Consider the following 57,671-nt stretch of genomic DNA (forward strand, 5'->3'; position numbering starts at 1 on the left):
CACTCTCAGTGCGGTACAAGTTTCGTTTATTTTGATTTTTATCGGTGCATTAGGTGATTTCGCCTTTTATAGCATTGCAGGCCCACGTGATACCTATTCTTTAGCTCGCTTTATGCAAATGAGTGCTTATGAATTTGAAGAATGGAATCAAAGTGCGGTACTCGCAATGGTGATAATGCTCACTTCTGCACTTGCTTCAATTTTAATTACGCTGATTATTCGTCCATTATCTGTTAAACGAGGAGCGGTAAAATGAACAAAATACAAAGCAAAAACACACGTTTAATTAACCGCATTGTGCTGATCTTTTTTGTGCTGGTGAATTTTGTTTGGCTTGTTTTGCCTTTCTTAATGGCGGGTTTATGGTCGCTTGTTGATCCACAACACCCTTGGAGCTACCCTGATATTTTTCCACCCGTGCTTTCTTTTGAACGCTGGAGTTATGTATGGGAAAACACCGCACTTAAAGAAGCGATGTTTAATAGCTACACCATCGCACCGATTGTTTCTTTAATCGCCATCACCCTCGCCTTGCCAACCGCTTATGCTTTTGGTCGAATGGAATTCCGCGGTAAAAAAATTGCCGAACTGATTACCCTTATTCCCTTAGTAATTCCGGGAATGATCATTGCCTTATTCTTTAGTGCGGTGTTAATTCAGTTAAATATTAACAATCCAATGATCGGTATTATTATCGGCCATACGGTAATGACGTTACCCTACGCTATTCGTATTTTATCTTCAGGATTTTCAGCCGTTCCGCAAGATCTGATTGATGCAAGTCGCGATCTTGGCGCATCAAAATTTACGACCTTTAAAGATGTGTACTTGCCAATGCTAAAACCCGCATTTTTAGCGTCCATTATTTTCTGTTTAGTCAAAAGTATTGAAGAATTTAGTATTTCCTTTGTTATCGGTTCGCCAGATTTTATCACCGTGCCAACCATACTTTATTCTTTCTTGGGCTATTCTTTCATTCGTCCAAATGCCGCCGTGGTCTCAATCATCTTATTAATTCCAAACGTGATCTTATTGTTAATTATTGAACGTTTATTAAAAGGTAACTATTTATCTCAATCCACAGGTAAAGCCTAATTTTGTAAACCATAGCCTTGTAAATCATAGGAGAACACAATGATGAAAACTCGTCTTATCAAAACCGCATTAATCAGTTTAGGGCTAACCACCGCCTTATCCGTATCGGCTTCCCAAGACCTCAGCCAAAAAAGCTGGGAAGATATTGTGGCACAAGCCAAACAAGAAGGCGCAGTCACCTTTAGCGTATGGTATTTACAACCACAATTCCGTCTTTTTGTGAAAGAATTTGAAAAAACCTATGGCATCAAAGTGAAAATCCCAGAAGGAACACTAGATGGCAATATGAACAAACTCATTGCTGAAAAATCACTAAGCAAAGGCAAAATGGATGTGATCGCCATTGCGGCGGATAACTACCCGATTGTGCAGAAAAATGAGGTATTGAGAAATCTCGATAAATTGCCAAATTTCGCCCAAGCTAACCACGCCTTACAAGGGGTAAAATTTGACAATCAAGCAATGGGATTTTGGGGCAATCAAACAGGCTTTGCTTATGATCCATTACGGGTTTCAGAAGATCAATTACCACAAAGTTGGCAAGAAACCGTTACCTACATTCAAACTCACCCGAAAAAATTTGGTTATGCCGATCCAAATGGAGGGGCTTCAGGTAAAGCATTTATTTTCCAAGCCTTACTTAATGTAAGCGGTCAATATGATTATCAAAACACGCCATTTGATGCTGCTCAAACGAAAAACTGGCAAAGCACCTGGGATTGGTTTAACCAAAACAAACAAAATATGGTTCGTACCGCCTCTAACGCAGATAGCTTAACACGCTTAAATGATGGGGAATTAGATATTGTTTCTGCGTGGCAAGATCATTTATTTAGCTTACAAAAACAAGGTGCGGTTACCCCAAGATTGAAATTCTATGTGCCAAAATTTGGTATGCCGGGCGGTGGGAATGTCGTCGTTGTCGCACAAAATGCGCCACACCCAGCAGCAAGTTTACTGTTCGCCAACTGGCTAGTCTCCCCAGAAACCCAACAAAAATTAGCCGCTCATTTTGGTATTCGCCCATTAAATGCGGAAGTCGGCGAAGCGGATATTCCATTCTTCCCATTAGATTGGAGCAAAGCCGCGATTGCAGATTTCACCAAAGAAGTGATCGCCAAATAACATTGTTAATGAGTTAAGGTTCTGCCTTAACTCATTTTTTTCTCTCTTTTTTTGATTATTGTTCCAACAAAATCAAGTTAGATTTAATATTGTTAGTGCAAAAGTGCGGTTAAAAATTTTGCAATTTTTAGGGCATTTCGTGCCAATAATGCCCTTTCCTTTCTATCCTAATCTTGGAGGACATTCTATGAAAAAGCTCACCTTAAGCCTTAGTTTACTTAGCAGCACATTCTTTTATGCCACAAATCTTAATGCGGCGCCTAATGTGCCAGACAATCACCAAGCAGAAGCGCTACAATTAGAAAAAATCGTGATTTTCAGCCGACACGGTATTCGCACACCTTTAGTGGGAAAAGACAGCATTTTATCTCAAGCCACGCCCTATCAATGGGTGAAATGGCAAGATAAAACAGGCTATCTCACTGCCAAAGGGGCGAGATTAGAAAAATTATTCGCGGCTTACTGGTCTGAATGGTTGCAACAAACTGGCATTCTGTCATCACAATGCCCGAAAGATGATCTTTTTATTTATACCAACGCTCGCCCACGCACCATTGATACAGGGGTAAGTTTTGCTAAAGGAGCATATTCCCATTGCGCCATTAGAGTGAATTATCTTGGCAAATATAACACGATGGATAACACCTTTAATCCCGTAATTCGCAGCAAAGTAGATAAAGCCTTTGAACAAAAAGCCCGCAACGCAGTCGATGAATTAGTCGGTAAAGGAGGATTTGCTCAGCTAAACGCACATCTACAAAGTAATTTCAACGCCCTTGCACAAACGTTAAATCAAACACAATCACCCTTATGCCAAGAAAAACACTTATGTAATTTAGACCAAGAACCTAATACCCTCACCTTCACTCAAGGAAAAGAACCGAAAACCACAGGTGCATTACGCGATGGAACAGGGGCAGCTGATAGCTTCCTACTGCAATATTATGAAGGCTTTCCTGCTAAAGATGTGGCTTGGGGTCGCATTAATAATCAACAAGATTGGAAAAAAATTGTTGATATCAAAGAACGCTACAACCAATTATTATTCGGCACGCAAGTAATGGCAAAAGAAGCCGCCACGCCGCTGCTCACCTTTATTCAAAATAGTTTTAAAGACTACGGTTACCAACACCCTTATATTGAAAACGCACGCAATGCCAAGGTCGTATTGTTGGTCGGACACGATTCTAATGTTGGTTCGCTCTTACCATTATTAAAAGTAAAACCTTACCACCTACCCGATCAACTGGAAACGACACCAATTAGTGGCAAAGTTGCCTTTGAAAAATGGGTCGCGCCAAATGGCGAAGCCTTTATGAAAGTAGAATACGTTTATCAAACCATTGATCAATTACGTAATGGCACGAAACTCACTTTGACTAATCCACCAAATCGTATTACCTTACAGCTAGAAGATTGCCCAACCAATGCGCAAGGTTTATGTAAAATGGCTGATTTTTATCAAGCCGTTGAAAATGCGTTAAAATAATACCGCACTTTTATCTGTGTAAATTAAGGTAAAATTGACTGAGAAGCCTCTCTGATCGCCAAAGTGAGGCTTTTATTTCATAAAGACAGAAAAATGAAAAAAGATAATTCCGTATTCAATTTAAAATCTAGCGAAAAATTGTTATTACGCCTTATTCGCCAATATGCCCCTTCACGCAAGGAACTCAGTACATTATCAGGCTTAACCGCCGGGGCAGTAACACAATATTGTCGCAAACTCTTGTTTCTTGGCTTAATCAAAGAAACGGAAAAAATGGTAAAAAAACGGGGAACGCCTTCTTTTCATTTAACCTTAAATCCCAACGCCTGTTGCTCTATTGGGGTTACCTTTTCTGATCACGCATTTCAGCTGGCGATTGTGGATTTTGTTGGTAATAAAATTGCGAATGAACGCTATGTATATGACAATATCGTACAATTTGATGAATTATGCCAAAAAATTCATAGTGCTGTTACGCAATTGCTTGAAAAGAAATTTTTGTCTGAAGCCAAAATCCTTGGTATTGGTTTCTCCCTTTCTGGCTATCTCTTGGAAGACAAATCAATTTCCTCCCCTTGGTTTCCTTTATTACAAAATATTCCTAATTTAGCCACAGTATTGAGCGAAAAATTGGGCTACCCTTGTTATATTGAAAACAACATCAACACCGTAGCCTTAGGTGAATATTATTCAGGTTTATGGAATGATATTGACGATATGGTGGTTATCAGCCTTGATTTTGGTATTGGTGCAGGCATTATTTCACAAGGTAAACTAATCCGTGGTGGATTTGGTAACGCGGGAGAAATCGGCTTATTATTCCCCTATAACTCGCCTAGACCAAGTTGGAAAGATCTCACCGAAAAACTTGGCGAAGATAATCATCAAACAAACTTATTAGACAACACCGCGGTAAAAACTTGGCTAGCACATAGCCAGCCCCAAGTGCTGTCTCTCATTCTCTCCGCCATTGCGTGGCTTGACCCCAAAGTCATCGCCCTAACTGGAATGTTGCCTCAAACCTTAATCAATCAACTGATTGATTACGTTAAAAATGCAGAACAACTACAAAACATCAACCGCACCTCAGCACAACTGAGCGCATCAAAGATAAAATTTGAAGATATTTCTATTGGTGCCGCTATTGTACCGATTTATCATTTCTTGCAAGATGATGAATAAACAAAATATATAACGTAATCTCCCCCAGAAAGTTTGACAATTTCCAAACGAAATTGATAAGACTAGGACATAATCTACACCTCTAATTAGGTGTCCAGTTTTTGGGGTGCAGATCAAAGTGCGGTGCAAAAATTAAGAAAATTTGTACCGCACTTAATTTATCTATGGAATAGTTTTTTCATCCGCTTTTCTTAATTAAACGTGATTACCACATCTTATCAGGACTAAATATAATACGATCAAAAATCCCCTCTTATCCCATTATACTTTGAGTGAATATTTAGCTAATTTGCGATGAAATTTTATTGTCCTATCAATCTTGCAAGCAAATGGTTCGCTCCCCTACTTGCTCCTTTCTTTTCTTGCTTAGTCGGTGAGTTTATTGACACCAAAATGGCGATAGGTTCGTAATGTGGCGATACGTCCTCTTGGTGTACGTTGCAAAAAACCTTGCTGAATTAAATAAGGCTCAAGCACATCTTCAATGGTTTCGCGTTCTTCACCAATGGCGGCAGCAAGGTTATCTAACCCCACAGGGCCACCGTCAAAGCGTTCAATAATCGCGCTTAATAATTTGCGATCCATAAAATCAAAACCAGCCGGATCCACATCCAACATAGAAAGGGCTGATTGCGCAATTTGTGCGGATATTTGGCCTGCATTTTTTACATCCGCATAATCACGCACGCGACGTAGTAAACGATTTGCAATACGTGGTGTGCCACGGGAACGGCAAGCAATTTCTTGTGCGGCATCTTGTTCAATGGCTAAATTTAAGCATTGCGCACTGCGTGCCACAATAGACGTGAGATCTTCCACTGAATAAAATTCTAAGCGTTGCACAATGCCAAAGCGATCTCGCAAAGGGGAAGTGAGCGAGCCAGCTTTAGTCGTTGCACCAATTAAGGTAAAAGGGGGTAAGTCTAATTTGATCGAACGTGCGGCTGGCCCTTCACCAATCATAATATCAAGCTGATAGTCTTCCATTGCGGGATACAGGACTTCTTCAATCGCAGGGGAAAGGCGGTGAATTTCGTCAATAAATAGTACATCGTGCGGTTCGAGATTGGTAAGCATCGCAGCAAGATCACCTGCTTTTTCTAATACTGGCCCAGATGTGGTACGGATATTGACGCCCATTTCATTGGCTACTATATTTGCCAGCGTGGTTTTTCCTAAACCCGGGGGGCCAAAAATTAAGAGGTGATCGAGCGCATCTTGACGCAATTTTGCCGCTTGAATAAAAATTTCCATTTGCTCACATACTTGGGGTTGCCCCACATAATCAGTGAGTAATTTAGGACGAATCGCACGATCAATATATTCTTCATCAAATTTTTCTGTTGCGCTAACAATTCTATCTACTTCAATCATTATTCTGCCTTATTTATAACGCTGCTTTTAGGGCTTCGCGGATTAATTGTTCACTATTAAGTGTTGGATCGGCGACTTTTTTCACCATTTTTTCCGCCTCACTTGCTTTGTAACCTAAAGCAATTAATGCCGCTACCGCATCATCAATATGCATATTTTCTTTGTTTGATGATTTTTCAACCATAGGCAAATGGGTACTTTCAATAAAGAAATCGGCTTGTTGTAAATCTTTAAATTTCCCTTTTAATTCAACCAGTAAACGTTCTGCTGTTTTTTTTCCAACGCCCGGAATTTTAACTAATTTAGACAATTCTTCACGTTCTATGGCATAGGCAAATTCATTTACTGACATTGCAGATAAAATTGCTAAGGCTAATTTAGGCCCAACGCCATTGGTTTTAATCAGTTCGCGAAATAGACTACGATCTTGTTTATGAGAAAAACCAAATAATAAATGGGCATCTTCTCGCACCACCAAATGGGTGAATAATGTGGTTTGTTGCCCTGTTTCTGGTAAGTTATAAAAGCTGGTCATTGGCAATAAAAGTTCATAGCCGACGCCTTGTACATCAAGTAAAATTTCTGGTGGTTGCTTCTCGACTAATAATCCTGTTAAACGGCCTATCATAATTTCCCCTTAAAACGATTTGCCATAGCATAAAATAAAACTGGATAAATATCCAGTTTTAAACAATAAATTTTCACCCTTAACGACTATAAACGAAAACGCCCTCGGCTATATCTAGGACGTAAAAGTGCGGTGCTTTTTACGCCTGTTTTTTGCATATTTTGATTAACTTGAGCAAGTTGGGCGGCAGAATGAGCGTGGGTGATGGCGATAGCTAAGGCATCTGCCGCATCGGCTTGTGGCTTTGCAGATAATTTGAGGATTCGCATTACCATTTCTTGTACTTGGGTTTTATCCGCAGCGCCTGTTCCGACCACCGTTTGTTTTACTAAACGAGCCGCATATTCAAACACTGGTAAATCTTGGTTCACCGCAGCGACAATCGCCACGCCACGTGCTTGCCCGAGTTTTAATGCAGAATTGGCATTTTTTGCCAAAAAGACCTCTTCAATGGCAAACATTGTAGGGTGGAATTGGGTGATAATTTCACTCACACCAGCATAAATTCGTTTTAAGCGTGTGGGCATATCTTCTGCCTGAGTGCGAATTACGCCGCTACCTAAATAGTCTAATTTAAGTCCAACTTGGCGGATCACCCCATAACCCGTTAAACGAGATCCCGGATCGATACCTAAAATAATTGCCATCTTTTTTCCTAAATGAAAAAGGTGCTGATAAGATCACGCACCTTTTAAATTATCGTCAATAAAATCAATGTGAAAAATTAAAGTAGTGCCGCCACTTCATCACTGATTTCACCATTGTGATAAACGTTTTGCACATCATCACAATCTTCCAGCATTTCAATTAAGCGTAATAATTTTGGTGCGGTTTCTGCATCAAGATTCACCGTAGTAGATGGGATCATTGTGACTTCTGCTTCTTGAATTTTAAAGCCAGCTGCTTCAATCGCTTCACGCACGGCGCTTAAATCTTCCCACGCAGTATAGATTTCAAAGCTACCATCTTCTTGCGGTTGGATATCATCTGCGCCCGCTTCAATCGCCGCTTCTGTTAAAGCATCTTCATCCGCTTCAGCAATCAAAATTAAGCCTTTTTTACTGAATAAATATCCTACCGAGCCTTCTGTGCCTAAGTTTCCGCCACATTTGGTGAAACTTGGGCGAACTTGTGAAATCGTGCGGTTTGCGTTATCGCTTAGGCATTCCACCATAACCGCTGTACCGCCCGGGCCATAGCCTTCATAGACTTTGGTTTCCATATTCGTATCATCGCCACCGCCTACACCACGGTCAATTGCACGATTAATGGTATCACGTGTCATATTGTTAGAAAGGGCTTTATCCACCGCCGCGCGTAAACGGGGGTTAGCACTTACATCACCCCCACCTAATTTTGCTGCGGTAACTAATTCACGAATTAATTTAGTAAAGATTTTTCCACGTTGGGCATCTTGGGCGGCTTTACGGTGTTTAATATTCGCCCACTTACTATGTCCTGCCATTTTTTTTCCTTCTATTTTCTGTGATCTTTTTGATCTTGAGTTTAATTAAATTTGTTTGTTTTTATAAATCGGGTTTCGCCGTTGGCGACTGACTTTTTCTTTGCACGTGCAAAGTAAAAGTAAACAAAAAGTAAGCACGCCCAACTTCACTGTTTTTCTTCACTTGGTTGAAATTTTCTTTACGCAAAATTCAGAACTCGCTACGCTCAAACACGCTGAATTTTGCTAAAAATTTCAAGTCGTTCAGGCAGTTCAGACGGGATCAAGCTGAACGCTGATATTATTTATATTATTCCCCAAGTGCGGTGAAAAATTCTCTTATTTTTTCATCGCATCTTTCCCCCTTTTTAGCAAAAAGAGGCGAGGGGAGATTTATCAGCCTTTATTTATTAAATATTTCTTTATCGCTGCGGCATTATTTGGCGATTTTGTTAGCTGTATGGCTTCTTGCGCCGAAACCCATTTAAAAGCTAAATGCTCAGTTAATTGAGGCTCAAATTCTTGTTCAACCGCATATAAAAACCAATATTCTCGACAGTGCGTGATATTCGGTGCGTATTTATAGCGGAAATGCGGAAAAATTTCAAATTCTACGCTTTCATTGCAATCAAAAAGTGCGGTGGAATTTGGTGAAATTTTTAACCGCACTTCTTCCCAAAGTTCACGAATCACCGCTTCTTTTGGTGTTTCGTCCTTTTCTATTGACCCCGTTACCGACTGCCAAAAATCAGGATCATCTTTGCGTTGCAACATTAATACCAGATTTGTCTTTTTAACATAGATAACAACTAAAATACTTTGCGGATTTTTGTAAGTCATAGAAGATAAGACGTGAGTGTCCCCACGCCTATTTACCTAAAGTTATTTCTCGTTTTTTACCACGCTAATCCCTAATTCGGCTAAAGCTTGTGGGTTCGCATAACTTGGCGCTTCTGTCATTAAGCACGCCGCAGCGGTGGTTTTCGGGAAGGCGATCACATCACGAATGTTGTCTGTGCCAGTTAAAAGCATCACTAAACGATCTAAGCCGAAAGCCAATCCTGCGTGTGGTGGCGTACCGAATTTTAAGGCATCAAGTAAGAAACCAAATTTTTCATATTGTTCTTCTTCATTAATGCCAAGAATACGGAAGACTGTTTGTTGCATTACTGGGTCAAAAATACGTACAGAGCCGCCGCCTACTTCGTAACCGTTAATGACCATATCATAAGCATTTGCTACTGCAGCAGTTGGATCTTGCTCAAGTTGTGCTGGGCTGAAATCTTTCGGTGAAGTGAACGGGTGATGCATCGCGGCAAGATTGCCTTCTTCATCACGCTCAAACATTGGGAAATCAATGACCCAAAGTGGTTTCCATTCGTCTAAACGGGTTAAGCCTAAATCACGACCTAATTTCAAACGCAATGCGCCCATTGCATCTGTTGCCACGTTCCATTTATCCGCACCAAAGAAGAGAATATCGCCATTTTGTGCTTGTACACGTGTTAATAAAGCATTCAGAACATCTTCAGATAAGAATTTAGCGATTGGGCTTTGTACCCCTTCTAAGCCTTTTTCAAGCTCATTCACTTTCAACCAAGCTAAGCCTTTTGCGCCATAAATGCCGACAAATTGAGTATATTCATCAATTTGTTTACGCGTAATGCTTGCGCCATTTGGCACACGAATCACGGTAACACGGCCATTTGGATCATTAGCTGGGCCGCTAAATACTTTGAAATCAACCTCTTTAACTAAATCAGCCACATCGACCATTTCTAATGGATTACGCAAATCAGGTTTATCTGAACCAAAACGTTGCATTGCTTCTTGCCACGTCATCATTGGGAATTTGCCGAGATCTACGCCTAAGATCGCTAACCATAATCCGTGGATCATCTGTTCCATAATTTCACGCACTTCTGGTGCGGTTAAGAACGAGGTTTCCACATCAATTTGGGTAAATTCAGGTTGACGATCAGCACGCAGATCTTCATCACGGAAACATTTTACAATTTGATAATAACGATCAAAGCCAGACATCATCAATAATTGTTTAAATAATTGTGGTGATTGTGGTAAGGCATAGAATTTCCCTTTATGGACACGGCTTGGTACTAAATAATCGCGCGCACCTTCAGGGGTGGCTTTCGTTAGCATTGGGGTTTCAATATCTAAGAAACCGTGATCATCCATAAAACGGCGTACGAAACTGGTAATTTTTGCACGAGTTTTCAAGCGTTGCGCCATTTCAGGACGACGTAAATCTAGGTAACGATATTTTAAGCGTTGTTCTTCTGTATTATTTTGGTTGAAATCCAATGGCAAGACATCCGAGGCATTATAAACAGAAAGAGATTTTGCCAACACTTCCACTTCGCCCGTTGCCATTGTTTTATTAATTTGATTTTCAGGGCGTGCAATGACTTCACCTTTAACTTGAATACAAAACTCATTGCGTAAATTGGCTGCTGCGCTCAATGCTTCTTGATATTTAGGATCAAAACAAACTTGCACAATCCCTTCGCGATCGCGTAAGTCAATAAAAATAAGTCCACCTAAATCACGGCGTTTATTCACCCAGCCACTTAGCGTAACCTCTTGCCCAATGTTGTTGCGGTTTAATGCCCCGCAATAATGAGTTCGCATCATAATATTTTCCTTCAAAATTTTAAAAAGTGATAACAGCGGAATTATAGCGGAAATCGAGGGCGGATAGAATTGTTAATTGAGAAGTTATGCAAAAACTTCTGAATGTGTGTTTAACCGAACTAATTTTAGGCATTGTTGTTCAATTTTATAAATTAGCACGAGAGCATTAAGAATATGGCAATCCATATAGCCTTTCAAATTATTTTTAAGTGGATGATTTTTATATTCGGCAGGCAGGGTTATCCCATTTGTTAAGCAATGCATTACTTCCAAATAGCAGAGGTGAACAAACAAGTGCGGCGTTTTTTTGGCAAGTTGTACTAAATCTCGCTTAAATTCTTTTGCCATTTCAATTTCATTAATTGGCAACGGCTGGATCCTTTATTCTTTTCCTTCGGCTTTTTGTTTTAGTAAGGAGGCAAGATCAGTATTAGCATCAAGAGAAAACCGCTCAGCTTTTCCATTTTCAATTTCATCCATTGCCATTAACGTTTTTGTATTAGGTTGCAAATAATTCAAACTTAAAGGAATAGCTTTAGTCGCAGCAATTTCCGTTAAAAACATATTGAATACCTGTGAGGGAGTAAGACCATATTGTGCAATCACTTTAAACGCCTCGGTTTTTAAATGCTGTGGCAAACGAAAATTCACCACCGCATTATTGTTCGTCATTGTTGCCATAATAAACCCCTTGATAGATTAAGTTAAGTTTATAGCATTATATTGCATATACATTATCATTACAAATTAAGCTTAATCTATTTTCATTTGTGAGAAGCACCGTCTTACTCTAAAATACAAGCAAAATAAAGTGCGGGGAAAATTTTATTAATTTTCAGCACATTTTAGTGAAAAATTTAGGATAAATAATGACTAAAGATACCCTCTTTTCTGCCCCGATTAAAAATTTAGGCGATTTTACTTTTGATGAAAATGTCGCGGAAGTGTTTCCCGATATGATTCAACGTTCTGTGCCGGGATATTCTAATATCATTACCGCAATTGGTATGTTGGCAAGCCGTTTTGTTACGCCTAATTCAAATGTGTATGATCTGGGTTGTTCCCGTGGTGCAGCAACGCTTTCTGCCAGACGTCATATTCAGCAACCTAATGTGAAAATTATTGGGGTGGATAATTCGTTGCCAATGGTAGAGCGTTGCCGTCAGCATATTCAGGCTTATCACAGTGATATTCCCGTTGAAATTTTATGTGATGATATTCGCCAAATTCACATTGAAAATGCCTCAATGGTGATTTTAAATTTCACCCTGCAGTTTTTGCCACCGCAAGATCGCACTGTGCTACTGACAAAAATCTACCAAGGTTTAAACCCAAATGGGGTGTTAGTGTTATCGGAAAAATTCCGTTTTAATGATGAAAAAATTGATGATTTACTGATTAATCTGCACCACGAATTTAAACGAGCTAATGGTTATAGTGAACTAGAAGTTAGCCAAAAACGCACCGCACTTGAAAATGTGATGCGAACAGATGAGATTGAAACGCACAAAGTGCGGTTAAAATCCATAGGATTTTCTCACGTTGAACTGTGGTTTCAGTGTTTTAATTTCGGTTCAATGATCGCCATTAAATAATGAAAAGGCTCTCATTCGTTTTGAGTGCACTGTTAGATGCCGTGATTTATCCGCTAATGCAATCACATTGGAAATAGAAATTAAAAAATAACCGATTCTAATGAAGAAAGCCACGTTAATAAACGTGGCTTTTGGGATAGATAAATATCTAATCTAACAATTAGAAGTAAACGCGTAAACCAACACCGTAGCGGTTTTCGTTTAACTTAGTTTGCCCGTTAGCATTCGGACGAACACCCTCAACTTTCCCTGTTCCTCTTACTCGAGCGTGAGCATATTCAACATAAGCAACTACATTTTTGTTGAATGCATAATCTGAACCTAAGAGATATACATTTTCAGTCAATGCTTTCTTGTTATCAACCTTGGCTTCATAACCAGCTGCGGTAGTTAAGAAGTTACCCACTTTTAAACCCGCTGCTTTACCTTTATATTCGTTACGATCCCAAGCTGCATACACAGAAGCGTTATCTAAATATTGGTATTTAGCACCCACTTCGATAAAACGACCGACACCTTGCACTTTATCTTGTGTTTTATTTTTATGATGAGATTGTGCATATTCTACACCAAATGATACTGGTCCATAAACTAACTGAGAAGCTACACGCCATGCTGTTTTCTTGTCACCAGATGCGGTAGAATCCACAACGCCATTATTGCTCTTTTCTACGGTATAACCTGCATTGACATTTAAGCCTAAATTCTCAGTAAATTGACCCGCATAGAATACTGATGCACCATATGCATATTTCATATCTTCTGGTTGAGTAACTTTAGTTTTAGTTACAAGTTTGTAGTCAGTTCCAACCTTCTCAAGTTCTTGATAGGTTTCTGTTTTTGAATTGTGCTTTTTACCTTGACCAAAAGCATAATCAGCACCAAAACCTAACGTTTGACCTTCAGCTAATTGAAAATCAGCAGTACGGAAAGCAACAACTTTATCTCCCGCAGTAAAAAGATCATTATTTCCACCAAATAAGTAAGAGAAATCATTCAATTCTACATCATCACCAGAAGTAGTTTGTTTACCAAATGAAACACGGCCAACTTTATCTTTTTGCAATGCCAACCATAATCTATTAGTTTTGATGTTGTTAAATGACGAATCTGTATTCCATTTATCACCACCATCGTTGAAACGTAAACGTGTGAAAGCGGTTACTTTAACACCTTCACCTAAATCGTGTTGCGCTTTGAATTCTAAACGTGAGCCAACGTTACGAAGGTCAGCACGTTCATCTTTATTAAACTTACCTAAAGCGACTTCAACACGACCACCTACATCTACTTGTGTGCTATTGTTGTTATAAACTGTTGCTGCGCTTGCTGAAGTTGCTACAGCGGCAACGGCTAATGCTAATAATGTCTTTTTCATAATTAAATTCCTTTCAGAATTAAGTTGTTATAACAAATTTTAAAGTTAAGCTAAAACTTTTCTTAAAAGAAAATGTCAAAGCTGACTTCACCTGAAGCAGGGGTATCTTGGCAAAGAAATATTTAAGTGTCAATGCGAAATCTAAAAAAGTTCCCTGAATTCAGTGATCAAGATCACAAAATCAATAAAATCTTGATATGACATAAGATATTTACAAAAACCCACGGTTTATTACGTGGGTTTTGTTTAAATTTTAATAGAACGATGAAACTTAAGTTAGAATAGGAAACGCGCGCCCAATGCTACACGATGGTTTGCTTTTTCGTATTTGTTCATTTTTACTTTGAAAAACTTCAATAAAAATGACCGCACTTTGATCTTCAAACCAAAGTGCGGTCATTTTTTATGATTTTTCTTAATTAAGCATTTTCTATACTAAATGCAACCACTTCACTGATATTTTTTGCGCCAAGTGCAATCATAATTAAGCGATCTACGCCTAAGGCTACGCCAGCACAATTTGGCACACCAGCTTGGAGTGCAGCGAGAAAACGCTCATCAAGTTGGCGGATTGGTAAACCTAATTGTTCACGTTGGCGGTTATCTTGTTCAAAGCGATGGCGTTGTTCGTTTGCATCAGTAAGTTCATTAAAGCCGTTAGCCAATTCAATGCCTTTATAGTAGAACTCAAAACGCTCTGCCACGCGGTGATCTTCTGAGCTAATTTGTGCTAATGCTGCTTGTGTTGCGGGGAAATGATAAATGGCAACGGGGCGTTCTTGTCCAATATTTGGTTCAACCACAGCGCTGAATAAAAATTGTAGTAAGGTATCTCTCTCTTCATTTTCTGCTTGTTCCAGATGATATTCTTTCGCTTTGGCAATTAATTCTTCACGAGAGGCAGAAAGCGGATCTAGCCCGACATATTCTTGAAAGGCAAATTGATATGTCATACTTTCTGCGGGAGCGCAATCTAAAATTTGCTGTAATAAATCATCCACTTCATTGATAAGACGGTACATATCAAAATGCGGACGATACCATTCCAACATCGTGAACTCTGGGTTATGTTTTGTGCCAGCTTCTTCATTGCGGAACACTTTACAAAGCTGAAAAATCGCCCCACTTCCCGCAGCCAGTAGGCGTTTCATTGGGTATTCTGGGCTAGTTGAAAGCCATAAGGTTTTTGATTGATGTTTAAACGGTGAGGTGAATTCTGTGCTAAAGGTGGCAAGATGCACATCCGTTACGCCGAATTCACTTAAAATTGGTGTTTCGACTTCTAGCAATCCTCTGTCAGTAAAAAAGCGACGAATTTCAGCCATAATTTTGGCGCGAGCTAATAAATTTTGAATACTGGCTGTTGGTCGCCATTGTTCATTTTCAGTCATAAAGTGCCTCAGTCAATTCCTTTGTAAGAAAAGTGCGGTTATTTTACCTGAAATTTTTCAACAAGATGAGTTATTTTTACGCAATGTATTCATTCTAAAAGAGAAAAATTCTCATTAAGCTAGAGGATTCTCTCTAACTTTTTTGAGTTAGATCACACTTTGAAGCTTTGCTCACATTTTTTGATAAAAAAGTCTGATTTATTTTATAAAAGCGTGGCAAAATAAACTCACCCTAATAAATTTCATCTACTTTATATTGGAGGAAATCGTGCAAACTGTTAATGTCGATATTGCAATTGTTGGCGCTGGTGGCGGTGGTTTACGAGCAGCAATTGCAGCAGCACAGGCAAATCCAAATCTTAAAATTGCCTTAGTTTCAAAAGTTTACCCTATGCGTAGCCATACTGTCGCTGCCGAAGGCGGCGCGGCTGCAGTGATCAAGGAAGAAGATTCTTATGAAAAACATTTCCACGATACCGTAGCAGGGGGCGATTGGTTATGTGAACAAGATGTGGTGGAATACTTTGTAGAACATTCCCCTGTTGAGATGACGCAGTTAGAACGCTGGGGCTGTCCTTGGAGTCGTAAACAAGACGGTGATGTGAATGTGCGCCGTTTCGGTGGAATGAAGATTGAACGTACTTGGTTTGCTGCCGACAAAACAGGCTTCCACTTGTTACATACCCTCTTCCAAACTTCAATGCAATTCCCACAAATTCAACGCTTTGACGAACATTTTGTGTTAGATATTCTGGTTGATGACGGCCATGCTCGTGGTATGGTGGCAATGAATATGATGGAAGGCACATTGGTACAAATCAATGCAAATGCTGTGATTATCGCCACTGGTGGTGGTTGCCGTGCGTTCCGCTTTAATACAAATGGCGGTATTGTAACGGGTGATGGGTTATCAATGGCATATCGTCACGGTGTGCCATTGCGTGATATGGAGTTTGTGCAATATCACCCAACAGGTTTACCAAATACGGGAATTTTGATGACTGAAGGATGCCGTGGTGAAGGGGGCATTTTAGTCAATAAAGATGGCTATCGCTATTTGCAAGATTATGGTTTAGGCCCTGAAACGCCAATTGGTAAACCTGAAAATAAATATATGGAATTAGGTCCGCGTGATAAAGTGTCTCAAGCATTCTGGCAAGAATGGCGTAAAGGCAATACCTTAAAAACGGAAAAAGGGGTAGATGTAGTTCACCTTGATTTACGCCATTTAGGTGAAAAATATTTGCACGAACGTTTACCATTTATTTGTGAACTCGCGAATGCTTATGAAGGCGTTGATCCTGCTAAAGCCCCTATTCCCGTGCGTCCTGTTGTGCATTATACAATGGGGGGGATTGAAGTGGATTTCAACAGTGAAACTCGCATTAAAGGTTTATTTGCTGTGGGTGAATGTGCTTCTTCAGGCTTGCATGGGGCGAACCGTTTAGGTTCAAATTCATTAGCGGAACTTGTTGTGCTAGGACGTGTTGCTGGGGAATATGCTGCTCAACGCGCAAGTGAAGCAAGCCCTGCAAACCAAAATGCAGTCAATGCACAAGCACAAGATGTGGTACAACGTTTAGAAGATCTTTATAACCAAGAAGGCACAGAATCTTGGTCGCAAATTCGTGATGAGATGGGCGATTCAATGGAAGAAGGTTGCGGTATTTATCGTACTCAAGAAAGTATGCAACAAACGGTTGATAAAATTGCCGAGCTAAAAGAACGTTATAAACGGATTCGTATTGCCGATCGCTCAAGTGTCTTCAACACCAATGTGCTTTATACTGTTGAACTTGGCTATATTTTAGATGTTGCACAATCTATCGCTAATTCGGCGATTGAACGTAAAGAATCTCGTGGTGCTCACCAACGTTTAGACTATACAGAACGTGATGATGTGAATTATTTAAAACACACCTTAGCTTTCTATAATGCAGAAGGTGCGCCTCGCATTGAATATAGCCCAGTAAAAATCACAAAATCTCAACCAGCAAAACGTGTTTATGGTGCGGAAGCAGAAGCTCAAGAAGCAGCTGCAAAAGCTAAGGAGCAAGCAAATGGCTAATCAAGCGATTATGAATGTTGAAGTTCTGCGTTATAACCCAGAGCAAGATAAAGAACCTTATTTAAGAACCTATCAAGTGCCTTATGATAGCCAAACTTCATTGCTTGATGCACTTGGCTATATTAAAGACAAACTTGAGCCTGAACTGTCTTATCGTTGGTCTTGCCGTATGGCAATTTGTGGTTCTTGCGGAATGATGGTTAATAATAAACCTAAACTTGCCTGTAAAACATTTTTGCGTGATTACAGTGGACATATGCGTATTGAACCGTTGGCTAATTTCCCAATAGAACGGGATCTTGTTGTTGATCTAAGCCACTTTATTGAAAGTCTAGAAAGTATTAAACCTTATATTATTGGTAATGAAGCGCCACCACTAGATGGTAATCCGCATCCATCTGCTGAACTGGCAAAAAGTCGAACCAAACAAACACCCGCACAATTAGAGAAATATCGCCAGTTCTCAATGTGTATTAATTGCGGGCTATGTTATGCAGCTTGTCCACAATTTGGCTTAAATCCTGAATTTGTAGGTCCTGCTGCGATTACACTTGCTCATCGTTATAACCTTGATAACCGTGATCACGGCAAAGCAGAACGGATGAAAATTCTGAATGGGGATAATGGGGTATGGAGCTGCACATTCGTGGGTTACTGCTCAGAAGTTTGTCCAAAACACGTTAATCCAGCCTCCGCTGTTAACCAAGGCAAAATCGAAAGTGCAAAAGATTATGTTTTGGCAATGTTAAAACCACAAAACTAAGGAGGAGTAAAATGACAGCAACCGCAAGCAAACGCAAAAAATATGTGCGTGAAATCACACCTACTTGGTGGAAAAAGTTAGATTTTTACAAATTTTATGTATTACGCGAAAGCACTGCAGTTCCTACTCTTTGGTTTTGTTTAGAACTATTCTATGGGTTAATCTCCTTAGGAAATGGAACCTTTGCTACAAACTTTATTCATTTTTTACAAAATCCCGTTGTTGTGATATTGAACATCATCACGCTTGGTGCCGTGTTATTAAATAGCTTTACATTTTTTAATATGGCTCCTCAGATGGTAAATATCATTGTAAAAAATGAGCGTATCAATGCGACATTACTTTCTCGCATTTTCTGGGCAATCACTGCATTGGTGAGTATTATTGTCTTAATCTTAGTATAGGAATGAGCATATGAACAAACAAAATCCAAAACGTTCTAATGAACCTGCTGTATGGCTATTATTTGGTGCAGGTGGCGCAATCAGTGCGGTATTCTTTCCCGTTCTTGTACTGATTTTCGGCTTTTTACTCCCTTTTGGGTTAGTTTCGCCAGAAAATATTATTGCATTTGCTGGAACTTGGATCGGAAAATTAATTATTCTTGCCTTATTAATTTTCCCAGCGTGGTGTGGTATTCATCGTGTCCATCTAGGTTTACACGATTTTAAAGTACATATTCCTGCAGCTGGATTTATTTTTTATGGACTTGCTGGATTATTTTCACTACTGACACTTTTCGCTGTATGGCATATTTAAGATAAAAAGGAAAACAAAAACCTTTTCTTGTGAAAAGGTTTTTTATCGTTATTTAATTCATAAAAAACACCGCACTTTTTGTTGCGGTGTTTCTGTTAAAAAGCATTACGCAATGATACTGACGTTTTCGGCTTTTTTTCCTCTTTTATCATCAACAATATCAAACGCGACGGCTTGACCTTCTTTTAAGGTGCGAAATCCATTTGATTGAATTGCTGAGAAATGCACAAACACTTCTTCGCCACCTTCTGATTGTAAAAAACCAAACCCTTTTGCTTCATTGAACCATTTTACGGTTCCATTATTTCTAGACATTTCAAATCCTAAGTTAAATCTAATCTTAGATAACGTAATAATATTATGATGATAAAATAAAAAACTTTAAATATAGCCACAGATTATTAATTGTTATCTCTACTGCTTAAAAAAGCAGTTGCCATACTAACAGCATCGCGATGAAATAGCACCTTTTATTTGCAATAAATCCAATTTATTTTTTAATTGGCTAATTTATTGAGTAATTTTTGATGAATGCCTCCAAAGCTGCCATTTGACATTACTAAAATATGATCGTTTGGTTTTGCCTCTGCTACAATCATATCAACCAATTTGTCTAAATTGCCAGTCCAGCTAGCTGGTTGGACGCATTGGTTTGCGATTTCTACCACATCCCATGGAATGTTATCTGGCTGCAATAAAAAAATATGATCGGCACGAACCAGTGCTGGCGCGAGTTCATCTTTATGTACGCCCATTTTCATTGTATTAGAGCGCGGTTCTAATACCGCCAAAATCCGCACTCCACCGCCAACTTTATCGCGAAGTGCGGTTAGCGTAGCAAGAATTTCTGCGGGGTGATGTGCAAAATCGTCATAAACACTAATGCCATTAACTTCCCCTTTGAGTTCTAAGCGGCGTTTTGCATTAATGAAACTCGCTAAAGCGCTACAAGCATTTTCAATGGATACGCCTGCGTGATAAGCAGCGGCAATCGCCATTAATGCATTATGCATATTATGCTGACCAACAATATTCCATTTCACTTCTGCGACTTTTTCACCAAAATGATACACAGAAAATTCGGTGCAATCATTGGTAATACGTTCCGCATACCATTCTTGGTTTTCTCCTAAAAATTGTTGTTCAGACCAACAGCCCATTTCTAGTGTTTCTTTTACGCTTTGTTCGTTGGCGAAAGAAAGAATACGACCACTTGCCGGAATGGTGCGAATCATATGATGAAATTGGCGCTGGATCGCTTTTAGATCATCAAAAATATCAGCGTGGTCAAAGCCGATATTATTAATAATTAATGTTTTTGGTGCGTAATGAATAAATTTAGAACGTTTATCAAAAAATGCCGTATCATATTCATCGGCTTCAATCACAAAATAAGGGCTTTGTCCTAGACGCGCTGAAGTGCCAAAATTGCCCGCAATACCACCGATTAAAAAGCCCGGGTTTAACCCGTTTTTCTCTAAAATCCAAGTGAGCATACCAGTTGTTGTCGTTTTGCCGTGCGTACCTGAAACAGCAAGCACCCAGCGATCACGTAATAAATTATCATGTAACCATTGTGGGCCTGAGGTATAAGGCAAACCATTCTCAAGCACATATTCTACGCAAGGATTGCCCCGTTTCATTGCATTTCCAATTAAAACTAAATCTGGCGCTGGCTCAAGCTGAGCGGGATCGTAATTGGGAATAATGTCAATCTGATTTTCCTGCAAAAAGGTACTCATTGGTGGATACACATTAACATCTGAGCCCGTTACTTTATATCCCATTTGTTTGGCAATAATTGCCACACCGCCCATAAAAGTGCCGCAAATTCCAAGAATATGAATATGTTTTTGTGTCATTTTTTTATCTCTTATATACAAAAAACGAAAATAAAATGTGCCTGAGATCACAAACTCAATAAGAGATTATTTCTCTTGCTCAAAGGGTAGTTATAATAAATCAACTTTTTTAGACTGTACAACTTATTCATTAAAAAATAGGAATAAATTATGAAAACGTTAGGGCAATTTATTGTTGAGAAGCAAGCGGAATATCCTAATGCGAAAGGAGAGCTTTCAGGTATTCTTTCTTCAATTCGTTTGGTTGCGAAGGTTATTCATCGCGACATTAATAAAGCAGGATTAACCAATAATATTATTGGTAATTCAGGGGTTGAAAATGTGCAAGGTGAAGTGCAAATGAAATTAGATTTATTTGCCCATAATACAATGAAACAAGCTCTCATTGCACGAGAAGAAGTGGCGGGCTTTGCTTCTGAGGAAGAAGAAAATTTTGTTGCTTTTGATACGGAACGAGGGCGGAATGCAAAATATGTTATTTTAACCGATCCTTTAGATGGCTCATCGAATATTGATGTGAATGTTGCCGTTGGGACGATTTTTTCTATCTATAAGCGCGTCTCTCCCATTGGCTCACCGGTTACCTTAGCAGATTTTTTACAGCCCGGACATCGCCAAGTGGCGGCAGGTTATATTGTTTATGGTTCATCAACAATGCTAGTTTATACCACTGGTAATGGCGTTAATGGCTTTACTTACGATCCTTCATTAGGGGTATTTTGCCTTTCACATGAGAATATTCAAATGCCACCAACAGGAAAAATTTATTCAATCAATGAAGGGCAATACCTTAAATTTCCATTAGGTGTGAAAAAGTATATTAAATACTGCCAAGAAGAAGATAAAGCCACTCAACGTCCTTATACTTCACGCTATATTGGTTCTTTAGTTTCTGATTTCCACCGTAATTTATTAAAAGGCGGTATTTATATTTATCCAAGTGCCACAAATTATCCAAATGGTAAACTTCGTTTACTTTATGAAGGCAATCCAATGGCATTTTTAGCGGAACAAGCCGGTGGTTTGGCAACGAATGGAGAAAGTCGGATTTTAGATATTCAGCCAACTGAATTACACCAACGTTCACCGCTTTTTATTGGCTCAAAAGAGATGGTAGAAAAAGCACAAGATTTTATGGGCGAATTTAATTAAGCAATACAAAGACAACAATTTTTATAATAGGATAAGATAAAAATCTCTTCCCGCTCGTAATTTTAAGTGCGGTATGATTTTTGATATTTTTTGATGATAAAGGAGTAATTCATTCCCTTATCCATTCACTATGTACTTTTAAGTCCCTCTTTTAATTTTAGGCTGTAGCAGATAAGTTCTAAATCCCACACCATTATAATAATGTTTGGGGCTGTCCTAGATAACGACTAAAAACTCTATTTAGGTTAAAATGACCAAATGAGAAAAAGTCGCTTAAGTCAGCATAAACAAAATAAACTCATTGAGCTGTTTGTCGCAGGCGTTACTGCAAGAACAGCAGCTGAGCGAGTAAATGTAAACAAAACGACGGCAGCGTATTACTTTCATCGCTTACGATTACTTATTTATCAAAACAGCTCCCATTTGGAAATGTTTGATGGCGAAATTGAAGCCGATGAAAGCTATTTCGGTGGCATTCGCAAAGGCAAACGAGGGCGAGGTGTAGCAGGTAAAACGGCTGTATTTGGGCTTTTAAAGCGCAATGGTAAGGTTTACCCCGTCACGGTGCCAAATACCCAATCTGCGACATTGTTGCCAATCATTCGCGAGCAAGTAAAGCCTGATAGTATTGTTTACACTGATTTCTACCGAAGTTATGATGTACTTGACGTAAGTGAATTTAACCATTTTCGCATCAATCACAGTACACACTTTGCAGAAAAACAAAATCACATTAACGGAATTGAGAATTTCTGGAATCAAGCGAAACGCCATTTACGCAGGTTTAACGGTATTCCTAAATCCCATTTTGAGCTTTATTTGAAGGAATGCGAATGGCGTTTTAATAATAGTAACTTAAAATCTCAAATTTCTATTTTAAAACAATTAGTTAAAGGGAATTTAGCCTAGTTATCTAGGACAGCCCCTAATGTTTTTCTTCCATCTAGTGAATACTTGCATTGAACTAAATACCGATTGCAGCTATGCAACCCAGCATATTAGGGCATATATCAACCTCAATTCAAATCAAAGTGCGGTGTAATTTTGACAGATTTTTCTTGCATCTTTTTTCTCTTACTTATGTCTTTATACCCCAAACATATCAGACATAATTAATAGCTATTAAATATACTTATATATAATATCTTTTATCTTTGGGTTATGACTTAATCTAGCCTATTCATTCTCACTGACGCTTATCTGCTTTATTCCCTAAAACACAAAAAACGCCACTGAGTTCCCTCAATGGCGTTCTTCTTTCATTCAAAACCTGGCGGTGCCCTACTCTCACATGGGAAGCTCCCACACTACCATCGGCGTTACAGCGTTTCACTTCTAAGTTCGGCATGGATTTAGGTGGGTCCACTGCACTAACGCCGCCAAGATAATTCTTTCGCTTATCTAAAGCTTATCTCTTTTCTTTACAGACTTCAAAGCATTCCGCTCTAAAATCCCTACTCTTTCAATCAAAAACAAGCCAAAACCCTTGAGTGTTGTATAGTTAAGCCTCTCGGGCAATTAGTACTGGTTAGCTCAACGACTCACATCGCTTACACACCCAGCCTATCTACGTCTTAGTCTCAAACAACCCTTACCAACTTAAAGTCGGGGAGAACTCATCTTAAGGCAAGTTTCGTGCTTAGATGCTTTCAGCACTTATCTCTTCCGCATTTAGCTACCCAGCAATGCCTCTGGCGAGACAACTGGTACACCAGTGATGCGTCCACTCCGGTCCTCTCGTACTAGGAGCAGCCCCTCTCAATTCTCCAACGCCCACGGCAGATAGGGACCGAACTGTCTCACGACGTTCTAAACCCAGCTCGCGTACCACTTTAAATGGCGAACAGCCATACCCTTGGGACCTACTTCAGCCCCAGGATGTGATGAGCCGACATCGAGGTGCCAAACACCGCCGTCGATATGAACTCTTGGGCGGTATCAGCCTGTTATCCCCGGAGTACCTTTTATCCGTTGAGCGATGGCCCTTCCATTCAGAACCACCGGATCACTATGACCTGCTTTCGCACCTGCTCGACTTGTCTGTCTCGCAGTTAAGCTTGCTTATACCATTGCACTAACCTGACGATGTCCGACCGTCATTAGCAAACCTTCGTGCTCCTCCGTTACGCTTTGGGAGGAGACCGCCCCAGTCAAACTACCCACCAGACACTGTCCGAACACCCGTTTCAGGCGCTTCGTTAGAACATCAAACGTTAAAGGGTGGTATTTCAACAACGACTCCACGATAACTGGCGTTACCGCTTCATAGTCTCCCACCTATCCTACACATCAAAATTCAAGGTTCAGTGTCAAGCTATAGTAAAGGTTCACGGGGTCTTTCCGTCTAGCCGCGGGTACACCGCATCTTCACGGCGATTTCAATTTCACTGAGTCTCGGGTGGAGACAGCCTGGCCATCATTATGCCATTCGTGCAGGTCGGAACTTACCCGACAAGGAATTTCGCTACCTTAGGACCGTTATAGTTACGGCCGCCGTTTACTGGGGCTTCGATCAGGCGCTTCTCTTTCGATTACACCATCAATTAACCTTCCAGCACCGGGCAGGCATCACACCCTATACGTCCACTTTCGTGTTTGCAGAGTGCTGTGTTTTTAATAAACAGTTGCAGCCAGCTGGTATCTTCGACTGGTTCATGCTCCATTCGCAAAGAACTTCACACTACGCCAGCGCACCTTCTCCCGAAGTTACGGTGCTATTTTGCCTAGTTCCTTCACCCGAGTTCTCTCAAGCGCCTGAGTATTCTCTACCTGACCACCTGTGTCGGTTTTCAGTACGGTTTAGTAAAGCCTGAAGCTTAGTGGCTTTTCCTGGAAGTGTGGTATCAGTTACTTCAGCTCCTTAGAGCCTCGTCATCATCTCTCTGTGTTCACAGTAGACCGGATTTGCCTAGTCTACCCACCTACCAACTTAAACGTACATCTCCAACAGTACGCTAACCTAACCTTCTCCGTCCCCACATCGCAGCTTTACCAAGTACGGGAATATTAACCCGTTTCCCATCGACTACGCTTTTCAGCCTCGCCTTAGGGGCCGACTCACCCTGCCCCGATTAACGTTGGACAGGAACCCTTGGTCTTCCGGCGAACGGGTTTTTCACCCGTTTTATCGTTACTTATGTCAGCATTCGCACTTGTGATACGTCCAGCAATCCTCTCGAACCACCTTCTTCCGCTTACACAACGCTCCCCTACCCAACAGGCGTATCACTAATCCTCTCTACTTCTCCTTCACTCAACGTGTTGGACGCTTAACCGACTTGCTTCGCAAGTCGTTAATCGTAAAGGCGTATTAGTGATACGCCTGATGCCGCAGCTTCGGTACTATATTTTAGCCCCGTTACATCTTCCGCGCAGGCCGACTCGACTAGTGAGCTATTACGCTTTCTTTAAATGGTGGCTGCTTCTAAGCCAACATCCTAGCTGTCTAAGCCTTCCCACTTCGTTTCCCACTTAATATAGATTTTGGGACCTTAGCTGGCGGTCTGGGTTGTTTCCCTCTCCACGACGGACGTTAGCACCCGCCGTGTGTCTCCTGTGCAGTACTCTTTGGTATTCGGAGTTTGCATCGGTTTGGTAACCCGGGATGGGCCCCTAGCCGAAACAGTGCTCTACCCCCAAAGGTATTCACACAAGGCTCTACCTAAATAGATTTCGGGGAGAACCAGCTATCTCCCGGTTTGATTGGCCTTTCACCCCCAGCCACAGGTCATCCGCTAATTTTTCAACATTAGTCGGTTCGGTCCTCCAGTTAGTGTTACCCAACCTTCAACCTGCCCATGGCTAGATCACCGGGTTTCGGGTCTATACCTTGCAACTAGCCGCCCAGTTAAGACTCGGTTTCCCTTCGGCTCCCTTATTCAGTTAACCTCGCTACAAAATATAAGTCGCTGACCCATTATACAAAAGGTACGCAGTCACCCCATCACTCAATCCCACTGCTATTTTTGGGGGTTAAATTTTTACTTCGTAAAAATTAACCTTTCAGTGCGGTATTTTTTTACTAAACGTCCATCACTCAATAGGCTTGAGTGATGGGGCTCCCACTGCTTGTACGTACAGGGTTTCAGGTTCTATTTCACTCCCCTCACCGGGGTTCTTTTCGCCTTTCCTTCACAGTACTGGTTCACTATCGGTCAATCAGGAGTATTTAGCCTTGGAGGATGGTCCCCCCATCTTCAAACAGGATTCCTCGTGTCCCGCCCTACTTCTCGTAAGCTTAGTACCACATGCGATTTTTCAGATACGGGGCTATCACCCTGTTTCGCTTGACTTCCCAGTCAATTCTCCTAAATCACTTGCTATCACTTACTGGCTACTCCGCTTTCGCTCGCCGCTACTCACAGAATCTCGGTTGATTTCTTTTCCTCGGGGTACTTAGATGTTTCAGTTCTCCCGGTTCGCCTTGTTTACCTAGTTTATTCAGTAAACAATGATAGGTTCTTCACCTATCGGGTTTCCCCATTCGGACATCGTGGGTTAAACGCTTCTTATCAACTCACCCACGCTTTTCGCAGATTAGCACGTCCTTCTTCGCCTCTGATTGCCAAGGCATCCGCCCTGTACGCTTTCTCACTTAACTATACAACCTCAAGGATTTTTTTCCTTAAAGCTATCGTCATTCGTTGAGAATCGCTTACTTGCTTTTGTTCAAGTAAGTCTTCTTCTACTCAGACTTCTTCAATTCAATGATAAACTTTATCCTTTATCACCGGCTTGAAAGTCTCTTCAGTTTTCAGCTTGTTTTTACATTGTTAAAGAGCAAATAGGATAATACTAATTATGTGTACTATCATTACTAAATTCTCTGACTAAAATCTATCTTAAGTATATATACTTAAGATAACCTAAAAGAACTTACTAATGATTTACATCTCATTAAATGATTTGGTGGAGATAAGCGGGATCGAACCGCTGACCTCCTGCGTGCAAGGCAGGCGCTCTCCCAGCTGAGCTATATCCCCAATCATTTCTTCTTCATCACTTGAGTGGTGGGTCTGAGTGGACTTGAACCACCGACCTCACCCTTATCAGGGGTGCGCTCTAACCACCTGAGCTACAGACCCTCAAGGATTTGGGTATTCCTTTGCTTCTCATTGTCTAACATCAATCAACCAATCTGTGTGAACATTCGTCTTCTCTTCGGTAAGGAGGTGATCCAACCGCAGGTTCCCCTACGGTTACCTTGTTACGACTTCACCCCAGTCATGAATCATACCGTGGTAAACGCCCCCCTCTCGGTTAAGCTATCTACTTCTGGTACAACCCACTCCCATGGTGTGACGGGCGGTGTGTACAAGGCCCGGGAACGTATTCACCGCGACATTCTGATTCGCGATTACTAGCGATTCCGACTTCATGGAGTCGAGTTGCAGACTCCAATCCGGACTTAGATGCACTTTCTGAGATTCGCTCACCCTCGCAGGCTCGCTTCCCTCTGTATGCACCATTGTAGCACGTGTGTAGCCCTACTCGTAAGGGCCATGATGACTTGACGTCATCCCCACCTTCCTCCAGTTTATCACTGGCAGTCTCCTTTGAGTTCCCACCCATAGTGCTGGCAACAAAGGATAAGGGTTGCGCTCGTTGCGGGACTTAACCCAACATTTCACAACACGAGCTGACGACAGCCATGCAGCACCTGTCTCAAAGCTCCCGAAGGCACAGTCTTATCTCTAAGACCTTCTTTGGATGTCAAGAGTAGGTAAGGTTCTTCGCGTTGCATCGAATTAAACCACATGCTCCACCGCTTGTGCGGGCCCCCGTCAATTCATTTGAGTTTTAACCTTGCGGCCGTACTCCCCAGGCGGTCGATTTATCACGTTAGCTACGGGCGCCAAGCTCAAAGCCCAACCCCCAAATCGACAGCGTTTACAGCGTGGACTACCAGGGTATCTAATCCTGTTTGCTCCCCACGCTTTCGCACATGAGCGTCAGTATCTCCCCAAGGGGCTGCCTTCGCCTTCGGTATTCCTCCACATCTCTACGCATTTCACCGCTACACGTGGAATTCTACCCCTCCCTAGAGTACTCTAGTAAACCAGTCTGAAATGCAATTCCCAAGTTAAGCTCGGGGATTTCACATCTCACTTAATTTACCGCCTGCGTGCCCTTTACGCCCAGTTATTCCGATTAACGCTCGCACCCTCCGTATTACCGCGGCTGCTGGCACGGAGTTAGCCGGTGCTTCTTCTGTGACTAACGTCAAACAAACGCGCTATTAACACGTCCACCTTCCTCATCACCGAAAGAACTTTACAACCCGAAGGCCTTCTTCATTCACGCGGCATGGCTGCGTCAGGGTTCCCCCCATTGCGCAATATTCCCCACTGCTGCCTCCCGTAGGAGTCTGGGCCGTGTCTCAGTCCCAGTGTGGCTGGTCATCCTCTCAGACCAGCTAGAGATCGCAGGCTTGGTAGGCCTTTACCCCACCAACTACCTAATCCCACTTGGGCTCACCTTATGGCTAGTGGCCTTGCGGTCCCACTACTTTAATCCTCAGATATTACGCGGTGTTAGCCATCGTTTCCAATGGTTATCCCCCTCCATAAAACAGATTCCCAAGCATTACTCACCCGTCCGCCACTCGTCAGCATCGAAAGCAAGCTTTCAACCCGTTACCGTTCGACTTGCATGTGTTAAGCCTGCCGCCAGCGTTCAATCTGAGCCATGATCAAACTCTTCAGTTTAATCTCGCTCAATGAATACATAACGTTATATTCTTTTCGAATTTCAAGTTAAGCATCATTGATTTCTAAATTTTAAATCTTTTTGAAAATCAACGAATGCCCACACAGATTGTCTGATTGATTGTTAAAGAGCAAAAGTGGTCGGCGAGATAGGATTTGAACCTACGACCCACTGGTCCCAAACCAGTTGCGCTACCAAGCTGCGCTACTCGCCGACATAAATTGGGGTGGCTAATGGGACTTGAACCCACGACAACCGGAATCACAATCCGGGGCTCTACCAACTGAGCTATAGCCACCATTGTTGTTTGCATTGACTCTGGCGCGCTCGACAAGATTCGAACTTGCGACCTTTGGCTCCGGAGGCCAACGCTCTATCCAACTGAGCTACGAACGCGTTTTATATCTCACTGCGTCGTTGCGGGGCGTATATTAAGAGTTTCCAAATAGCTTGTCTAGTATTTTTTTTATTTTTTTTATCACAAGATAGTTTTTTGTTCAATTTGTTTATAAAACGTAAAATACTTGTCTATCTTTTATAAAACGCGAAAAAATCCAACCGCACTTTTTATTCTTCAATACTTTCTTTTTTAGATTTTGTTGTGAGTATGTTTGTGAAGAAAATACCTATCATCAGCCCCAATAAACCTGCAAATAATACCCAATATAATGCCTGACGTTCAGGACGAAGCGGTTGAATTGGTGATTTAAGGTAACGATAGGCAGTCAAATTATTATCAAGCGGATTGACTGATTTCATCATATTTAATTTGCCTTGCCAATCTTGCTCCCCCAGTGTATTAGCCTGTAAGGTTGCGCCTAGCTTTAATTGAGCAGCACTACTTACTTGATTAAACAAATTTTTCCACTGCCCGATCAATTCATTGTAAATCACCTCTCTTGTTGCAAGATTGCTTTGCTCAATAAATGCATTGAGCATTTCCAGCGCCTGTTTAGGGTTATCTAATTGAATAGAAAGTGTTTCTGGCTGTCCTTTAAGTGCGGTGGAAAATTTGACTGTTTTTACTAATTGCTCGAGTAATTCTTCATCATTTTGTGCATTTCCTGTTTCTCGTTGTTTATAGTAGGAACTTTGCAACCAAAATTGACGGATATTGTCATAAGCAGAAACCTGACGTTTAAATTCATCATACACGTTGTTCACTAACAAGGCTTCTGGTTCATTCTTACCTTGAATAAACTGATACATTGATGCCAAAGCATAATAATTACCTAATTGATTTACGGTTGGTTGAGAGATTTTCGCTTCCGCCTTCCACTGTAATTTCTGTAAAAAACTTGTGCCATACCCAGCCAAAGCAAAAATAATCGTAAACAACATAATGATAAAAGATTTTTTTGCTGTATTTTTTGATTGCATCGTTTTCTCCTTATTGTTTTGCTAGACGGCGATGGCGGCGTTTTAGGCGTCTTATCCAGCGAGTAATACGCCACGCTCTGGCGATAGAAAAGACATAAATGAAAAACAGAAGAATAAAGCCGAGAAACATTATCCATTCATTGATGTAATAAATTTCACCTAAAATCCCAAAACCTGCACAGAGTGCCGCGATAAAGGTGATAAATAAAAAGGCTTGGCGTGAACTTAGCCCCGCACGCACCATTAAATGGTGAATATGCAAGCGATCAGGACGAAATGGGCTTTTACCTTTACGCAAACGGCGGTAAATAATCGCGATCATATCAATCACGGGAATGGCAATGATCCATAATGCCGTGATTGGATTCATTGGGTGACCTTTACCCTGTGTGCTAAGCAGTAAGATCCAAATAATCGTAAAGCCAATCAGTGTGCTACCAGCATCCCCCATAAAAACTTTAAATCTCGTACCAAAAGGAATGCCAAGATTAAGCATTAAATAAGGTAAAATAGCAATAATTAAGGCAAAACTCCAATAGGCGAGATCCATTTGATTATCCATAACGAGTAAGATGCCTATCGCCCCAAAAGCAACACTAGATAAGCCACCAAGTAAACCGTCTATACCATCTATCATATTGAAGGCGTTGATTACAGCAATGGTTGCGAACACGGTGATCATCAACCCGATTGAACCGAGTGTTAGTTGGAATGGACCTAAAATTTGCCCGAGATGATCGAGATAAATATTGCCCATATCAATCATTAAAATAGCTAAAAAGGCTTGAATTCCCGCACGAATGAAAGGGCTGATGTCGAAGCGATCATCTAAAATACCGATGGCTAACAACACAAATATACTGAAAAGATATAACGCTGGCAGCCGCATTTGCTCCCACTCAAGAAAATAGAAGACACAGTTACCGATAAATAGCGAAATGCCCCCAATCAGAGGGATTGCGCCTTTGTGGCGTTTGCGATAATTTGGTTTATCCACTAAACCGATTTTTTGCGCAATCGGACGCATTGCAAATAAAGAAAGCAATGCACCGAGAAATGTGAGCAGAAAACTCAACAACATAATGAATAATTTCAGTAAAAAATAAGTGGCAAAAGCATACCATAAAGGCAAACGCGCGCGTACATAAATATTTTTATAAATTTACTCAGTTTTACAGTACAATATTTCAGTTTTATGCAATTTCTCTTAGACAAGATAAAGGACAAATAGTAATGAACCATTCAGAAAGCCTCTTTTCCCAAGCGCAAAAAGTCATCCCCGGTGGGGTTAATTCGCCTGTCCGTGCCTTTAATGGCGTCGGTGGTACGCCGGTATTTATTGACCGTGCAGAGGGCGCCTATATTTTTGATACAGACGGCAAGCAATATATTGATTATGTGGGATCTTGGGGGCCGATGATTTTAGGGCATAACCACCCCGCCATTTTAAGTGCGGTGCTAAAAACTGCCGAAAAAGGCTTGAGTTTTGGGGCGCCTACCCCATTAGAAATTGATTTAGCCACCTTAGTTTGCCAGCTTGTGCCTTCTATTGAAATGGTCAGAATGGTAAGTTCTGGTACTGAAGCCACAATGTCCGCCATTCGCTTAGCGCGAGGTTATACTAAACGAGATAAAATTATTAAGTTTGAAGGTTGTTACCACGGGCATTCTGATAGCTTACTGGTAAAAGCTGGCTCAGGTGCATTGACCCTTGGGCAACCTAGCTCACCGGGCGTGCCAGCGGATTTTGCAAAACAGACGTTAACTTGTGAATACAATAATATTGATTCTGTTAAACAAGCCTTTGAACAGTATCCTGATGAGATTGCCTGTGTCATTATTGAACCAGTTGCAGGAAATATGAACTGCATTCCACCTAAAGCAGGCTTTTTACAACAATTACGTGAACTCTGTGATCAGTATGGCGCATTATTAATCATTGACGAAGTGATGACCGGTTTTCGTGTTGCCTTAGGCGGTGCGCAACAATACTATGGCGTAACCCCTGACTTAACCACCCTTGGCAAGGTCATTGGCGGCGGAATGCCCGTAGGGGCATTTGGCGGAAAAAAAGAAATTATGCAATATATCGCACCAACAGGGCCTGTGTATCAAGCTGGCACGCTATCTGGCAATCCAATTGCAATGGCTGCGGGGCTAGCCTGTTTAACAGAATTGAAAAAAGCAGGTAACGAACAACGCCTTGCCACTTTAACGGAAAAACTCGCCGTTGGCTTAAAAGCCCTCGCGGACAAACATCACATTCCATTTGTGGTGAATTATGTAGGGGGAATGTTTGGTATTTTCTTCACTGATCAGCCTGAAGTCAGCACTTATCAGCAAGTGATGAAATGCGATGCGAAAAAATTCAAACAATTCTTCCATAAAATGCTAGAACAAGGGATTTATCTCGCCCCTTCCGCTTATGAAGCAGGTTTTATGTCTTTGGCACATACTGATGAAGATATTGAACGCACCTTGCAAGCAGCTGATAATGCCTTTGCCACAATCAAAAATGCTTAAGGAAAAGTAGGAAGAAATGATGGAAAACGCCAATAAACACTATCAGCTTGCATTGCTAAAAGTACATAGTACCGCAGTGTTATTTGGTTTAACGGGCGTGCTGGGCGTGCTGATTCAAAGCAGTGCTGGCGTGTTAGTGCTTGGGCGTGTGTTTATTGCTCTTATGGCACTCTCCCTCTTCTTCCTCTATAAGAAAATGCCTCTCAACAAGCTTTCTGCACAAGGCATTTTGTTACAATTTGTGCTAGGTAGTTTACTCACTGCCCATTGGGTCACCTTTTATATTGCCGTTAAAGTTGGCGGTGTCGCAGTGGGAACACTGGGCTTTGCCAGTTTTCCCGCCTTTGTCTGCTTATTTGAAATGCTCATATTCAAAGTGCGGTTAAAATTAGGTGAATTTTTCTTATTACTCGCCATTACATTTGGATTAATCCTTGTAACCCCTGCCTTTGAATTTGGCAACCAATCCACACAAGGCCTATTATGGGGCATTTTTTCAGGGGCAATTTACGGCTTACTTGCGGTGCTAAATCGCAAAAATCGTGGCCTCCTTTCAGGTAGCCAAGCCAGCTGGTGGCAATATTTGGTGGGCGTTATTGTGCTTTTACCATTTTACGCCAATGAATTGCCAAGTGTTTCTTTACAAGATTGGTTTTGGATCGCCTGCATTGGCTTGCTTTGCACCAGCCTTGCCTACACGCTCTTTGTTTCTAGCCTTGATGTACTAAGCGCAAGAACGGCGGCGATGATTATTTCCCTTGAACCAGTTTATGCCATTCTGATTGCTTGGCTATGGCTTAATGAAGCCCCTACGCTCACAATGTTACTTGGCGGTGCAATTATCATCACCGCTGTCGCCTTAGAAAATTTACGCAAGTAGGAAATAAAAATGAGTAAGAAAATGACCGCACTTTTATATAAATAGTATTAAAAAATAGATATCAGAAATACAATAAGCAAAATAAGCTAATGTAGGGAAAAATAAGTTTGGCTATAGCTCAGTATTATAGTTTACCAACCAATTCAACTTTTTGGATGCAACTCAAAGTGCGGTGCAAATTTTCAGCATTTTTGCACCGCTCTTCTTATTTGAGCATTACGGGCGTTTAATCAAACGCTTACGCATTTTTATATTGATCATTTCAACCACAACAGAAAAGCCCATCGCGAAATAGATATAGCCTTTTGGAATATGGAAATCTAAGCCTTCGCCAATTAATGCTACGCCCACTAAAATCAAGAATGAAAGCGCTAGCACTTTTAGCGTTGGGTGTGCTTCCACAAAATCGCCAATCGGTTTTGCCGCAAGCATCATCACTCCCACAGCAATAATGATCGCTAAAATCATTACGCCAACTTGACTTGCCATTCCCACTGCGGTGATCACGGAATCAAGGGAAAACACAATATCTAAAATGGCAATTTGAATGAGTACGCTGAAAAAATTCACTTTTTTCACCGCACTTTGTTCTTCTTCCTCTTCTGGCGTCATTGCGTGGTGAATTTCGTGGGTACTTTTGGCGACGAGGAACAATCCCCCTAAAATTAAAATGAGATCTCGTCCTGAAATTGATTGTGAAAATACCTCAAATAATGGGGTGGTTAATTTCATCAGCCAAGAAAGGGAAAGCAGTAATAAAATACGCGTTGCCATTGCTAAGCCTAACCCAATCAAGCGTCCAGATTGGCGTTGTTGTGCTGGTAAACGTCCAACTAAAATGCTGATAAAAATGATGTTATCAATACCTAACACAATTTCTAATGCGGTTAGGGTAAATAAGGCCACCCACGCCTCTGGGCTGGCAATCCAATCAAACATAATCCGTTCCTTAAAGAAAGTAGAGATAAAGCGAGCAATAATATAGATTTCTCACTTTAATGCAAAGGGAAATCAGCTATTTCGCTGAAATTGTTGCAAGATTTCGTGTGTGAAATTTTTGCGTAAATAAAAACCGAGTGGCAAGGTGTCAATCATCTCACCGTTTCGCCCAATGCCTTTCGTGAGCGATTTCCGATTTGCGCCTTTAGGGCGAAGTTGTAGCACTTCACCCAGATGTGCGGTAATTTCATCAAGGCGGCCAAATACGATATATTCCATTAATTCTTCCCAATCTTGTTGTAAGCGTTGTTCTTGTTCATAAGAAGGTTGCCACAAAATAGGCTGTCCGATATGACGCTCGGCAAGAGGAATATTGCGTTCGCCTTCAATGGGTATCCACAGCACTTTAGATAATTTATGCCGAACGTGGGAAGATTGCCACGTAATGCCACTATTTTGCACTAGTGGGGCAAGGCTGACAAAGGTGGTTTCTAAAGGTTTGCCCTGACGGTCAATGGGAATGGTTTTAAGTTCAATGCCAAGGTGCGCAAAATCTTGTTCTGCTTTGCTTCCTGCGGTTGCGCCTAAGGCACTTTCCAGCAATATACCTACCCAGCCTTTATCCCGTTTCAAATTGGCTGGCACAGCAATATTCAGCCCTTTGGCAACTTCACCAAAGGTGAGACCAGCGAGAGATTGCGCAAGAGAAAGAAGGGCTTGTTCGGAGTACGGACTATTCGGACTATTCATAAAGTGCGGTGCTTTTTTATCTGTTTTTTAGTTAGCTTTGATACTTTTTCAATAATTTTTGTTTAACGTATTCCACGCCTTTATCCACATAAGCAATATTTTCTAACTGTAATAAATAGCGTTTGGCTGGTAATCCACCACCAAACCCTGTTAGCTGACGTGTTTTACCTAACACACGATGACAAGGAATGATAATGCTAATTGGGTTACTCCCCACAGCACCGCCTACCGCTCGCACCGCTTTAGGGTTATTAATGTGATGGGCTAACTCGCCATAACTTGAGGTTTCACCATAAGGAATTTGGCACAATTGTTGCCAAATGCGTTGCTGAAAGGGCGTACCTTGTGGATTAAGCGGAATATCCGCAAAGGTTTCTTTTTCGCCATTGAAATAACGTGTTAGCGCCGCTGAAACCTGAGTAAAGAGCGGGTGATTTTCTCTCAAAATCCATTTCGGATTTGGGGCAATTTGCTCGGCTTCAAAGTCCAAATTGGTTAATTTGTTATCTTGGCTAATCATTAATAATCGCCCTATCGGGGAATGATAATAACAATAGTAGATTTCAGGCATTGGTGAGTTCTCTAAAAATCATATAAAAAAAGACCGCACTTGCATTTTATACAGAAAATGTAGGGCGATAGTTGGCAATTTTTACTTTGTCTAAACGTTGCTGAAAACGTGCATTATGCTTCAACTCCCACAAATCTAAGTTATGTTGCAAATTAATCCAAAACTCAGGACTCGTTCCAAAAGCCTTTGCCAATTTAACCGCCATTTCTAAGGTCACTTTAGAATGATTATTTACCAAGCTACTTGCAGTATTACGATGAACATCAAGAATTTCAGCAAGATCACTAATTTTAAGATTAAGTGGATGTAAAAATTCCTCTTGCAAGACTTCCCCTACTGATGTGGGTTTACGCTGTGTTGAGAACATCATTTCTCCTTATAAATCATAATGATGAGGATCAAGATAAAGCTGAGAAAGTTCGCCATTATCAAAATGAAAAATCAGACGATATTGTTTATTAACCCGAATAGAATAGCGTTTATTTTCTTTAGGCTCTAGTAACTCAAGACGATTTGCAGGCGGAACACGTAAATCATTCAAATTTTCTGCCGCATTTATCATATCTAATTTTCTCGCTAATACTTTTGCTAAATTTGCAGGAATTTTGCTATGCAATTCTCCATACTGAAAAAACGATAAAGATAATCGTCTTTAAAATGCTTAGCCGTTAAATTAAACACTTTATTTGCTCTGTTTATCCCTTATTATGAAAAATATTCTAAAGAATTAAATTGCACAGCACAAGTATGCAATTTAAGAAAAAGCCTATCCGATTGGATAGGCTTATTATAATGAAATTTGCGTAAATGCCTAGTTTCTCAAATTAGAAGCTGTAATTTACGTTTAAACCGTAAAGGTTAGCACTGGATTTTGAAGTATAATTAGCATTTACGCTTGCCTTAACCTCTCCCCCCATTTGTGGCGGTAGCTGAAATTTGGCAATATCTTGTTGTTCAGTGAAACTCACTTTCTTGCCACGTAAGTGAGCAAAACCGAAATCCACAGAAAGATTTGGGGTAAATTTATAGGTTGCCCCTAAGCTGTACCAAGTTCGGTTGGTATCAGGTATGGCTGCTGTCGCTTGCTCTGTTGCTTTATCATAAGCAACGCCAGCGCGCAAAACTAAGGCATCATTAACTTGATATGTTCCACCTAATGAAATGAATGATGTATCGCGATAATTTAAGTCTTTATCAAATGCCTCATTACCATCATCATAAGTCGCGTGTAATTCCTGTAAACGACTCCATTTAGTACGTTTATAACTATAATGCACAGCAAAGGTATCTGTTAATTGATGGAAACCCGAGATCTGCCAATAACTTGGCAAATGCAAAGTTAATCCACCCGGACCAGAACGCTCTTGACCAATCGCTGCATTATCTTTGAAATCAATATCAACTTTTGAATGATAAGATAATCCTAAACGATGGTTTTCATTAAACTCATAAACTAAACCCGCATTCCAACCAAATCCCCAAGCATTTCTATCTTCAAGATGTGTAACAACTGTACCCCGATTAAGCATATTACTTTTCGCCGCTAATCCAGCGATCAATGCTGGCGGCAATGGCATATGCGATGTAAGGGCAACAGCTTCAGATAATGCATCATCTAACATTCCGGCTCTACGTTCAATCTTAGCTTTTGCATATACAGCATTAACCCCTGCACCAAAGCTAAGCCCCTGAGTAACACGATAAGCCCCACTTAAATTAAGATTGATTGTCGTTAAATCAGTTTTCCCACCAAATACGCCACCATCATAATCTTCATTATATTCACTCTTTAAACCAAAATTTACATTCATTCCAGTACCAATAGCGAACTTATCATTAATTGGTGCAACAAAATACATATTAGGAACAAACGCATTTGGCACTACATTATTATTATCAAGATTACCATTCGCTAACTCTTTCTGAAGTACCGCAGATGTCAGTGTTGCTTTAGCCTCACCTGAAACACGAATTTTAGAATCCACATAAACGCCACCAGCACTAAATTGGTTGGTTTTAAATAATGTCATTAACGCAGGGTTGGTCGCTACCACAGAAGCATTATCAGCAATCGCAGCTTCACCCGCATAAGCTCGTCCCAAGCCAGAACTTGACACTTCTGCTAATTGGAATGCTGCTGCTTGTGCGCCGCCTGCAACAGCCAATAATGCAGAAGAAAGTAATGTTCTTGAAAAAATTGTTGTTTTAGTCATTTGTAACCTTTTTTCGATTAAATTGATAAAAATTGATTAAAAAAGCCGTTGGATTGTAAAGAAAGCCCCCCACTAGTGCAAACAAATTTGGGCAAACTAATCAGAGTTCAGACCAGTTGAGAAATCTAAAAAGAAAACAAAGGGATGATAAGTGACAACATCGTAATAAACCTTGAGAGTGTATAGAAAACAGAAATAAAAATGCCCAGTTTAACTGGGCATTGCGAAATTTCGGACTATTAGAAAAAAGACCACAACAAAATGGCTAATAACTGCGGCGAGAGTATTCGCAAGAACATTACTAAAGGATAGACCGTCGCATAAGAAAGCGCCGCGACCCCACTATCTTCTTTAATCGCATTGGCAAAGGCTAGCGCTGGCGGATCCGTCATTGAGCCTGCAAGCAAACCGCATAAAGACAAGTAATTCAGTTTTAGATATAAGCGAGCAAATAGCCCTACCGCCATTAATGGGAAAAATGTGATGATAATGCCATACCCCATCCATTCAAGCCCTGAGCCGTTCACTAGGGTATCCACAAAATTACCGCCTGATTTCAGCCCGACTACCGCTAAAAACAGCACAATACCAATTTCTCTTAAGGCGAGGTTTGCACTTGGTGGCATAAACCAGTAAAGTTTTCCAATGCTGCCTATTCTTGCCAAAATCAAGGCAACAACAAGTGGCCCACCTGCAAGCCCAAGTTTTAACGCCACAGAAAGCCCCGGAATATAAAAAGGAATTGACCCCACCAGCACGCCTAAACCAATACCAATAAACACTGGCAGCATTTGTACCTGTTGCAATTTTTGTTGTGCGTTCCCAATAAGGGCAATGGCATTCTCAATCACATCTGTTCGTCCAACAATATGTAATACGTCCCCAAATTGAAGTGTAGTATCCGCACTAGGAACTAGCTCTACCCCTGCACGGTTTAAGCGAGAAATTACCACGCCATATTTTTGATGAATACCAAGCGATTTTATTTTCTTTCCTAGGACTTTCTCATTTGTTACAACGATACGTTCAGAGCGTAAATCCCCTGTCAGAGTTGAACGTGGCACATCAATGGCTTCACCAATGACTAGCTTCATTTTATGCAGGACGTGAACATCACCGACTAAATGCAAAATATCATCAAGAAGAATTTCCGTATCGGCACTTGGCACACTCACATTCTCGCCACGTTTTAAACGAGAACAAACCACATCCTCACTTTCAAATCCGGGAATTTCAATTAAGGTTAAGCCATTTAAATTCTGATTTGTAACCCGAATATTCATTGAGCGTAAACTGTCTTTATCTTGCCCACTTTCACGTTGGAAATTTGCCTCTTCTTCCTCTACTTTTATCTTAAAAAATAACCGCACTAACCACATTGTGAGTAAAATCCCACAAATCCCAAAAGGATAGGCCACTGCATATGCCATTCCCATATTACTTGTGGTATGGCTCATTCCCAATTCAGCAAGAATTTGTTGCCCAGCCCCCAATGATGGCGTATTTGTAACTGCGCCAGAATAGATCCCCAAAATAATATCAAGTGGAACCTCAGCCGCTTTATATAATACAACCACACTGGCTGCCCCAAGCAACACGATCAATACGGCTAATCCATTGAGCTTTAAGCCAGATTCTCGTAATGAAGCAAAAAAACCGGGACCGACTTGAATCCCAATTGTATAAACGAAAAGAATTAACCCAAATTCTTGAATAAAATGTAACGTATGTGCATCTAAATGCACGCCATATTGGTTGGTAAAATGGGCAACAATAATTCCCCCAAACAAAACACCTCCAATACCTAACCCTACGCCACGAACTTTGAAATGCCCGATCCATAATCCGACGACCGCAACAAGGGCTAAAATGCTAATCGTCACCGCAATATCACTCATCACAACCTCAATAATTTCATTTAACTAAAAAAATTATAGCAACCTCTAAACAGAAAGAATGGATTAAAATCTAAAAGTTTAATCTACATCACATTTTTCTTGCGTGTGGACTAAATTTCTTTAACAATCTTTGAACAAATTTTTAATTCTGCGCTCTAAACAAAGACGATTTAACCTTTTATTTTCACATATTTACTCGGACGGTATTATGAATTGGTCAGAAGAATTACTCAGTTCATTTTTATGGATAATCCAAAGCCTTGCGATTACAAGCATCGCATTTTCTATTATTTTAGCCATTTTGGTGAAAACAACCCGTTGGGCAAGACAATTTTGGCTCATCACCCAAACTTACCTTTCGCCGAAACAGCATTTAAAACCACTCTGTTATTTTTGGGTGATTATTTTCTTTAATTTGCTTGCGGTACGGTTAGATATTCTCTTTTCTAACTGGTATAACGCAATGTATAGCGCCTTACAAGAAATGAATGCAAACGTATTTTGGCAACAAATGATCATTTTTTCTTTGCTCGCGACGGTACACGTTTTAAACGTCTTGTTTACCTATTACCTTTCGCAACGTTTTAAAATTCAATGGCGAACTTGGCTTAATCAACAATATCTCAACCAATGGACAGCAAACCAAGCCTATTACAAAACCTTGCACGGCGCTAACCAACTAGACAACCCCGATCAGCGAATTCAGCAGGATATTGACTCTTATGTGACCAGCTCACTTGGCTTTGCCACTGGCGTCATTTCCTCAACTGTCTCGCTGGTTGCCTTTACTGCAATTTTATGGGATTTATCCGGTCCAATGGTGATCGCAGGCTATGAAATCCCACATATGATGGTCTTTCTGGTTTTTGTTTATGTGCTAATTACGAGTCTTATCGCTTTTAAAATTGGACGACCATTAATAAAACTTAATTTTGCCAATGAAAAGCTCAATGCGAACTACCGCTATTCCCTCATTCGTTTGAAAGAATATGCCGAAAGCATCGCCTTTTATCGTGGTGAAAAAATGGAAAGCCATATTTTATTTAAACAATTTAACAACATTATTAGCAATATCTGGCAATTGGTTTATCGAATGCTAAAACTGTCCGGATTTAATCTTGCGGTATCGCAAGTTTCCGTTATTTTTCCTTTTATCATTCAAGCGACACGTTACTTTAGTGGACAAATTAAATTAGGGGATTTAATGCAAACTTCACAAGCATTCGGTAAAGTGCAAGAAGCCCTTTCTTTTTATCGAAATTCTTATGATGACTTTACCGCTTATCGTGCAGTACTTGATCGTTTAACGGGTTTCCACAGTGCGCTCCATTCTATTAATCACACCGCAAATGTGGAAATAGAAAATAGCGATGGCGAAGTGATTTTTCAACATTTAACGATTAAACGCCCTGATAATCAAAGCCTGATTGAAAAACTTAATCTCACTCTCCCTTTAGGAAGTCGCCTACTTATTCAAGGTCCTTCTGGCGCAGGAAAAACAACCCTATTACGCACCATAGCCGGACTTTGGCCATATTCTGAAGGCAAAATATATTGCCCGCAAACACAGGCATTATTCCTCTCACAAAAACCGTATTTACCGCAAGGTCGGTTAATTGATGCGCTTTATTATCCTGCGCTTGCACCTCAAGAACCGGATTTATCGCATATTCAAGAAATTATGCAACAGGTCAATTTAGGCCATTTAAGCGATAAACTTGAACAACAAAAAGATTGGACGCGTGTACTTTCTCTCGGCGAACAACAACGCCTTGCTTTTGCGCGTTTATTTTTACATAAACCACAGGTTGCCTTCCTTGACGAAGCCACCGCAAGTATGGACGAAGGATTGGAAGAAGCAATGTATCAATTATTAGATAGCATATTGCCAAATACCACTATAATTAGTGTAGGGCATCGTTCTACCTTACTGAAACATCACGCATTGCATTTACAAATTCAGTCAGACAAAAGCTGGCGTTTATGCTAGCCAATAAAAAATTAGGATAAACAAAAGTGCGGTGTAAAAATAGGAAGTTTTTACACCGCACTTAGCTTTTTATTTAATCTTATTAACTAGTTACAACTAGGTTTGCCTGTTTTATGATTAATTGCGCCATTTTGAATAAGCAGTTTTTGCATTTCAGGTAAATTACGCTCACAGGCATAAGACAAGGCACTTTGGTTATAAGAAAACATTGATGGCTCTTTTGTGGTGGTCACTAAATTCACATTTGCTCCCTGAGAAATAAGGAATTTCGCCGTTTCTAAACGGTTATTGCTGGCTGCAACCATCAGCAAGGTTTCACCATCACTTTCAATACTTTGATCGTTTAAATCTACGGGGCTTAAATTCCCATAGATTTTTTTCACTATATGGGTATTTTTGCCTAATACAGCTGATTTCAGCACGTTATAAACATCACCTGAATCAGTAGCAAAAAGGCTTGCACCTTGTGAGATCAAATATTCTACAATATCTTCATAGCCAATAAATGCAGCCCAACCAAGCGCGGTTTGCCCAAGGCTTCCTGTATCTTTTACCTCAAGATCTTGTCCTTTTTCAACCATCGCTTTAATTTCAGCTAAATTACCTTGTTTGACGGCATCAAACCAGTGTGCATTTTCACCTTTAGAGGGTTCTGTATAGAAAATACGCCACGCAAGCTTATTTGGATTCGCAATATCGTGCATTTCTTCTGCACTAAAACGAAATGTGGAGGTATAAGGCTTCGCCTGTTCATTTTCTGTTGCAGAGGCGAACATTGATATGCCAAGGGTTAAGGTAAAAGTAAAAAGTTGGGTTAATTTTTTCATTATCTTCTCTCTAATAAAGTAGGGAGCAAGCATTATAAAGAGAAGTGCGGTGTAAAAACAGGGAATTTTTTCACCGCACTTAAGAATGGTTTTACTGAATACTAAATCGTAATGGCACAGTCAGTGAGGAACTAACGCCCGCGGGTTTTGGTCCAACAGAACGCGCGCGTTTTACGGCATCAAGGGCGGCATTATCAAGATCATTATTCCCTGATGATTTTGCTAATTGCACATTATTCAATGAACCATCATTTGCGATGGTGAAACTAACAGTAACGATTCCCTGTTTTCGCATCATTTTGGCGCGTTGCGGATAACGTTTCTGACGCTCAATTTCCTTCCTTATGGCACTAAGGTAGGCTTTGGCTTCATCTGAACTTGTTCCTTTCCCAACTAAATTCGGATTAGTTACCGTTGCTTTGCCTAGACTCGTTGCATTGGAGGTGATCTTCGCCGCTGAATTAATATTACGATCGCCTTTTTCTAATTCTTTATTTGCCAACGGTTTTTCTTTTGGTTTTTGCTTCGGTTTCTCTTTTGGAATTTTTTTTGGCTTTTCCTTTTTAACTTCTTTTTCCTTTGGTTTTTCAGGCTTTGGCGGTTCTGGTTTCACAATAGGATCAGGCACGCTTTCTTTCACTTCTGGTTCTGGCTCTATTGGCTGTGGCTCTGGTGTCACTTCAGGCTCTTCCACGGTCATTCCCATTAGCATTTCCATTGAAATGCTATTATCAATGATTTCTGCCTGATAACCATTTGCCGTGCCATCATCTCGTATTGCATAAAGAATTGCCCCAATGAGCGTTACGTGGAACAGCAAAGAAAAGAAAAAACCCAACCAAGAACGATGTTTATTTGCCATTTAGTTGCCTTTCTCTTTCATTGTTACAATGGCAACATTTTTGATGTTATTCTTCGCCATTAAATCCGTGAGGCTAACAAAATCTTGGAAGGTTGCTTTCGCATCGACTTTTAGGGTAACTTTTTGATCCTTCGCCCAACTTGCGACTTCTTTTTCCATTTGAGCGAGATCCGTAGGTTTATCGTTAAAAAAGATTTCCCCTGTTTCGGTAACCGTTAATAATTTAGCCAAATCGTCCGACTTAAATGCGACGGTACTGCTTGCTTTTGGCACATTGACTTGGATTTTTCCTTGAGAAATAAAAGACGCGGTAATTAATACAATCGCCAGCAACACTAACATAATGTCAATGAAAGGGATAATATTGATTTCATCAAACTTTTTCACATTATGCCCCTAGATTTTTTTGTCCGTTTAAGGCTTTCCATTTCAAGCGATTCACTTCTACTTTGCGTTGTAAACCGTTGTAAAACACCATTGATGGAATGGCAACTAAAATCCCTACGGCAGTGGCTTTGAGGGCAAGAGAAAGATTAAGCATAATGGCAGCCGCATCAATATCTCCCCCTGAATTTCCCAATTCATAGAAGGTTAATAGAATACCGATAACTGTGCCAAGCAAGCCGACATAAGGGGCATTCGATCCAATAGTGGAAATAATAGTGAGATTACGGTTGAGATCGATGTCTAATTCGTGAATATTGGTGTAGTGTGAAACATTCACACGGCTCAAAAAGATAAAACGTTCAATGACGAACCATACCATCATAAAGCTCATTAAGCCGAGTAACCCTAAAATAATGTAATCAATATAATGTTGTAAAAATGCGAATAATTGTGGCATTGGGAAATCCTTAACGCTGACGTTAAATAAAACTGAGGCAAACTGCCCTTAATTGTTATTGAGAATGAATTTCAATTAGGTTGCAAATTGTAACAAATTAAAAATTTTCGGTCAAAGTGCGAATAAAAAATGCGGTGAAAAATCACCGCACTTGTTAAACAGATTAGAATGTGTAATTTACATTCATTCTAAAGTCGCGTCCAGCGCCCGTTAAACTATTTACCCCTGCACGCTGGCTATGGCTTTTGTAGTTTTTGTTGAATACATTATCTACTGCAACGTTAATCGTGAGATTTTCATTGGCTTCCCAGCTCGCATAAAGATCATTTACGCCATAACCCGGTTGTTTCACACTTGCACTTCCACCTGAACCACGGCTCGGTGTTCCTGTTTCGCCTTCAACAAAACGTCCTTTCCAACCGATAATTAAGTTTGGATTAGCGAATTTGTACGACACTTCAGTTGTCCAAGTACGCCCTGTTGCCACAGCAAATACTGTATTATCCGCCACATTACCATAGACTTCAGGTTTACTTTCTGCCACACCTGCACGTAGTGTTAAGCCCGCGTGTTTATAAGCAGCGGAGAGTTCATAACCTTGGTTACGCAATAATGCGCCATTATAAATAACATTATTTTTCAATGAGATCGCATCTTTTACTTTTTGCCAGAAGTAACTTCCACTTAGTGAAATACGATCATTTAAATCATAATTGAAACCAATTTCTGCATTGCGTGCTTGTTCTGCACGAATATTGCTATCCACTTTAATCTTGCCTGAACCTGCAATCACCACTTCGTATAAACGAGGGCTACGGGTTGCATAGTTCAAGCTGGTGTTCAAGCTTAAATCATCAGAAACTTGCCAAATTAAGCCCGCGCTTGGGTTGAAATGCCCTTTGCTTGCCTTAGAGCCATTTGACGCTTTAAAGTTAAAGTAATCATAACGCGCCCCTGTTGTTAAGATGACAGGCCCCATTCCCCAAATGCCTTCTACATACACACCGAGATCGTCTTTGCGTTGATTATGCGCACCTGCGGCAAGTTGATTTGGTTTTCCTACTTGTTTACGATAATTTACGCCGTATTTCACTAGGTGATTTTCACCAATGGCGCTGTCTAAATTTAAGTTAGCTCCCGTGGTGAGAATTTGGGTTTTACTGCTTCCTTCTTCACGTACACGTTTTGTATGATAAACATTGGCTTTCGCTTCGGTAATAAAGCCCATATTCTTACCTGTCCACTCCAAATTGGTGGTATCTTGCGTAGTGGTACGGTAACGTGGGTTATTATTCTCTTCATTCACCACATAATTCCCATTACCATCTAATACATAGTATGCGTTCTTCCCACTTCTATCTTTGCCGGCATAAACGTTACTTAATTGATAGCCTTTATTGATTTGTGCTGAAGATAAGTTTGCCGCAGAAACATAAGAATTAGAAAAATCAAATTCTTCACGCAATGCACGCACACCATAGTAACGTTCTTGGCGATGGCTTAGTACCACACGTTGATTTTCAGTAATATCCCAACCCAATTTAGCCAATAAGCCACGCTCACCTAGTGCGCTGTTTTGTACGATATCTGATCCATTAAGATTTTTATAATCTTTACCGCCTTTATAGTTTTCTTTGTGATTCCAGTTACCTGAAACTAACGCATCAAATGCCCCTACTTTGCCATATACACTCGCGCCTTGCGTATAACCTTTATTGCTACGCACACCGCCGGTAAGTTTAAACCCAAAATCTTGCCCTTCTCTTAATAAATCTTGCGCATCAACGGTTGTTGCAATAATTGAGCCACTGGTTGCACCAATCCCAGCACTGGCAGAACCCGCTCCTTTTTGTACATCAATACGTTTAATTAAGGCTGGATCCAATAAGAAGCGACCTTCGTGGTGGAAGGATTGGGTATCTGAATAAGTATTGTCCACTTTGAAATCAATTTGATCTTGCCCCATTCCACGAATTGTTACCCATTGCGATGTTCCGCCATTTCCACCACCAAAATTAATCGCAGGCTCATTAAATAACAAACCACGTAAATCCGTTTCCGTACTACGCTCCATTTGTTTTAGGGTAACGACATTGGTTTTGCTTTTCGCCCCAGTATTTTCAGTAACAACATCAATCACACCTAAGGTTTCCGCTTGCACCGCCGTTGCCACAAGTGTTGCGAGAGGTAAAAGAACAAATTTTGCTTTCTTCATAATGAACTTCCTTTATTACACATTATTAAAATATTGAGAATTATTATCGTTTTTTTTTTGCATCTTTAGTCAATCGTCAGATATGGGAAAAAGCAAATTTTTATCTACCAACAATAAAATCTTTAAAAATAAGAAAAAAACTCATAAAAAAACACCGCACTTTTATAAATAAATTAGATAACATTCAAAAATAAAAAGTAAACGCAAGGCAAAAGAAAAAGACGAAAGGCAATTCACCTTTCGTCTTTCTGCTTTTATGATAAGGAAATGCGTTTAGTTCGGCTGTGTTGCTGATGAAATCTTTTCTACTCTCGCTTGTTTCACCATATTATCTGCGACTTCTAAAATCGTGATTTTTAAGCCGTTAATTTCACATTCTGTTCCTTCATCAGGAATTTCTTCTAAATGCTCTAAAATAAGTCCATTGAAGGTTCGGGCTTCATCGGTATCCAAATGCCAGTCAAATAATTTATTTAAATCCCTGATATTTGCTGATCCTTCAATAATCATTGAGCCATCTGATTGCTGGGTAACTTCTTCATCAATGGAAGGGGCGGTAGAAGTGGTAAATTCACCCACAATTTCTTCCAAAATATCTTCCAATGTCACCAAGCCTTTGATGTCGCCATACTCATCAACCACTAAACCTATACGTTCTTTTTTATTACGGAAATTGACTAATTGTGCATTTAATGGCGTGCCTTCAGGGATAAAATAGGCCTCATCAACTGCTCGAATTAATGTCTCTTTACTAAATTCATTTTTATCCAGCATTAAACGATATGCTTCACGCACACGTAAAATACCTAGCACATTTTCGTCCATACTTTCTTTGTATAGCACGATTTTACTGTGTGCCGAGTGATTGAGCTGACGCATAATGGCTTTCCAATCATCGTCAATGTTGATCCCGCCAATATCATTGCGTGGTACCATAATATCGTCCACCGTCACTTTTTCTAAATCCAAAATAGAAAGCAACATTTCTTGGTGAGCGGAAGGAATGAAATGCCCTGATTGATTCACAATAGCACGTAGCTCTTCCGTGCTTAATGAACTGACTTTTTGTTCATTTTTAACACGGAATAATTTCATCAAGCCACGAATAATCAGGTTCATTAAGAACACGATTGGACTAAAAATTTTCAGCAATGGCGTAAGAATATGACTTGATAAAAATGCCACTTTTTCGGGGTAAAGTGCTGCAATGGTTTTGGGGAAAATTTCAGCGAAAATCAGCATTGCGAAAGTTAATGCCCCAGTGGCAATCGCCACCCCCATATCGCCATACAAACGCATTCCAATAATGGTTGCAATCGCGGAAGCGGAAATATTAACGAGGTTATTACAAATTAAAATAAGGCTAAGTAGAATATCGGTTTTCTTGAGTAATTTTTCTGCCTTTTTTGCGCCTTTATGTCCCTTTTCAGCAAGGAACCGCATTCGATAACGATTGGCAGAAAGTAAGCCCGTTTCTGAGCTAGAAAAATAAGCGGATAAAATCAGTAAAATAATTAACGTGATAAATAATGTACTAAGGGGGATACTATCCAAAATCAAATCCTTTTATCAAACCATCGTTCTTGGGCGCTCAAATTAAAGCCCTAGCCCAAACGCAACACGACTGCCAAAATAAGCAATTGAGAGCAAAATCATACCCGAAATACTATAAATAATCACCTTTTTTCCACGCCAGTGCCATTTCCAATGCCCAATTAAAGCAATGGCTAACACAACCCACGCTAAAAAAGAAAAAATCGCTTTTTGTACATTTTGCATACCAAAAAAGTCGGGTAAATACACCGCGCCAGAGATTAATGTTAAAGTCAGTAAGAACTCACCACTTAACATCAAACGGAAAAAATGCCGTTCTACCGTCATTAATGGCGGAATAATAGGCGATAATGCTAACTTTTTACTTTTTAAGTTTCTATCAATCCACCACAATTGAACGGCATATAAGGTCGCAATAAAACATACCGCATAAGCCAATAACGCTAAACCGATATGTAAAAATAACCCCACATTATGGATTAAATGTTGCACAAGTGCGATAGGTAAAAATGTCTGTAAAATCAAATTAATTATCGCCAAACAATACACAATGGGTAATAAGAACCAAAGGGTATTCACTCGAAAACCAAGCGCAAAGGTTGCCAAAGCAGCCACAATTACACTTAGCAGAGAACTAATATCCATCAGGGTAAATTGTTGGGCATTCGCTAAATGAGAAAACAGAGGGACAAGACTAATGCAATGTGCCACAACTGCCAAAAGTGCGGTGCAAAAAAACAATGTTTTATTCGGTTTTTTCGTTTGTTCTCCCGAGTGTGCTTTTAATAACATTGGGGTAATGAACAAAATACTGATTATGTATAAAAAAATCGAAAATATGGCAAACCACATTTTTACTCACCTTAAAGCCAAATCAAGAATTATTTTTATTCTAGCCTTGCCGCACTAAAATCGCTATAAATTTCTTGCAAATGATGAAAATCTGTGGGATTTCAGTATAATTGGCACAATTTATTTCATTTTATTCCACTCAAATTTAGGAAAAACGATGTTTGAAAACCTTTCTGATCGTCTCTCGAAAACCCTGCGTAACATTACGGGGAAAGGACGTTTAACCGAAGATAATATTAAAGATACCCTGCGTGAAGTGCGTATGGCATTGCTTGAAGCAGACGTTGCTTTACCCGTCGTGCGTGAATTTATTAATAAAGTCAAAGAACGTGCTATCGGTGAAGAAGTCAATCGTAGCTTAACGCCGGGACAAGAATTTCTCAAAATTGTGCAATCTGAGCTTGAAAAAGCAATGGGTGAAGCCAATGAGAGCCTCAACCTTGCGACTCAACCGCCTGCGGTGATTTTAATGGCAGGTTTGCAAGGGGCGGGGAAAACCACGAGCGTAGGTAAGCTCGCTAAATTCTTACGTGAACGTCAGAAGAAAAAAGTGATGGTGGTCTCGGCGGACGTCTATCGCCCAGCCGCGATCAAACAACTTGAAACCCTTGCGCAAGCCGTTGGGGTAGATTTCTTCCCGTCTAATAGCCAACAAAACCCCGTAGAGATTGTGCAAGCAGCCCTTGCTGATGCCAAACTCAAATTCTACGATGTGTTGATTGTGGATACTGCGGGTCGTTTGCACGTTGATAGTGAAATGATGGAAGAAATCCAAAAAATTCACACCGCACTTAACCCAGTGGAAACCCTTTTCACCGTGGATGCAATGACCGGACAAGATGCCGCGAATACTGCAAAAGCCTTTAATGAAGCGCTACCGCTTACAGGGGTTATTCTTACCAAAGTAGACGGCGATGCTCGTGGCGGTGCAGCCCTTTCTATTCGCCAAATCACTGGCAAACCCATTAAATTCTTAGGAGTTGGGGAAAAAACAGAAGCCCTCGAACCATTCCACCCTGATCGTGTTGCTTCACGCATTTTAGGAATGGGGGACGTACTTTCGCTAATTGAAGATCTACAACGCTCAGTGGATCAAGAAAAAGCGGAAAAAATGGCAAAAAAATTCCAAAAAGGCGATGATTTCACATTGGAAGATTTCCGTGATCAGCTTATTGAAATGAAAAAAATGGGCGGAATGATGACAATGCTGGAAAAATTACCGGGTGCGAAAAACCTGCCGGATCACATCAAAAATCAAGTTGATGACAAAATGTTTATAAAAATGGAAGCCATCATCAATTCAATGACCTTAAAAGAGCGCGCTAAACCTGAAATCATCAAAGGATCACGCCGCCGCCGTATCGCCTTAGGCTCTGGCACACAAGTGCAAGACGTGAATAAATTACTGAAACAATTTGACGAAATGCAACGTATGATGAAAAAAATGCGTAAAGGTGGAATGGCAAAAATGATGCGTGGAATGAAAGGAATGATGGGCGGAATGGGCGGTTTAGGCGGCCTTGGCAATATGTTCAAACGCTAATTAAATCGTAAAAAACGGAAGAAATAACCGCACTTTCAAAGTGCGGTTATTTTTTGGTGCGTTTATTCTAACGTACCTTGCTGTCTTAAATATTCCAATACTTTTTGTGTCGCTAAAGAGCATTTTTCTTTGCTTTGGTAATCCAGCCAAGCCAGTTCAGCAATTTCACTTTCAGGGCGATAATCGCCGATGAAATCGGCTTTATAGCAACGGAGTGTTACGATGCAATCACTGTTTTTACCATCTGCTTGAGCTGAAAATTCACCAATTCTTTCAAGGCTAGATTCAATTAAGATAATACCCAACTCCTCTTTAATTTCCCGCAACAACGCTTGTTGATCCGTTTCGCCTTGCTCTCTTTTCCCACCGGGTAGATAAAATTTTTCTTTTCCTTTGGAACGCGCCATTAATACTTGATTGTCTTTAATATATAACCAAGCTAATTTATCAATTTGCGTCTTCATTTTTTGCCTCATTGAAAATAAAAATCTGCACCTCAAACGCAGAATATTGTATTCCTGTTTAGGGTGCAGATCAAAGTGCGGTACTTTTTTACGAAGTTTTATGCAATATTATCTTTTAGCTTGCGATTATCCTTTAGCTTGCGCACGTTTTACTAAAATTACAGAAAGCGTGAAAGCCACTGCGAAAGAAATAACCATTCCCACGCTATACATTGCAAGGCTGTCTGGTTTAATCGACGGAATACCTAAGAAGCCTGCCGCGCCCAGCGCTTGTGCTTTCACATTGAAGAACGCAATAAATGCACTTGATAATCCAGAACCAATCATTGCCGCTAAGAAGGCTTGACGATAGCGTAAGTTTACCCCAAACATTGCTGGCTCGGTGATGCCTAATAAGGCGGAAATCCCTGAAGGCACGGCTAAACCACGTACTTTTGGATCTTTCAATGCAAAGGCTACGCCTAAACAAGCCGCCCCTTGTGCGATATTTGACATTGCAGCAATTGGGAAAATGAAAGTACCACCTGATAATGACATATTAGAAAGGAGCTGGGTTTCTACTGCAATAAAGGTTTGATGCATACCTGTAATGACGATTGGTGCATAGAATGTCCCGAAAATACCACCGCCGATAAAGCCAAGTTTATCATATAACCAAGTTAAACCAATGGTGATTAAATCCCCTGCTTCACGTCCGATTGGGCCAATCACGGTAAAGGCTAATAACCCCGCGATAAATAACGAGAACATTGGCGTAATAAGATTATCTAGATAAGACGGCACAAATTTACGGAAAGTTTTCTCTAAGGTAGCAAGAACCCACGCCGAAATTAAGGTTGGAATTACCGTGCCTTGATAGCCGACTTTTTCAATTTCTAAACCAAATACATTCCAGTGCGTGATTTTGCCTTGCGCGGCGGTCAGAGCATAGTTCCAACCATCTGCCAGTGCTGGGTGAACCAATAACATCCCCAATGCAGCCCCTAAGAACGGGTTTCCACCAAATTTGCGCGTTGCCGAAAAGCCCAGTAACACGGGCAAGAAGACGAAAGGCGCATTGGCAATAGTATTAATAAAATCAACAAGATCGGAAAGATTACTAAAGCGATCGACAACAGAATACCCCGTGATAGACTGCCCAGAATCACGCAGGGCTTGTGGCACATCCCAGAAGAATCCTTGTGCAGTAAGCATACTGTGGATCCCCATTAATAAACCGCCCGCGACAATGGCAGGGATAATTGGCACAAAAATATCTGCTAAGCCTTTCACCAAACGCATAATTAGCCCTTGGTTATTGTCTGAAGCTTGTTTTGCAACCTCATTTTTCGTCATATCCCCGATGTTTAATAATGTTGCCATTTCATCGTGTACTTTATTTACGGTCCCCGAACCAAAAATAATTTGATATTGTCCTGAAACAGAAAATTGACCTTTTACGCCATCAATATTTTCGATCGCCTCTTTATCAATTTTGCTTTCATCTTTGACTACAATACGTAAGCGAGTTGCACAATGTGCAAGCGCGCTGATATTTTCTTTACCGCCCAACTTCTCAATAACTTGCTTGGCAATATTTGGAAAATTCATCGGTTTCTTCCTCTTGTTGATGTCGAATTAAAATTGCACAGATTCTAGCTAAAACCTTTAAGCGTGGCTAGTCTGAAATAAGAAAAATTTGAGTTAGGTCAGCTAATCAGCATTCATCTTGAAAATTTTATGCAGTTAGCAATTTATCTGTAGCAATTTGAGCTAAAAACCCACTACGGCTCTTATATTCTGGGTGAGTTGCCACATAACGATCAATTTTATTGATTAAACGCTTTGGCAAAGTCACATTAATTTTCTCTGTTTTTCCCATTAAATGGGTAAGATCAACATCCACCACAGTGAAAGTAAAGGCTTCGTATTCTTTATTTTTCATATGTCCTTGCAGATCTGTTGGCAGCGGAATATCTTCGCCGTCCTCGATCATTCCTTCGATATGAAAAGTAATAGCTTCTTTTGCATTCGCAAAGGCTTCTTCTAAAGTATCTCCCGCAGAAAAGCAACCTGGCACATCAGGAACAATGACACCATAAGCGTGATTTTCATCACCCATTTCAATTCCAATTGGATATAACATTATCTACCTCTTATATCAAAAAGGGTTATTTCAACCCAGCTTGTTTTAAAATTGAATGAACAGTTTTGAGCGGTAAATCTTTTTTCGGATGGGGAATTGTTACTCGCCCTTTTTTTATAGAATGCTTAAATTGATGATGACTACCTTTCACCGCAATCAGTTGCCAGCCATCATTCTCAATTTGTTTGATTAAATTTGCACTATTCACGTTCTCTCGCCCATCTAATTAGAGTTATTATACCCCCGCCTTTCCAAATAACAACTTTTGCTATTTTTATATAAAGGTATAAGGGCTAGTCTAAAAATTAATGATCGAGAGAATCTAACCAAAAAATAAGTTTGTCCAAATCTTTCTGCCAATTTTGCGATAGTTGTTCCAAATAATTGGTGATCTCACTTTCCCAATCAGGGTTTTCGTTATGCTGGGCTTGTTCGGCGATTTGTTGGATACGTTTTAACCCTACTGCGCCTGCTGCCCCTTTTATTTTATGGGCAATATTTGCCACTTCTTTTTGATATTCAGGTTGAAGTTTGTACATTTCATAAGCAGAGAACAACTCTTTCACATAATCAGGCATCATTTGTTGGAAAAGTGCGGTGTTATTTTTTACCGTTTTTACGCCTAATAAGGCGACAAGTTCCTGTAATGTAGCCAGATCTAAGATCTCATCTTGCGCAATATCGTATTGTTTCGCGGTTGCTGGGATAGGCGAAATATCCTGATTAAAAAACTGATATAAACATTGCGTCAGTGCCTCTAAAGAAAGGGGCTTGCGTAATATATCGTCCATTCCTTGTTGGAGATATTCTTGTTTATCGTGCATTACGTTGGCGGTAAGGGCGATCAGTGGCGGTAAATACTCATAATGATCATTTTCATATTGCTGACGTAAATACTGAGCGATTTCAAAACCCGACATATCAGGCAGTTGAATATCAATGAGTAACAAGTCATAACTATTTTGTTCAAATTTTTCAATGGCTTGCTGCCCCGTCATCGCGACATCTACCTCATAGCCTAATTTTTCCAAAACAGATTTTGCGACAATTACATTGACCTCAATATCTTCAATGAGCAAAATACGCAGTTGGCTTGGCAAATATTGTTGATAGTCTAACGGTTTACTGACGGGTTTAGCTTGGATAGTTAAGGTAAAAATTGAGCCTTTTCCCACCGCACTTTGCACGCTGAGATCGCCCCCCATTAAATTGGCAATGGTTTTGGAAACGGCTAGACCAATTCCACTGCCCGCGTGCTGATATTGGTTGGATTGCACACGATAATACATTGCAAAAATATTAGCTAATTCGCTTTCTGCAATGCCAATACCTGTATCAGAAATCGCGAAAGCAAATTGTTGTTCAGCAATTCGTGTAACTTTGAGCTTGATCACGCCTTTTTGTGTAAATTTCACTGCATTATTAATTAAATTCCATAAAATTTGACTCAATCTTGCGTTATCTAACATCAGCCATTGCGGTAAATCAGATTCATAGTCTAGTTCAAATTTTAGGTGATTTTGCTCCGCCATTAAGGTGGCAAAATTGGCAATATCATTAAGAAAGGCATAAAAATCCGTTTCTTTGCGGTTCAATTCTATTTTATGCGCATCAATTTTTTCCAGATCGATAATATCGCTAAAAATATGCCCTAAAGACACCGCACTCATATTGATTGTTTTGAGATAATTTTGCTGTTCGGCGGTTAAATTACCGTCTAATAAAATACGGCTCAACCCAATAATGCCATTTAGTGGGGTGCGCAATTCGTGGCTAATGGTTGTCATTAATGCGGTTTTATTTCGGCTATTTTGTTCAAGATCATTAAGCGCAATGGATAATTTCTTTTCTGCTACCATTCTTTCCGAGACTTCACGACGTAAATTTTCCACTAATTTGGCTAATTCAAGGCGAGATTTTTCCAGCTTTTCCACTAACAGCGTGAAGAAATAGATCACAAAAGGTGCAGAAATCAAGCCAAATACCACAGAACGCACGACATCTGCCCAATAAACCGTTCCTACAACAAAAAGGCTTAATAGCATTTGTGTACAGAGTGCCAGTACAGCTAGCACCAGCACACCAAGCAGGGAAAACCGCACGCGCCCAAGACGGATCACCCAATCCACATAGCGTTGTGCGAAATGTTTGATATTTCTCATTTTACAACCTTGATTTAGCCAGATAGACAGTGGCGTTATGATAACAATAACGCATAAAAAACGCATAAAAAAGAGATAAAAATTTGCCCTAGACAAGGCTAGGGCAAAATTTGAATAGGTAAGAAGAAAAATGATGCGATAATTAACGGCTGCGGAAAATAATGCGTCCTTTACTTAAATCGTAAGGGGTCATTTCCACGGTTACTTTATCGCCAGTTAAAATACGAATATAGTTTTTACGCATTTTCCCTGAAATATGTGCGGTTACAACGTGTCCATTTTCCAATTCCACACGGAACATCGTGTTTGGCAAGGTTTCTAAAATCGTGCCTTGCATTTCAATGCAATCTTCTTTAGCCATTAATTCCTCTAATATTAGTTAATAAATAAGTCAAAAAACGGGCAAATTATACTCCTATCAAGGGCATTCACCAAGTTTTTTCTAGAAATTTAGTCTAATGCACAAATTTTAATAAACTATGGTAAAATCCACCGCCGTGAAATTTACTTCATTTCTTTATTTCAATTAAGGATATTTTATGAATATTACAACACCACAAGCGGTGCTGGATTTTTGGTTCAGTGAGGAAAATCAACCTTTTTGGTTTGTAAAAAGTGAAGATTTTGATAATAAAATTCGTGAAAAATTTGACCGCACTTTAAAAGCCGCAGCACAAGGTGAATGTGCGAGCTGGCGTGAAAGCATTGAAGGACGCTTAGCAGAAATTATTGTATTAGATCAATTTTCTCGTAACCTATACCGCAATACCCCTGCGGCATTTGCACAAGATCCGATGGCATTAGCGTTAGCCCAAGAAGCAATTAAACAAGCTGATTTTACTCGCCTGCCAACAGTATGGCGTAAATTTATGATTATGCCTTATATGCATAGTGAATCAGCCTTTATTCACCAACAAGCAGTTGATTTATTTCGTTCGCTAAATGATGAATACACGCTGGATTTTGAGTTACGCCACAAAGCCATTATTGATAAATTTAATCGTTATCCACATCGTAATGAGATTTTAAATCGCCCATCGACAGCGGAAGAAATTGCGTTTTTAAATCAACCAAATTCCTCGTTTTAATCTGGAGTATTAAATGATTCATAAATTAATGAAAGCCCGCGATCACCACGAAGTCCATCGTGTCGCTACCACGCTTGAGCTTTATTTTGATTTAGTTTTCGTGATCGCCATTGCGGCTACCGCAAGTGGTTTACACCACGCCCTAGCTGCACATCATTTCAGTGAAGGCTTAATCCATTTTGCCACGTCGTTTTTCTGTGTGTGGTGGGCTTGGATGAACTTTACTTGGTTTGCCTCTGCTTATGACAATGATGATTTTAGTTATCGTATTGTTACAATGGTACAAATGTTCGGTGCAATTATTCTTGCCATTGGCATCAATAATGTCTTTGAACATAATGATTTTACGATGATCTTAATCGGCTATATTGTGATGCGGGTCGCGATGGCATATCAATGGTTTCGTGCAGCCAAAAGTGATCCTGAACGTCGGACAACCTGCTTGCGTTATGCCTTCGGGATTATTTTCACCCAAATTTGCTGGACTATTAGTGCATTGAATTTTCCTTATTTATTCAATAATCTCTTTCCATTCTTGGCATTATTAGAACTTTGCGTGCCAGCTTGGGCGGAAAGTGCGAATAAAACTGCTTGGCACCCACACCATATTGCTGAACGTTACGGATTATTGGTTATCATCGTATTAGGTGAAGGTATTTTAGGTGCCACCAACGCCATTACGCCATTATTCCATAGCAATGAAGCAATGCTTACTGAAGCATTCCCGCTCGGTTTGGGTATCTCTGCCCTAATGTTTTCTTTATGGTGGCTTTATTTCAAAATGCCTTGGGGTGAATTTTTACATAATGAACGTACCTTAAATAATGCATTAGTTTATGGCTATGGACATTTATTGATTTTTATCGCGCTCACTGCATTAGGCTCAGGTCTTGAACTGTTAGCCGACGCTGTAAAAGAATTTGGCACGATGGCAGAGGTTGTTGAACACACAAACAGCAATGCCCATTCTATTTCACCGCTATTTGCGATGACCGCCCTAAGCATTTGCACTGCGATTTATCTTATTGCGTTAGCCTTCTTACGCTGGTATCTAGATAAAGATACGAATTACAGCGTAATTGGTTTCGTACTTGCTATCGCAGCCACCTTCCTCGGCGTGCTATGCGTGTATTTAGGTATGCCACTACAATGGTCAATTTGGTTCACCGTAATAGCCCCAATCGCAATGATTTCTTTCTATAAAACAAAACCCATCGGTTAAGTTTTAGCTGCCCTCCCCTCGCTAAAAAGTGAGCGAGGGGAGATTTAACATTTTGATTTTTCTCACACTTGTATTAGGATAACTAAATCTAATTTGGATGAGGA

Annotated in this window: 51 protein-coding genes, 5 tRNA genes, 3 rRNA genes and 1 pseudogene (1 of these 60 cut by a window edge); 18 read left to right on the forward strand and 42 right to left on the reverse strand. The window is 40.3% G+C overall.

All coding sequences use genetic code 11. The features are described from left to right. The 5 genes from L5B83_RS01105 to L5B83_RS01125 form a co-directional block, all read left to right on the forward strand. Positions 1-256, forward strand: the end of a protein-coding gene (locus tag L5B83_RS01105; protein WP_250350717.1) for an ABC transporter permease. Its footprint begins 614 nt before the window's first position; 256 of the gene's 870 nt are visible here — the last part of the coding sequence; its start codon lies off the left edge, out of view; it ends in the stop codon at positions 254-256. After that, the gene (locus tag L5B83_RS01110) at positions 253-1,095 is read left to right on the forward strand and encodes an ABC transporter permease (RefSeq protein WP_250350718.1); all 843 of its coding nucleotides are present in this window, start codon (positions 253-255) and stop codon (positions 1,093-1,095) included. Before L5B83_RS01105 ends, L5B83_RS01110 begins: the two co-directional genes overlap by 4 nt. Positions 1,096-1,137: 42 nt before the next feature. Next, complete coding sequence (locus tag L5B83_RS01115; protein ID WP_265778355.1) at positions 1,138-2,220, forward strand: extracellular solute-binding protein; 1,083 nt, start codon at positions 1,138-1,140, stop codon at positions 2,218-2,220. A gap of 187 nt (positions 2,221-2,407) precedes the next feature. Continuing rightward, on the forward strand, positions 2,408-3,709 hold the full coding sequence (locus L5B83_RS01120) for a histidine-type phosphatase (protein WP_265777289.1): 1,302 nt from the start codon (positions 2,408-2,410) through the stop codon (positions 3,707-3,709). Between the two features lie 93 nt (positions 3,710-3,802). Further along, the gene (locus L5B83_RS01125) at positions 3,803-4,891 is read left to right on the forward strand and encodes an ROK family protein (RefSeq protein ID WP_265777290.1); all 1,089 of its coding nucleotides are present in this window, start codon (positions 3,803-3,805) and stop codon (positions 4,889-4,891) included. 366 nt (positions 4,892-5,257) lie between these two features. Here the strand turns inward: L5B83_RS01125 and ruvB are convergent, their stop codons facing one another. The 8 genes from ruvB to L5B83_RS01165 form a co-directional block, all read right to left on the reverse strand. Then, positions 5,258-6,265, reverse strand: a complete 1,008-nt coding sequence (gene ruvB, locus L5B83_RS01130; RefSeq protein ID WP_250363439.1) for a Holliday junction branch migration DNA helicase RuvB — start codon at positions 6,263-6,265, stop codon at positions 5,258-5,260. A 13-nt stretch (positions 6,266-6,278) separates the two neighbouring features. After that, the gene (ruvA, locus tag L5B83_RS01135) at positions 6,279-6,893 is read right to left on the reverse strand and encodes a Holliday junction branch migration protein RuvA (RefSeq protein ID WP_250349679.1); all 615 of its coding nucleotides are present in this window, start codon (positions 6,891-6,893) and stop codon (positions 6,279-6,281) included. 86 nt (positions 6,894-6,979) lie between these two features. Further along, complete coding sequence (gene ruvC / locus L5B83_RS01140) at positions 6,980-7,540, reverse strand: crossover junction endodeoxyribonuclease RuvC (protein WP_250349678.1); 561 nt, start codon at positions 7,538-7,540, stop codon at positions 6,980-6,982. Between the two features lie 77 nt (positions 7,541-7,617). Continuing rightward, positions 7,618-8,358, reverse strand: coding sequence for a YebC/PmpR family DNA-binding transcriptional regulator (locus L5B83_RS01145; RefSeq protein ID WP_250349677.1), 741 nt, complete (start codon positions 8,356-8,358; stop codon positions 7,618-7,620). A 375-nt stretch (positions 8,359-8,733) separates the two neighbouring features. Next, on the reverse strand, positions 8,734-9,177 hold the full coding sequence (gene nudB / locus L5B83_RS01150; RefSeq protein WP_265777291.1) for a dihydroneopterin triphosphate diphosphatase: 444 nt from the start codon (positions 9,175-9,177) through the stop codon (positions 8,734-8,736). A 42-nt stretch (positions 9,178-9,219) separates the two neighbouring features. Next, complete coding sequence (gene aspS, locus L5B83_RS01155; protein ID WP_265777292.1) at positions 9,220-10,989, reverse strand: aspartate--tRNA ligase; 1,770 nt, start codon at positions 10,987-10,989, stop codon at positions 9,220-9,222. An 84-nt stretch (positions 10,990-11,073) separates the two neighbouring features. Further along, positions 11,074-11,337, reverse strand: a complete 264-nt coding sequence (locus L5B83_RS01160) for a type II toxin-antitoxin system YafQ family toxin (protein WP_265777293.1) — start codon at positions 11,335-11,337, stop codon at positions 11,074-11,076. Between the two features lie 33 nt (positions 11,338-11,370). After that, the gene (locus L5B83_RS01165; RefSeq protein ID WP_265778356.1) at positions 11,371-11,661 is read right to left on the reverse strand and encodes a type II toxin-antitoxin system RelB/DinJ family antitoxin; all 291 of its coding nucleotides are present in this window, start codon (positions 11,659-11,661) and stop codon (positions 11,371-11,373) included. 197 nt (positions 11,662-11,858) lie between these two features. On the opposite strand from L5B83_RS01165, the gene cmoA reads away from it, so the two are divergent. Next, positions 11,859-12,584, forward strand: a complete 726-nt coding sequence (gene cmoA, locus L5B83_RS01170; protein WP_265777295.1) for a carboxy-S-adenosyl-L-methionine synthase CmoA — start codon at positions 11,859-11,861, stop codon at positions 12,582-12,584. Positions 12,585-12,744: 160 nt separating this feature from the next. Here the strand turns inward: cmoA and L5B83_RS01175 are convergent, their stop codons facing one another. Then, on the reverse strand, positions 12,745-13,962 hold the full coding sequence (locus L5B83_RS01175) for a porin (protein WP_265777296.1): 1,218 nt from the start codon (positions 13,960-13,962) through the stop codon (positions 12,745-12,747). Between the two features lie 419 nt (positions 13,963-14,381). Beyond that, positions 14,382-15,353 carry an elongation factor P--(R)-beta-lysine ligase gene (epmA, locus tag L5B83_RS01180; RefSeq protein ID WP_250350638.1) on the reverse strand — a complete coding sequence of 324 codons (972 nt, stop codon included), beginning with the start codon at positions 15,351-15,353 and terminating at the stop codon, positions 14,382-14,384. 268 nt (positions 15,354-15,621) lie between these two features. Here epmA and frdA point away from each other — a divergent pair, with 268 nt between their 5' ends. The 4 genes from frdA to frdD are packed head-to-tail and all read left to right on the forward strand — an operon-like array spanning position 15,622 to position 18,943. Then, positions 15,622-17,421 (forward strand): fumarate reductase (quinol) flavoprotein subunit, encoded by a 1,800-nt coding sequence (frdA, locus tag L5B83_RS01185; protein WP_250350639.1) that lies wholly within the window; start codon positions 15,622-15,624, stop codon positions 17,419-17,421. Beyond that, the gene (locus L5B83_RS01190) at positions 17,414-18,184 is read left to right on the forward strand and encodes a succinate dehydrogenase/fumarate reductase iron-sulfur subunit (RefSeq protein ID WP_250350640.1); all 771 of its coding nucleotides are present in this window, start codon (positions 17,414-17,416) and stop codon (positions 18,182-18,184) included. Before frdA ends, L5B83_RS01190 begins: the two co-directional genes overlap by 8 nt. An 11-nt stretch (positions 18,185-18,195) precedes the next feature. Further along, positions 18,196-18,588, forward strand: a complete 393-nt coding sequence (gene frdC / locus L5B83_RS01195) for a fumarate reductase subunit FrdC (protein ID WP_250350641.1) — start codon at positions 18,196-18,198, stop codon at positions 18,586-18,588. 10 nt (positions 18,589-18,598) lie between these two features. Continuing rightward, entirely contained in the window at positions 18,599-18,943 is a 345-nt protein-coding gene (gene frdD / locus L5B83_RS01200) for a fumarate reductase subunit FrdD (RefSeq protein WP_250350642.1), read from the forward strand. Positions 18,944-19,048: 105 nt separating this feature from the next. On the opposite strand, the gene L5B83_RS01205 is transcribed toward frdD, so the two are convergent. Both L5B83_RS01205 and mpl read right to left on the reverse strand, forming a co-directional pair. Continuing rightward, complete coding sequence (locus L5B83_RS01205; protein ID WP_250350646.1) at positions 19,049-19,258, reverse strand: cold-shock protein; 210 nt, start codon at positions 19,256-19,258, stop codon at positions 19,049-19,051. Between the two features lie 182 nt (positions 19,259-19,440). After that, complete coding sequence (gene mpl / locus L5B83_RS01210; protein WP_265777298.1) at positions 19,441-20,805, reverse strand: UDP-N-acetylmuramate:L-alanyl-gamma-D-glutamyl-meso-diaminopimelate ligase; 1,365 nt, start codon at positions 20,803-20,805, stop codon at positions 19,441-19,443. A 150-nt stretch (positions 20,806-20,955) separates the two neighbouring features. On the opposite strand from mpl, the gene fbp reads away from it, so the two are divergent. Together fbp and L5B83_RS01220 are read left to right on the forward strand one after the other, a co-directional pair. After that, entirely contained in the window at positions 20,956-21,957 is a 1,002-nt protein-coding gene (gene fbp, locus L5B83_RS01215) for a class 1 fructose-bisphosphatase (RefSeq protein WP_265777299.1), read from the forward strand. A 258-nt stretch (positions 21,958-22,215) separates the two neighbouring features. Continuing rightward, a complete protein-coding gene (locus tag L5B83_RS01220; protein ID WP_265777300.1) occupies positions 22,216-22,866 on the forward strand; it encodes an IS1595 family transposase in 651 nt (216 codons plus the stop codon). Positions 22,867-23,225: 359 nt separating this feature from the next. Here L5B83_RS01220 and rrf read toward each other — a convergent pair. The 10 genes from rrf to wecA all read right to left on the reverse strand — a co-directional run bounded on the left by rrf (position 23,226) and on the right by wecA (position 31,126). Next, a 5S ribosomal RNA gene (gene rrf, locus L5B83_RS01225) occupies positions 23,226-23,341 on the reverse strand. A 113-nt stretch (positions 23,342-23,454) separates the two neighbouring features. Beyond that, positions 23,455-26,557: ribosomal RNA gene (locus L5B83_RS01230) — 23S ribosomal RNA — on the reverse strand. Between the two features lie 306 nt (positions 26,558-26,863). Then, positions 26,864-26,939, reverse strand: a tRNA-Ala gene (locus L5B83_RS01235). Positions 26,940-26,964: 25 nt separating this feature from the next. Then, positions 26,965-27,041: transfer RNA gene (locus L5B83_RS01240), tRNA-Ile, on the reverse strand. 80 nt (positions 27,042-27,121) lie between these two features. Then, a 16S ribosomal RNA gene (locus L5B83_RS01245) occupies positions 27,122-28,664 on the reverse strand. Together the 16S, 23S and 5S rRNA genes with 5 tRNA genes alongside form the textbook arrangement of a ribosomal RNA operon. Positions 28,665-28,802: 138 nt before the next feature. Further along, positions 28,803-28,879, reverse strand: a tRNA-Pro gene (locus L5B83_RS01250). A gap of 8 nt (positions 28,880-28,887) precedes the next feature. Then, positions 28,888-28,963 (reverse strand) — tRNA-His (locus tag L5B83_RS01255). Positions 28,964-28,984: 21 nt separating this feature from the next. Continuing rightward, positions 28,985-29,061 (reverse strand) — tRNA-Arg (locus L5B83_RS01260). 171 nt (positions 29,062-29,232) lie between these two features. Next, positions 29,233-30,045 carry a Wzz/FepE/Etk N-terminal domain-containing protein gene (locus L5B83_RS01265; protein WP_265777301.1) on the reverse strand — a complete coding sequence of 271 codons (813 nt, stop codon included), beginning with the start codon at positions 30,043-30,045 and terminating at the stop codon, positions 29,233-29,235. Between the two features lie 10 nt (positions 30,046-30,055). Further along, the gene (gene wecA / locus L5B83_RS01270) at positions 30,056-31,126 is read right to left on the reverse strand and encodes a UDP-N-acetylglucosamine--undecaprenyl-phosphate N-acetylglucosaminephosphotransferase (protein ID WP_250363447.1); all 1,071 of its coding nucleotides are present in this window, start codon (positions 31,124-31,126) and stop codon (positions 30,056-30,058) included. A 152-nt stretch (positions 31,127-31,278) separates the two neighbouring features. Between wecA and hemL the strand changes: the two genes are divergently transcribed. Together hemL and L5B83_RS01280 are read left to right on the forward strand one after the other, a co-directional pair. Beyond that, positions 31,279-32,568, forward strand: a complete 1,290-nt coding sequence (gene hemL, locus L5B83_RS01275; protein WP_265777302.1) for a glutamate-1-semialdehyde 2,1-aminomutase — start codon at positions 31,279-31,281, stop codon at positions 32,566-32,568. 19 nt (positions 32,569-32,587) lie between these two features. After that, a complete protein-coding gene (locus L5B83_RS01280) occupies positions 32,588-33,448 on the forward strand; it encodes a DMT family transporter (protein WP_250351657.1) in 861 nt (286 codons plus the stop codon). A gap of 216 nt (positions 33,449-33,664) precedes the next feature. Here L5B83_RS01280 and L5B83_RS01285 read toward each other — a convergent pair whose 3' ends face one another. The 7 genes and pseudogenes from L5B83_RS01285 to L5B83_RS01315 all read right to left on the reverse strand — a co-directional run bounded on the left by L5B83_RS01285 (position 33,665) and on the right by L5B83_RS01315 (position 39,819). Beyond that, the gene (locus L5B83_RS01285; protein ID WP_250363530.1) at positions 33,665-34,387 is read right to left on the reverse strand and encodes a TerC family protein; all 723 of its coding nucleotides are present in this window, start codon (positions 34,385-34,387) and stop codon (positions 33,665-33,667) included. Between the two features lie 72 nt (positions 34,388-34,459). Beyond that, positions 34,460-35,137 carry a DNA mismatch repair endonuclease MutH gene (gene mutH / locus L5B83_RS01290; RefSeq protein ID WP_265777303.1) on the reverse strand — a complete coding sequence of 226 codons (678 nt, stop codon included), beginning with the start codon at positions 35,135-35,137 and terminating at the stop codon, positions 34,460-34,462. 31 nt (positions 35,138-35,168) lie between these two features. Next, positions 35,169-35,708, reverse strand: coding sequence for a methylated-DNA--[protein]-cysteine S-methyltransferase (locus tag L5B83_RS01295; protein ID WP_250349559.1), 540 nt, complete (start codon positions 35,706-35,708; stop codon positions 35,169-35,171). 46 nt (positions 35,709-35,754) lie between these two features. Continuing rightward, positions 35,755-36,075: a HigA family addiction module antitoxin gene (locus L5B83_RS01300; protein ID WP_250351645.1), complete on the reverse strand. Its 321-nt coding sequence runs from the start codon at positions 36,073-36,075 to the stop codon at positions 35,755-35,757. Positions 36,076-36,084: 9 nt separating this feature from the next. Further along, a pseudogene (locus tag L5B83_RS01305) lies at positions 36,085-36,389 on the reverse strand (type II toxin-antitoxin system RelE/ParE family toxin). 143 nt (positions 36,390-36,532) lie between these two features. Beyond that, positions 36,533-37,921: an OmpP1/FadL family transporter gene (locus L5B83_RS01310; RefSeq protein ID WP_265777305.1), complete on the reverse strand. Its 1,389-nt coding sequence runs from the start codon at positions 37,919-37,921 to the stop codon at positions 36,533-36,535. A gap of 239 nt (positions 37,922-38,160) precedes the next feature. Beyond that, positions 38,161-39,819, reverse strand: a complete 1,659-nt coding sequence (locus L5B83_RS01315) for a putative transporter (protein WP_250363534.1) — start codon at positions 39,817-39,819, stop codon at positions 38,161-38,163. Positions 39,820-40,027: 208 nt separating this feature from the next. Here L5B83_RS01315 and L5B83_RS01320 point away from each other — a divergent pair, with 208 nt between their 5' ends. Further along, positions 40,028-41,809, forward strand: coding sequence for an ABC transporter ATP-binding protein/permease (locus tag L5B83_RS01320; RefSeq protein WP_265777306.1), 1,782 nt, complete (start codon positions 40,028-40,030; stop codon positions 41,807-41,809). An 86-nt stretch (positions 41,810-41,895) separates the two neighbouring features. On the opposite strand, the gene L5B83_RS01325 is transcribed toward L5B83_RS01320, so the two are convergent. From L5B83_RS01325 to L5B83_RS01355, 7 genes are all read right to left on the reverse strand, one after another. Continuing rightward, the gene (locus L5B83_RS01325) at positions 41,896-42,636 is read right to left on the reverse strand and encodes an ankyrin repeat domain-containing protein (protein ID WP_265777307.1); all 741 of its coding nucleotides are present in this window, start codon (positions 42,634-42,636) and stop codon (positions 41,896-41,898) included. Between the two features lie 91 nt (positions 42,637-42,727). Further along, complete coding sequence (locus L5B83_RS01330) at positions 42,728-43,498, reverse strand: energy transducer TonB (RefSeq protein ID WP_265777308.1); 771 nt, start codon at positions 43,496-43,498, stop codon at positions 42,728-42,730. Next, positions 43,499-43,885: a TonB system transport protein ExbD gene (gene exbD, locus L5B83_RS01335; protein ID WP_250349552.1), complete on the reverse strand. Its 387-nt coding sequence runs from the start codon at positions 43,883-43,885 to the stop codon at positions 43,499-43,501. Position 43,886: 1 nt separating this feature from the next. Beyond that, entirely contained in the window at positions 43,887-44,342 is a 456-nt protein-coding gene (exbB, locus tag L5B83_RS01340) for a TonB-system energizer ExbB (RefSeq protein WP_250349551.1), read from the reverse strand. A gap of 163 nt (positions 44,343-44,505) precedes the next feature. Next, positions 44,506-46,557, reverse strand: a complete 2,052-nt coding sequence (locus tag L5B83_RS01345; protein WP_265777309.1) for a TonB-dependent receptor domain-containing protein — start codon at positions 46,555-46,557, stop codon at positions 44,506-44,508. A 273-nt stretch (positions 46,558-46,830) separates the two neighbouring features. Next, the gene (locus tag L5B83_RS01350) at positions 46,831-48,111 is read right to left on the reverse strand and encodes an HlyC/CorC family transporter (RefSeq protein ID WP_250349549.1); all 1,281 of its coding nucleotides are present in this window, start codon (positions 48,109-48,111) and stop codon (positions 46,831-46,833) included. Between the two features lie 42 nt (positions 48,112-48,153). After that, entirely contained in the window at positions 48,154-48,963 is an 810-nt protein-coding gene (locus L5B83_RS01355; protein ID WP_250349548.1) for a cytochrome C assembly family protein, read from the reverse strand. Between the two features lie 157 nt (positions 48,964-49,120). Between L5B83_RS01355 and ffh the strand changes: the two genes are divergently transcribed. Beyond that, positions 49,121-50,506, forward strand: a complete 1,386-nt coding sequence (gene ffh / locus L5B83_RS01360; RefSeq protein ID WP_250349547.1) for a signal recognition particle protein — start codon at positions 49,121-49,123, stop codon at positions 50,504-50,506. A 62-nt stretch (positions 50,507-50,568) separates the two neighbouring features. On the opposite strand, the gene L5B83_RS01365 is transcribed toward ffh, so the two are convergent. The 6 genes from L5B83_RS01365 to infA form a co-directional block, all read right to left on the reverse strand. Then, positions 50,569-50,970 carry an NUDIX hydrolase gene (locus tag L5B83_RS01365; protein ID WP_265777310.1) on the reverse strand — a complete coding sequence of 134 codons (402 nt, stop codon included), beginning with the start codon at positions 50,968-50,970 and terminating at the stop codon, positions 50,569-50,571. Positions 50,971-51,096: 126 nt separating this feature from the next. Then, on the reverse strand, positions 51,097-52,560 hold the full coding sequence (locus L5B83_RS01370) for a sucrose-specific PTS transporter subunit IIBC (RefSeq protein ID WP_265777311.1): 1,464 nt from the start codon (positions 52,558-52,560) through the stop codon (positions 51,097-51,099). 127 nt (positions 52,561-52,687) lie between these two features. After that, the gene (locus tag L5B83_RS01375; RefSeq protein WP_265777312.1) at positions 52,688-53,095 is read right to left on the reverse strand and encodes a type II toxin-antitoxin system HicB family antitoxin; all 408 of its coding nucleotides are present in this window, start codon (positions 53,093-53,095) and stop codon (positions 52,688-52,690) included. A gap of 25 nt (positions 53,096-53,120) precedes the next feature. Further along, complete coding sequence (locus L5B83_RS01380; protein WP_250349542.1) at positions 53,121-53,303, reverse strand: type II toxin-antitoxin system HicA family toxin; 183 nt, start codon at positions 53,301-53,303, stop codon at positions 53,121-53,123. A 97-nt stretch (positions 53,304-53,400) separates the two neighbouring features. After that, positions 53,401-55,257, reverse strand: coding sequence for an ATP-binding protein (locus L5B83_RS01385; RefSeq protein WP_265777313.1), 1,857 nt, complete (start codon positions 55,255-55,257; stop codon positions 53,401-53,403). Between the two features lie 142 nt (positions 55,258-55,399). Next, positions 55,400-55,618, reverse strand: coding sequence for a translation initiation factor IF-1 (infA, locus tag L5B83_RS01390; protein ID WP_005627617.1), 219 nt, complete (start codon positions 55,616-55,618; stop codon positions 55,400-55,402). A gap of 178 nt (positions 55,619-55,796) precedes the next feature. On the opposite strand from infA, the gene L5B83_RS01395 reads away from it, so the two are divergent. Next, positions 55,797-56,345 (forward strand): DUF924 family protein, encoded by a 549-nt coding sequence (locus L5B83_RS01395; RefSeq protein ID WP_265777314.1) that lies wholly within the window; start codon positions 55,797-55,799, stop codon positions 56,343-56,345. Positions 56,346-56,358: 13 nt separating this feature from the next. Continuing rightward, on the forward strand, positions 56,359-57,567 hold the full coding sequence (locus tag L5B83_RS01400) for a low temperature requirement protein A (protein ID WP_265777315.1): 1,209 nt from the start codon (positions 56,359-56,361) through the stop codon (positions 57,565-57,567). The last annotated feature ends 104 nt before the right edge of the window (positions 57,568-57,671 follow it).

Source organism: Avibacterium sp. 21-599 (assembly GCF_026226765.1).
In the GTDB taxonomy this organism is placed as follows: Bacteria; Pseudomonadota; Gammaproteobacteria; order Enterobacterales; family Pasteurellaceae; genus Avibacterium.

Coding starts and splice junctions, on each gene's coding strand:
- L5B83_RS01355 (WP_250349548.1), bottom strand. CDS start 48,963: ATGTGGTTTGCCATATTTTCGATTTTTTTATACATAATCAGTATTTTG.
- mutH (WP_265777303.1), bottom strand. CDS start 35,137: ATGAATAGTCCGAATAGTCCGTACTCCGAACAAGCCCTTCTTTCTCTT.
- aspS (WP_265777292.1), bottom strand. CDS start 10,989: ATGATGCGAACTCATTATTGCGGGGCATTAAACCGCAACAACATTGGG.
- L5B83_RS01300 (WP_250351645.1), bottom strand. CDS start 36,075: ATGTTCTCAACACAGCGTAAACCCACATCAGTAGGGGAAGTCTTGCAA.
- infA (WP_005627617.1), bottom strand. CDS start 55,618: ATGGCTAAAGAAGATTGCATTGAAATGCAAGGCACGATTTTAGAAACC.
- L5B83_RS01165 (WP_265778356.1), bottom strand. CDS start 11,661: ATGACGAACAATAATGCGGTGGTGAATTTTCGTTTGCCACAGCATTTA.
- L5B83_RS01400 (WP_265777315.1), top strand. CDS start 56,359: ATGATTCATAAATTAATGAAAGCCCGCGATCACCACGAAGTCCATCGT.
- L5B83_RS01310 (WP_265777305.1), bottom strand. CDS start 37,921: ATGACTAAAACAACAATTTTTTCAAGAACATTACTTTCTTCTGCATTA.
- ffh (WP_250349547.1), top strand. CDS start 49,121: ATGTTTGAAAACCTTTCTGATCGTCTCTCGAAAACCCTGCGTAACATT.
- frdC (WP_250350641.1), top strand. CDS start 18,196: ATGACAGCAACCGCAAGCAAACGCAAAAAATATGTGCGTGAAATCACA.
- L5B83_RS01315 (WP_250363534.1), bottom strand. CDS start 39,819: ATGAGTGATATTGCGGTGACGATTAGCATTTTAGCCCTTGTTGCGGTC.
- L5B83_RS01145 (WP_250349677.1), bottom strand. CDS start 8,358: ATGGCAGGACATAGTAAGTGGGCGAATATTAAACACCGTAAAGCCGCC.
- fbp (WP_265777299.1), top strand. CDS start 20,956: ATGAAAACGTTAGGGCAATTTATTGTTGAGAAGCAAGCGGAATATCCT.
- L5B83_RS01205 (WP_250350646.1), bottom strand. CDS start 19,258: ATGTCTAGAAATAATGGAACCGTAAAATGGTTCAATGAAGCAAAAGGG.
- cmoA (WP_265777295.1), top strand. CDS start 11,859: ATGACTAAAGATACCCTCTTTTCTGCCCCGATTAAAAATTTAGGCGAT.
- L5B83_RS01395 (WP_265777314.1), top strand. CDS start 55,797: ATGAATATTACAACACCACAAGCGGTGCTGGATTTTTGGTTCAGTGAG.
- L5B83_RS01120 (WP_265777289.1), top strand. CDS start 2,408: ATGAAAAAGCTCACCTTAAGCCTTAGTTTACTTAGCAGCACATTCTTT.
- L5B83_RS01265 (WP_265777301.1), bottom strand. CDS start 30,045: ATGCAATCAAAAAATACAGCAAAAAAATCTTTTATCATTATGTTGTTT.
- mpl (WP_265777298.1), bottom strand. CDS start 20,805: ATGACACAAAAACATATTCATATTCTTGGAATTTGCGGCACTTTTATG.
- frdD (WP_250350642.1), top strand. CDS start 18,599: ATGAACAAACAAAATCCAAAACGTTCTAATGAACCTGCTGTATGGCTA.
- L5B83_RS01370 (WP_265777311.1), bottom strand. CDS start 52,560: ATGAATTTTCCAAATATTGCCAAGCAAGTTATTGAGAAGTTGGGCGGT.
- L5B83_RS01220 (WP_265777300.1), top strand. CDS start 22,216: ATGAGAAAAAGTCGCTTAAGTCAGCATAAACAAAATAAACTCATTGAG.
- L5B83_RS01125 (WP_265777290.1), top strand. CDS start 3,803: ATGAAAAAAGATAATTCCGTATTCAATTTAAAATCTAGCGAAAAATTG.
- L5B83_RS01330 (WP_265777308.1), bottom strand. CDS start 43,498: ATGGCAAATAAACATCGTTCTTGGTTGGGTTTTTTCTTTTCTTTGCTG.
- hemL (WP_265777302.1), top strand. CDS start 31,279: ATGAACCATTCAGAAAGCCTCTTTTCCCAAGCGCAAAAAGTCATCCCC.
- L5B83_RS01280 (WP_250351657.1), top strand. CDS start 32,588: ATGGAAAACGCCAATAAACACTATCAGCTTGCATTGCTAAAAGTACAT.
- L5B83_RS01325 (WP_265777307.1), bottom strand. CDS start 42,636: ATGAAAAAATTAACCCAACTTTTTACTTTTACCTTAACCCTTGGCATA.
- L5B83_RS01285 (WP_250363530.1), bottom strand. CDS start 34,387: ATGTTTGATTGGATTGCCAGCCCAGAGGCGTGGGTGGCCTTATTTACC.
- ruvB (WP_250363439.1), bottom strand. CDS start 6,265: ATGATTGAAGTAGATAGAATTGTTAGCGCAACAGAAAAATTTGATGAA.
- L5B83_RS01110 (WP_250350718.1), top strand. CDS start 253: ATGAACAAAATACAAAGCAAAAACACACGTTTAATTAACCGCATTGTG.
- L5B83_RS01175 (WP_265777296.1), bottom strand. CDS start 13,962: ATGAAAAAGACATTATTAGCATTAGCCGTTGCCGCTGTAGCAACTTCA.
- ruvA (WP_250349679.1), bottom strand. CDS start 6,893: ATGATAGGCCGTTTAACAGGATTATTAGTCGAGAAGCAACCACCAGAA.
- L5B83_RS01295 (WP_250349559.1), bottom strand. CDS start 35,708: ATGCCTGAAATCTACTATTGTTATTATCATTCCCCGATAGGGCGATTA.
- ruvC (WP_250349678.1), bottom strand. CDS start 7,540: ATGGCAATTATTTTAGGTATCGATCCGGGATCTCGTTTAACGGGTTAT.
- L5B83_RS01320 (WP_265777306.1), top strand. CDS start 40,028: ATGAATTGGTCAGAAGAATTACTCAGTTCATTTTTATGGATAATCCAA.
- epmA (WP_250350638.1), bottom strand. CDS start 15,353: ATGACTGAAAATGAACAATGGCGACCAACAGCCAGTATTCAAAATTTA.
- L5B83_RS01365 (WP_265777310.1), bottom strand. CDS start 50,970: ATGAAGACGCAAATTGATAAATTAGCTTGGTTATATATTAAAGACAAT.
- L5B83_RS01160 (WP_265777293.1), bottom strand. CDS start 11,337: ATGGCAAAAGAATTTAAGCGAGATTTAGTACAACTTGCCAAAAAAACG.
- nudB (WP_265777291.1), bottom strand. CDS start 9,177: ATGACTTACAAAAATCCGCAAAGTATTTTAGTTGTTATCTATGTTAAA.
- wecA (WP_250363447.1), bottom strand. CDS start 31,126: ATGTTGTTGAGTTTTCTGCTCACATTTCTCGGTGCATTGCTTTCTTTA.
- L5B83_RS01190 (WP_250350640.1), top strand. CDS start 17,414: ATGGCTAATCAAGCGATTATGAATGTTGAAGTTCTGCGTTATAACCCA.
- exbB (WP_250349551.1), bottom strand. CDS start 44,342: ATGCCACAATTATTCGCATTTTTACAACATTATATTGATTACATTATT.
- L5B83_RS01385 (WP_265777313.1), bottom strand. CDS start 55,257: ATGAGAAATATCAAACATTTCGCACAACGCTATGTGGATTGGGTGATC.
- L5B83_RS01375 (WP_265777312.1), bottom strand. CDS start 53,095: ATGTTATATCCAATTGGAATTGAAATGGGTGATGAAAATCACGCTTAT.
- L5B83_RS01345 (WP_265777309.1), bottom strand. CDS start 46,557: ATGAAGAAAGCAAAATTTGTTCTTTTACCTCTCGCAACACTTGTGGCA.
- L5B83_RS01115 (WP_265778355.1), top strand. CDS start 1,138: ATGAAAACTCGTCTTATCAAAACCGCATTAATCAGTTTAGGGCTAACC.